Below are 57,671 nucleotides of genomic sequence, written 5' to 3'. Positions count from 1 at the left end.
GTCGGGCTCGGCGCTGCGGTCGGTGCTCAGCGTGTAGGGGTCGGCGAGCTGCCGGCGGGCGTCGGGGTCGCTGGAGGCGGTGCTGAGCACCTCCACCATGGAGGCCACGGTGCCACCGGAGACCCCGCCGGAGAACGACCGCAGGACCAGGTCGGTTTCGGCCAGCTCCCCCGCCTCGTCGTCGCGGACCGCGCGGTAGAGGCCGTACACGCTGAGATCCGACGGGATGGAATCGAAGCCGCAGGCGTGCACGATCCGCGCGCCGGTGTCGGCGGCCTGCTTGTGATAGAGGTCGATGCTGTCGCGCACGAACATCGCCTCGCCGGTCAGGTCGGCGTAGTCGGTGCCGGCCGCGGCGCACGCGGCCACCAGCGGCAGCCCGTAACGGGTGTACGGGCCGACCGTGGTGACGACGACCTGGGTGCGCGCGGCCATTTCGTCCAACGTCGACGGCGACGCCGCGTCGGCCTGCAGCAGCGGCCAGGATTGCGCGGACTCGCCCAGGGTGTCGCGGACGGCCCGCAGCCGGTCGGTCGATCGGCCGGCCAACGCGATGCGGGCCTGTGGCGCCTTGTTCGCCAGATAGTCGGCGGTCAGTTTCCCGACGAACCCGGTCGCTCCGTACAGCACTATGTCGAATTCGCGCGGCGTTGCGGTCACGGGCCCGACGCTACCCGACGCCTGAGACGCCGATCCGCGCAGCGAAGAAGCGCCGGGCCCGAGGGCCCGGCGCTTCTTTCCAACAGATGACGGCCATGCCGTCGGATGGCGACGCAGGTCAGCCGCGGCGGCCGCAGACCGGCCAGGCGTGGATGCCCTGCGAGTGCAGCACGTTCTCGGCCACCCGGATCTGCTCCTCGCGGCTCGCGCTCGCCGGCGAGCCCGACCCGCCGTTGGCGTGCCACGTGCTCGAGGTGAACTGCAGACCACCGGAGAAACCGTTGCCGGTGTTGATTCCCCAGTTACCGCCCGACTCGCACTGCGCGATGGCGTCCCAGTTCACGCTGTACGCCCTGATCGGGGCCGGCGGCGGGGCGTCGGGGCCCGGCGGCGGGGCGTCCGGAGCCGGCGGCGGCGGAGCGTCCGGGGCCGGGGGCGGCGGAGCGTCCGGTGCCGGTGCGGCGGGCGCCACATTCGGGTCGAAACCGACCGGCTCCGCGCTGGCGGTGGCCGATGGGATGGTCACGAGGGTGCCCGTGACCGCGGCGAGAATGAGCGTCTTGCGGACGTTCTTCAATATCTTTCCTTTCGCGGTGCGCGCGCCAAAGCAAGCCCACCGTGGTGGGCTGAAGTTGTGTGGTTACTGCGGAAGGGTGCTTCGGGACGTGCCTTCTCGTTCCGGCACGGCAGCGGCGGGCTCATTGCCCAGCGGGTAGTTACCCAGCGGCCATGGTCGGATACAGCCGACCGCGGCGCCGCTCACACGCGAGTTCCGTGGATTCAATTGTCGATTACTCATCGGTAACCCGTTTCGGGCTACCAGGGACCGTACGAGACGGCGCGCCGTCCGTCATCTTCGGAAAACCGACGTCTCGTTTCGGTAACGGCGTGATCACGACGCAATACCAAGGTAATTCGCGCAGGTCAGTCCCACCTTTTCGGACAGGCGGCGCGGATAAACCTTTTGACTTAACCGTGACTCGAATCACGGCCTTTTTGTGAGGTGGCACACGTTTAGCGGCGGCGCTGTCGGCGCCGGACGGCCGCGACACGAATTCGCCACTGCGGGAACGAAACCGGCGCAGCATAGCGGATGGGGTTGGGATCGGCCGGGTGCCACGCCCGGGCAAGCGACCGGACCGCGCGTCGAATAAGGATGGGCCGAGTCACTTTTCACCACCGACGCGGTTGCCGGCGCGATCTAAGTCAAACCAATTGATAAACAACACTTTTCGACCTATCAGCAGTGAAACTTGTTGTTTCTCTGCACTTTCCGGAGGCTGCCGCTCACGGATGCCAAAGAAATACCTGACAGCGGAACGCGTTCCGCAACAATGGATTACAAGCGCGAACGGCACCACGGCGTCACGATGCCGGGTGTCCGGAGGAGTGAAAAACCACCTGCTAAGAGAGCGGGCGGCGCGCAGAGAACGCTAGCCCTGCGGCTGGGCCAGGGCGCGCAACTCGGCCTCGGTGTTGACGTTGGTCAACGCCCGGGATTCCGCGGTCACGATGCGCTGGGTGTCCGAGGCGTCGGCCAGCGCGCGCATCTTGCGCTCACCGGCGGCGACCAGCGCGTCGACCCGGTCGGCAAGGTCGGTCCGATACACCGCGGCCAGGTAGTGGTCCTGACCGTCCCACGGCAGGACGACGTCGGCGCCGGTCTCCAGAGCCCGCCGGGTCAAGTCGTCGATGAGCTCGGCGACCAGGAAGGGCATGTCGACCGCGCAGACGAAGGCGAGCTGCGCGCCGGCGTCGGCGGCGGCCCGCAGCGCCCGGCCCGTGGCGGGCAGCGGCCCGAGTCCACGCAGCTCGTCGCGCAGCACGCGGGCGTTCAGCTCCGGTAGCGGTTGGCCCTGCGCGGCCATCACAAACACGGGATCGCAACGCTGGCTGAGGATCTCGACGACCCGCTCGACCATGGTGCCGGCCTGCGAGCCCGCGAAGGGCGCCGGCAGCGGGAGGCAGGCCTTGTCACGGCCCATCCGTCGTGAGGCGCCGCCGGCGAGTACCACCCCGGCGAGCGAGACTGCGTCGGCCACGATTCGGCTCCCTCTTAGTCGACGGTCCAGGTGTCGCGGCCGCGCAGCAGGGACTGCAGGGCGGCGGCGTCGTGCGGGGTCGAGGCCTGCGCGGCTTGCAGCTGCGAGCGGGCGGCGTCGTCGTAGGTGGGTCGGCTCACGTTGCGGAAGATGCCCAGCACGGTGTGCTCGAGGTTCTGATCGGACAGCCGCGACAACGCGAACGCGTAGGCCGAGTCGTCGGCATGCGCGTCGTGCACCACGATCTCGTCGACGGAGACGTCGGCCGTCTTGGCCACGTCGAGCCCGAAACCCGAACGGACGACGCAGTATTCGCCGTCGGCGCCGAAGGTGATCGGCTCGCCGTGGCGGATGTTGATCACCCGCTCCTCGGCGCCCTCCTTGCGCAGCGCGTCGAACGAACCGTCGTTGAAGATCGGGCAGTCCTGCAGGATCTCGACGACCGCGGCGCCGCGGTGACCGGCCGCCGCGCGCAGCACCTCGGTCAGGCCGGCGCGGTCGGAGTCCAGTGCGCGGCCCACGAACGTCGCCTCGGCGCCCAGAGCCAACGACACCGGGTTGAACGGGTGATCCAGCGAACCCATCGGCGTCGACTTGGTGACCTTGCCCACCTCGGAGGTCGGCGAATACTGGCCCTTGGTCAGCCCGTAGATGCGGTTGTTGAACAGCAGGATGGTGATGTTGACGTTGCGGCGCAACGCGTGGATCAGGTGGTTGCCGCCGATCGAGAGCGCGTCGCCGTCGCCGGTGACCACCCATACCGACAGATCCTCGCGGGCCAGCGCCAGGCCGGTGGCGATGGCGGGGGCGCGGCCGTGGATCGAGTGGAAGCCGTAGGTCTCCAGGTAGTACGGGAACCGGCTCGAGCAGCCGATGCCGCTGATGAACACGATGTTCTCGCGGCGCAGCCCGAGGTCGGGCAGGAAGTTGCGGATGGTGTTGAGGATGACGTAGTCACCGCAGCCCGGGCACCAGCGCACCTCCTGGTCGCTGGTGAAGTCTTTGGCCTTCTGCGGCTGGTCCTCGGCCGACAAGGTCGGGACGCCGTCGTTCTTGGTCAGTCTGGCGGTCAAGCCGAGGTCTGCACCGATCAGGTCAGTCACGAGCGCCGCTCCTCTCCCCCGTAAGCGGGTAATGCCCCCCGTGCGCGGTCACCGGCGCGCGTCATGCGCCGGCTCCCACCGTCGCGGCCGCCATCCGGGCGACCATGGCCTTGTCGTTCTCGATCTCCGCCAGCGTGCCGCCGAGCGCGGCGCGGATGACGCGCCCGATCTCGTCGGCCAGGAACGCGACGCCCTGCACCTTGCTGACGGACTGCACCTCGACGAGGTACTTGCTGCGCAGCAGCATGGCCAGCTGGCCGAGGTTCATCTCCGGCGCCACCACCTGCGGGTAGCGGCGCAGCACCTCACCGAGGTTGGCCGGGAACGGGTTGAGATAACGCAGGTGCGCGTGCGCCACCTTGATGCCCTTGCGCCGGGCGCGCCGGCAGGCCTCACCGATGGGCCCGTAGGAGCTGCCCCACCCGATCAGCAGCAGCTCGGCGTCGCCGGTGGGGTCGTCGACCTCCAGGTCGGGCACGGCAATGCCGTCGATCTTGGCCTGCCGCAGCCGCACCATCAGGTCGTGGTTGACCGGCTCGTAGGAGATGTTGCCCGAGCCGTTGGCCGCCTCCAGCCCGCCGATGCGGTGTTCCAGGCCGGGGGTGCCGGGCACCGCGAATTGGCGGGCCAGCGTCTCGGGGTCGCGGGCGTAGGGCTGGAACGGCTCGTCGGGCTTGGCGAAGACGTGCTTGATGGGCTCCAGATCGGCGACGTCCGGAATGCGCCACGGCTCCGAGCCGTTGGCGATCGCGCCGTCCGACAGCACGATCACCGGCGTGTGGTAGGACACCGCGATCCGTGCGGCCTCGATGGCGGTGGCGAAGCAGTCCGACGGCGACCGCGGCGCCAGGACCGCCACCGGCGACTCACCGTTGCGGCCGTAGAGGGCCTGCAGCAGGTCGGCCTGTTCAGTCTTGGTGGGCAGGCCGGTGGATGGGCCGCCGCGCTGCACGTCGATGACCAGCAACGGCAGCTCGGTCATGACGGCCAGCCCGAGCGCCTCCGACTTCAGCGACACCCCGGGGCCCGACGTGCTGGTGACGCCGAGCGCCCCGCCGTAGGACGCGCCCAGCGCGGCGCAGATGCCGCTGATCTCGTCCTCGGCCTGGAAGGTGAGCACATTGAAGTTCTTGTGTTTGGACAGCTCGTGCAGGATGTCCGACGCCGGAGTGATGGGGTAGCTGCCCAGCACCACCTGGATGCCGGCGAGCTGGCCGGCCGCCACGATGCCGTAGGCCAGCGCGGTGTTACCCGAGATCTGCCGGTACTCGCCGGACGGCAGAGTCGCCCGGGACACCTCGTAAGTGGTACCGAAAGCCTCGGTCGTCTCGCCGTAATTCCAGCCGGCCTTCAGCGCCAGCACGTTCGCCTCGGCCACGTCGGGCTTGCGGGCGAACTTCTCCCTGATGAACTTCTCGCTGGTCTCGATGGGCCGGCCGTACATCCACGACAGCAGGCCGAGCGCGAACATGTTCTTGGCGCGCTGGCCGTCCTTCTTGGAGGCGCCGATCGTTTCGACGGCACCGAGCGTCAAGGTGGTCATCGCGACGGAATGCACGACGTAGTCGGACAACTCGTCGGTCTCGAGCGGGTTCGCGACGTAACCCACCTTCGTCAGGTTGCGCTTGGTGAACTCGTCGGAGTTGGCGATCACCATGCCGCCGCGCGGCAGGTCCCCGATGTTGGCCTTGAGCGCCGCCGGGTTCATCGCGACGAGGACGTCGGGGCGATCCCCCGCCGTCAGGATGTCGTAATCGGCGATCTGGATTTGGAAGGAGGACACGCCGGGCAGCGTGCCTGCCGGCGCCCGGATCTCGGCGGGATAGTTCGGCTGGGTGGCCAGGTCGTTGCCGAAAAGCGCTGCCTCGGAAGTGAACCGGTCGCCGGTGAGCTGCATGCCGTCGCCGGAGTCCCCGGCGAAGCGAATGACGACTTGTTCCAGGCGCTGACGGCCGGATCCGTTGCGAGAAGCCCCATTCTGAGAATCAGACCCGGCTCCGCTGCCGTTCGGATCCACGTATCCGCCCTCCATTGGTTAACCGGACAGGCACTCCGCGTAGCTTCAGATTACGCGCCGTGGAAGTGACGCCTCGGCCCTTACGGTTTTATGTCACTGGCGGTACCAATTATGGCACTTCTTTAAGGTGTCTATGGACATCTCTTACCCGCAACGCGCGGTCAATATCGCCGTAAAACCCGAAGTCAGCGACCCGAAGCGGATCAGACCATACAAAGCTGTGTTGTTGATCACGTCGGCGCCGCGGCCGCGACCGGCTGCCGACTCGGCGCCGTCTCTGGCATGGCGAACAGGTACAGCAGGAAGCCCGCACCGGCGAGGGCGCCGAGGAACGCAAACGCGGCGTCGTAGCCCGCGGCAACCACGATCGCGCCCGCGACGAGGTTGGACACCGCGGCGCCCACGCCCGTCGCGGCGGTGACCGCGCCGAGGCTGACGTTGAAGCGGCCGCTGCCGTGCGTGACGTCTTGCACGACGAGCGGAAACAGCGCGCCGAAGATCCCCGCTCCCACGCCGTCCAGCAGTTGCACCCCGACCAGCCAGTACGGGTCGTCGGAGAGCGTGTAGAGAAACCCGCGGGCGGTGAGCACCGCGAAGCCGAGCAGGAAAATCCGTTTGCGCCCCCAACTGTCGGCCTTCGCGCCGGCGAGGTAGGCCACCGGGACCATCACCAGCTGGGCCGCCACCACACACCCGGCCATCAACGCGGTGCCGACGTCCTTATTGTGCAGGGCGAGCAACTGCCCGACCAGCGGCAGCATTGCCGCGTTGGCGAAGTGGAAGGCGATCACGGTGACCGCGAACACCATGAGCCTGCGGTTGCGCAACACCGTCAAGAGCCGCGACGGCGTCTCGTGTGATTTCCCGGGTTCCAGCCCGCGGGCGGCATCGTGGTCCACCGGGTCGGCCGGGATGCGCAGCGTCGCGACCACGCTGGCCGCCGCCATGGCCGCGAGCACCCAGAACACCACGACCGGCCCGAAGAGGTAGGCCAGGCCGCCGGTGAGGGCCGCCGCCGACGCGTTGCCCGCGTGGTTAAACGACTCGTTGCGCCCGATCCGCCGCGCGAAGCGCCGCTGCCCCACCAGACCCAACGTGAGCGCGGCCAGCGCGGGGGCGAAGACGGAACCGGCGATCCCGGTGAGCACCTGCAGCACCGAGATGGCCGTCAGGTTCGGAAACACCGGCATTGCCAGCGAGCCTGCGGTGACCGTCACCGCGGCGGCGACGAGCAACGCGCGCTTGGCCGTGCTCCTGTCGACCAGGGCGCCGGCGGGTGCCTGCGCGACGATCGCGCCGATCCCGCCGACCGCCATCACGAAACCGATGGACGCCTGGTCCCAGTGGTGCGCCAGCAGCAGGTAGACCGACAGGTACGGGCCCAGGCCGTCGCGGACGTCGGCCAGCAGAAAGTTGACCAGGTCCAGCGACCGCGCCACGCGGCGCGGTACGGCGTCGCTGGCGTTCAGGGTCGCGCGGGTGGGTTAGTTAGGCGCTCTTGTCGCGACGCTCGCTGCGCGACGGCTTGCGCGGCACGATGGTCGGCAACACGTTGTCCTGGACGGTCTCCTTGGTCACTACGACCTTGGCGACGTCGTCGCGGCTCGGGATGTCGTACATCACCGGCAGCAGGACCTCTTCCATGATCGCGCGCAGGCCGCGGGCGCCGGTACCCCGGTGGATCGCCTGGTCGGCGATCGCTTCGAGCGCGTCGTCGGTGAACTCGAGCTCCACGTTGTCCATCTCGAAGAGCCGGGTGTACTGCTTCACCAGCGCGTTCTTCGGCTCGGACAGGATCTTGACCAGCGACTCGCGGTCCAGGTTGGTCACCGACGCGACCACCGGAAGACGGCCGATGAACTCGGGGATCAGGCCGAACTTGATCAGGTCCTCCGGCATGACCTCGGCGAAGTGGTCGGTGGTGTCGATCTCGGCCTTCGAGCGCACCTCGGCGCCGAAGCCCAGACCCCGCTTGCCGACCCGCTCGTAGATGATCTTCTCCAGGCCGGCGAACGCACCCGCGACGATGAACAGCACGTTGGTGGTGTCGATCTGGATGAACTCCTGGTGCGGGTGCTTGCGGCCGCCCTGCGGGGGCACCGACGCCTGGGTGCCCTCCAGGATCTTCAGCAGGGCCTGCTGCACGCCCTCGCCGGAGACGTCGCGGGTGATCGACGGGTTCTCGCTCTTGCGGGCGATCTTGTCGACCTCGTCGATGTAGATGATGCCGGTCTCGGCGCGCTTGACGTCGTAGTCGGCGGCCTGGATCAGCTTGAGCAGGATGTTCTCGACGTCCTCGCCGACGTAGCCGGCCTCGGTCAGCGCCGTGGCGTCGGCGATGGCGAACGGGACGTTGAGCATCTTGGCCAGCGTCTGCGCCAGGTAGGTCTTGCCGCAGCCCGTCGGGCCCAGCATGAGGATGTTGGACTTGGTCAGCTCGACCGGCTCGTGCCGGGAGTCGCGACCCTTTTCGCCGGCCTGGATCCGCTTGTAGTGGTTGTAGACGGCCACGGCGAGCGTCCGCTTGGCGGTGTCCTGCCCGATGACGTAGCCCTCGAGGAACTCCCGGATCTCGATCGGCTTGGGAAGCTCGTCGAGCTTCACGTCGTCGGCGTCCGCGAGCTCCTCTTCGATGATCTCGTTGCACAGGTCGATGCATTCATCGCAGATGTACACACCGGGGCCAGCAATGAGTTTCTTGACCTGCTTCTGGCTCTTCCCGCAGAACGAGCACTTCAGCAGGTCCCCGCCGTCTCCGATGCGCGCCATGGTGCCTCAGGGCCTACTTCCTGTTTCGCCGTTGGTCTTGCAGTCCCACATGTATTCACCGACGCTACCCGCTTAATTGGGCCCTACGCGACCATTAACGCCGAATCGCGCCGGTGATATTCATGCCGTCCGTCCGGATGAAAGCTCGTCCGTCTGGATGAAACATATCGCCAGATGGCGCCCGTCACTCGCGAAAGACGTGCTTTGCATGTCGTTGGCGTGTCGCGCCGGTGGCGCGACACGCGCGGACCCCGGCAACCCACCCTACAGCGACCGACAACGCGGGACCCGTCTATCGAGACGGGCCCGGGCGCCGTCCGGTCGCGCCTAAGCGGTCTGCGCGGACAGCTTCCGGTACTCCAGCACGGTGTCGATGATCCCGTAGTCCTTGGCCTCTTCGGCCGTCAGGATCTTGTCCCGATCGGTGTCCTTACGGATGACCGATGCGTCCTTGTTGGTGTGACGCGCCAGGGTGGTCTCCATCAGCGTGCGCATCCGCTCGATCTCGGCGGCCTGGATCTCCAGGTCGGAGAACTGCCCCTGGATGACGCCCTGCAGCGACGGCTGGTGGATCAGGACGCGGGCGTTGGGCAGCGCCATGCGCTTGCCGGGCGTGTCGGCGGTCAGCAGCACCGCCGCGGCCGACGCGGCCTGCCCCAGGCACACCGTCTGGATGTCGGCGCGCACGTACTGCATGGTGTCGTAGATCGCCATCAGCGAGGTGAACCCGCCACCGGGCGAGTTGATGTACATCGTGATGTCGCGGTCGGGGTCCAGCGACTCGAGCACCAGCAACTGGGCCATGATGTCGTTCGCCGAGGCGTCGTCGACCTGGACGCCGAGGAAGATGATGCGCTCCTCGAACAGCTTGTTGTACGGGTTGGATTCCTTGACGCCGAAGCTGGAGTGCTCGATGAACGACGGCAGGATGTAGCGCGCCTGCGGCTGGGTTTCGGGACGCTGGGAACTCATCGGGCTTCTCCATTGGTGATGTGGGCGGCGCGGGTGATGATGTGGTCGACGAAGCCGTACTCCAGCGCTTCCTGCGCGGTGAACCAGCGGTCGCGGTCGGAGTCCGCCTCGATGCGCTCGATCGATTGGCCGGTGAACTCGGCGTTGAGCCGGAACATTTCCTTCTTGATGACGTGGAACTGCTCGGCCTGGATGGCGATGTCCGCCGCGCTACCGGTGACCCCGCCCAACGGCTGGTGCATCAGGATGCGGGCGTGCGGCAGCGCGAAGCGCTTGCCCTTGGTGCCCGCCGCCAACAGGAATTCGCCCATGGAAGCGGCCATGCCCATCGCGTAGGTCGCGATGTCACAGGGCGCCAGCACCATGGTGTCGTAGATCGCCATGCCGGCGCTGATCGATCCGCCGGGTGAGTTGATGTAGAGGTTGATGTCCTTGTCGCCGTCCTCGGCGGCGAGCAGCAGAATCTGCGCGCACAGCCGGTTGGCGACCTCGTCGTTCACTTCCGAACCCAGGAAGATGATGCGCTCGGAGAGCAAGCGCTCATAGACCGAGTCCGTGAGGTTGAGGCCCACGGAGTTCGAACGCATGTCAGTCACGACTGGGTTACCTGCTTTCTGTCAGTTCTGTAATCACGACACTAACCAACGGCGCCCGACGTTTCGCGGCCACGCACCCCCAGAAGCGGGCGCGTTCGCTCACAGCGTCACGGCGTGGATCATTCCGCCGCGTCGGCGGCTTGGATGGCGTCTTCGGCGGCGGCTTCCGCGTCTTCGATCGCGCCTTCGGCGTCTTCGTCGGCGCCGTCCTCGAGGTCACCGACCCCCTCGGGCGCCCCACGGTTGCCGAAGAACTCGTCGGTGTCGATGGCGTTGCCGGCCGTATCGGTGACGGTCGCGGCCTGAATCACCGCCGCGATGGCCAGACCGCGGCGCACGTCGGCGAACATGGCCGGCAGCTGGTTGTTCTCCTGCAGGTAGGCCACCAGCTGCTGCGGCTCGATGCCGTACTGCCGGGACGTCATCAGCAGGCGCTCGGTCAGGTCGTCCTGGCCCACCTGGACGTCGAGGTCGTCGGCCAGCGTGTCCAGCAGCAGCTGGCGCTTGACGTCGGTCTCCGCGGCGGTGCGGGTTTCGGTCTCGAACTCCTCGCGGGACTTGCCCTGCTGGGCCAGCACCTCGGCGAGCTTGGCCTCGTCATGGTCGAGGCCGTGCAGCGCGCCGTGCAGGGCGCTGTCGACCTGAGCCTTGACGATCGCCTCCGGCAGCGGGATGTCGACCTGCTCGAGCAGCGTGTCGATGGCGGCCTCGCGGATCTGCTCGGCCTGCTGGGCGCTCTTGGTCCGGCGGACCTGGTCGCGCAGGTTGGAACGCAGCTCGTCGATGGTGTCGAATTCGCTGGCGAGCTGGGCGAACTCGTCGTCGGGCTCGGGCAGCTCGCGCTGCTTGATCGACTTGACCGTGACGGTGACCTGCGCGTCCTTGCCGGCGTGCTCCCCCGTCGCCAACTGGGCGGTGAACTCGCGCGACTCGTCGACGGACAGGCCCACCAGCGCCTCGTCGAGACCCTGGATCAGCCGGCCGGAGCCCACCTCGTGCGACAACCCTTCGGCGGCGGCGCCGGGCACCTCCTCGCCGTCGATGGTGGCCGACAGGTCGATGGAGACGAAGTCGCCGTCGGCGACCGGCCGGTCCACCCCGGTCAGCGTGCCGAAGCGGGCCCGCAGGTTGTCCAGCTCCGCGTCGACGTCGGCGTCGCTGACCTCGATGGGGTCCACCGAGATGGTGAGCGTGGCCAGGTCCGGCAGGACGAGCCGCGGGCGGACGTCGACCTCGGCGGTGAAGGCCAGCTCCTCGCCGTACTCCTTCTTGGTCACCTCGATCTCGGGCTGGCCCAGCGGCTGCACCTCGGACTCCGCTACGGCCTGGCCGTAGCGGGCCGGCAACGCGTCGTTGACCACCTGGTCGAGCAGCGCCTCCCGGCCGAAACGGGCCTCCAGCAACTTGGCCGGCGCCTTGCCGGGCCGGAATCCGGGCAACCGCACCTGCCGGGCGAGCTCCTTGTAGGCGCGCTGAAAGTCGGGCTCGAGCTCGGCGAAGGGAACCTCCACGTTGATGCGCACCCGGGTGGGGCTCAACTGCTCGACAGTGCTCTTCACGGAAATGCTCCTCGGTGCTCGTTGCTGATGGTCGGTGGGCCGTGCGCGACACGGGGCCGGTCGTGCTGGTCGGGGTGACAGGATTTGAACCTGCGGCCTTCCGCTCCCAAAGCGGATGCGCTACCAAGCTGCGCTACACCCCGCGCTGACCTCGATGATCTTAAGGCCCTCGGGTATCGCGTCCGGCACAGCCGTCGCGGCGAGGAAGCGCGGCCTCACGAAGCGATCACGAAGCCGCGTCGATTAGATTTGATCTTCGTCGCCAGCTACAGTCACGCTCGACTAACACATGCGGGCGTAGCTCAATGGTAGAGCCCTAGTCTTCCAAACTAGCTACGCGGGTTCGATTCCCGTCGCCCGCTCGGGGTGAGTGGCTGCTCCACCAGAAAGGCGCCATGAGCGACCTCAAAACGCACGAGTTGGTCCACGACTTGATTCATGGCTCATGCGCGTCGGATTTCGTCGGTGTGCGCGACGCGTTCGAGCGCAATTTTCTCCTCGGCGACGAGGTCGGTGCCGCCGTGGCCGTGTGGGTGGACGACGAGCTGGTGGTCGACCTGTGGGGCGGCTGGGCGGACGCGGCCGGCACCCGGCCGTGGCGACAGGACACGCTGACCACCGTGCTGTCCGGCACTAAGGGCCTGTCCGCCACCTGCGTGCACCAGCTGGCGGACCGCGGTGACCTGGACCTGCAGGCACCGGTGGCCCACTATTGGCCCGCATTCGGGCAGGCGGGCAAAGGGGACATCACGCTGGCCATGGTGCTCAGCCACCGATCCGGGGTGATCGGGCCCGACGCGCCGCTCAGCTGGGAAGACGTCGCCGACTGGGACTTCGTCTGCGAACGCCTGGCCGCCGCCGCGCCGCGCTGGCAGCCGGGGACCGCGCAGGGCTACCACATGACGACGTTCGGCTTCATCCTCGGCGAGGTGTTCCGGCGGGTCACCGGCCGCACCATCGGCGAGTACCTGCGCACCGAGATCGCCGAGCCGCTGGGCGCCGACGTCCATATCGGCTTGTCCGACATCGACCAGCTGCGCTGCGCCGAGCGCGTCAACAAGCCGCACATGCGCGACCTGTTGACCGACGCGAACGCCCCCCGGCGCCCGGCCAACCTGACCGAGCACCCGAAGGCCGGGCTGGCGATTTCGATGGGATTCGCGCCGGACGATGAGCTGGGGTCGCACGACCTGCAATTGTGGCGCCAGCTGGAATTCCCTGGGACCAACGGCCAGGTGTCGGCGCTGGGCTTGGCGACGTTTTACAACGCGCTCGCCCAGGAGCGGCTGCTGAGCCGCCGGCACATGGATGTGGTGCGCGTCTGCCAGGGCGGCCTGGAGACCGACCTGGTCCTGGGGCCGCGGGTCGCCGACCACGGCTGGGGGCTGGGTTACATGCTCAACCAGCGGTGCGTCAACGGGCCTAATCCGCGGATCTTCGGTCACGGCGGGCTGGGCGGTTCGTTCGGCTTCGTCGACCTGGAGCACCGCATCGGCTACGCGTACGTCGCGAACCACTTCGACGCCACCAAGGCCAACGCGGACCCGCGCAGCCTGGTGCTGAGCAACGAGGTGTACGCGACGCTGGGCGTTATCTAGCCGCGACGTTTTCAACGGAAGGATCAGGGGTGCCATCCGGGAGGCGGCGGCGGACCCCAACCCGGCGGCGGCGGAGGCGGCGGGCCCCAGCCCGGAGGGGGCGGCGGGCCGTAGCCCTCACGGCGCCAGTCGTGGCAGCCGTTCCAGTCCCAGTTGTTACCCCAGCCCGGATCCCAGTACTCACCCGGGCACCACTGCGGGAATGGTCCCGGCTGCGCTTGGGCCTGCGTCGCGACGCCCAAGCCAGCCAGCCCCAGCCCGCCGATTGCGAGAGCCGTTGCGGCCAAACGTGGAAGAGTTTTCACAGTGGGAGCAGTTACCCGCCGGCCGCCCTGGCCCAAACGGGTGCTGCCAGCGTTTCTTGCTGGGAGTTTCCTGGCAATGTTGGCGACCGCCGGTCACTTCTGGTCCGTCGGGCACCAGAACACGTTGCGGCCCTCCAGGACGGCGGTGCGGATCGTGTCCCCGCAGACCCGGCAGGGGTCCCCGGCGCGGCGGTACACGTAGGTGCGCGGCCGCCCCTGCCGGTATGACGGCGCGCCGTGGTCGTGCTCGGGCCGCACGACGATGATCTTGCCGCCGCGCAGCCCCACCTTCATCAACGCCACCAGATCCGTCCACGCGGCGGTGAACTCCTGCTCGCCGACGTCCCTGCCCGGCCGATAGGGGTCGATCCCGTGCCGGAACAGCAGCTCGCTGCGGTAGACGTTGCCGACGCCAGCCATCACGGTCTGATCCATCAGCAACGCGCCAATCGGCCTGCGCGACTTGCTGATCCGCGCCCACGCCCAGGACGGATCGGCGTCGCTGCGCAGCGGGTCGGGACCGAGCCGGGCCAGCACGTCGGACACCTGGCCCTCGTCGATCACCTCGCACACGGTGGGCCCGCGCAGGTCGGTGCCGTAGCCGGCGCCCACCATGCGCATCCGCACCTGCCCGACCGGCTCGGGCAGCGCGGCGGCGGCCGGGACGCGCCACTCGGTGAAGGCGCCGTACAGGCCGAGGTGGACGTGCACGATCGGGCCGCCGGCGTAGTGGTGGAACAGGTGCTTGCCCCACACGCTGGTGCGGGTCAGGACGCGGCCGTCGACTACCGCGGCGTCGGTGGCGAACCGGCCCTGCGGGCTGGACACCGCGACGGGCTCCCCGCCGAAGCGGCGCTGGTGCAGCCGGGCCAACCGGTGCAGGGTATGCCCTTCGGGCACGGGCGCGTCAGGCCGGTGCGCCGGGGACCGGCGGTGCCTGGTGGGTGCGTTCGTACTCGGCGAGGATGTCGATACGCCGTTGGTGCCGTTCGGCTTTCGACCACGGCGTGGTGAGGAACGCGTCGACGAAGCTGAGCGCGTCGGCCACCGTGTGCATGCGCCCGCCGATGCCGATCAGCTGTGCGTTGTTGTGCTGGCGGGCCAGCGACGCCGTCTCGACGCTCCACGCCAGCGCGCAGCGGGCGCCCGGCACCTTGTTCGCGGCGATCTGCTCGCCGTTGCCCGACCCGCCCAGCACGATGCCCAGGCTGTCCGGGTCGGCGACGGTGCGCGTCGCGGCGTCGATGCAGAACGCCGGGTAGTCGTCCTCGGCGTCGTAGCTGTAGGCGCCGCAATCGATCGGCTCGTGGCCGGTGTTCTTCAGGTGCTCGATGATGTGCTGCTTGAGCTCGAATCCGGCGTGGTCAGAGCCGAGGTAGACGCGCATGCCCGCAATCCTTACACAGCGATGCGCGCCGGCAACCGCGGTGCCGTCAGTCGAATTCCGGCTTCTCGGTGCGCGTCCGCTTGAGCTCGAAGAAGTGCGGGTAGGACGCGAAGGTCACCGAGGCGTCCCAGAGTTTCCCGGCTTCCTCGCCGCGCGGGATCTTCGAGATGACCGGCCCGAAGAACGCGACGCCGTTGACGTGGATGGTCGGCGTGCCGACGTCGTCACCGACGGGGTCCATGCCGGCGTGGTGGCTCTTGCGCAGCGCGTCGTCGTAGGCCTCGCTGTCGGCCGCCTGCGCCAGCTCGGCGGGCAGGCCGGCGTCGTCCAGCGCCAGCTTGATGACTTCCTCGAGGTCCTTGTTGCCCTCGTTGTGAATCCGGGTGCCCATCGCGGTGTAGAGCGGCTCCAACACGTCGGCGCCGTGGGCCTGCTCGGCGGCGATCGCGACCCGGACCGGTCCCCACGCCCGCTTCATGTTCTCGCGGTACTTCTCCGGCAGCCCCTCACGGTTTTCGTTGAGGACGGCCAGGCTCATGACGTGGAAGTTGACGTCGATATCGCGCACCTTCTGCACTTCGAGAATCCACCGCGACGTGATCCAGGCCCACGGGCACAGAGGGTCGAACCAGAAGTCGGCGTGGTTTTTCGCGGGGGCCGTGTCGGGCATTGCGCAGTCCTCTCGTCGGGTGATGCACCGTCCAGCAACAACCGTAGGCGGCTCGCTCCTGTTCCCGTAGAGCAGCACACGTAAATTGATCGGGTGGCTCTTCCTAACCTCACCCGCGACCAAGCCGTCGAGCGCGCCGCCGTCCTCACCGTGGACAGCTATCGCATCGTCCTCGATCTCACCGACGGCGCGACCGGGGCGCCGGGCGACCGGACGTTCCGATCGACGACCACGGTGACCTTCGACGCGCTGCCCGGCGCCGACACGGTCGTCGACATCGCCGCGGCGACGGTGCACAGCGCCGAACTCAACGGCCACCGACTCGACGTCTCCGGCTATGACGAGGCGACCGGCATCCCGCTGCCAGGGCTCGAGCAGCGCAACGTCCTCGTCGTCGACGCCGACTGCCTCTACTCCAACACCGGCGAGGGCCTGCACCGCTTCGTCGACCCCGTCGACGACGAGACCTACCTGTACTCGCAATTCGAAACGGCCGACGCCAAGCGCATGTTCGCCTGCTTCGACCAGCCGGACCTCAAGGCGACGTTCGACGTGCAGGTCACCGCGCCCAAGCACTGGGAGGTTATCTCCAACGGCGCGCCCGCGTCCGTCGCCGACTCCGGCGAGACCCGGGTGCACACGTTCGTCACCACCCCTCGGATGAGCACCTATCTGGTCGCCCTGATCGCCGGCCCGTACGCGCGGTGGACCGACAGCTACCGCGACGAGCACGGCGAGATCCCGCTGGGCATCTACTGCCGGGCGTCGCTGGCCGAGCACATGGACGCCGACCGGCTATTCACCGAGACCAAGCAGGGTTTTGGCTTCTACCACAACAATTTTGGGGTGCCGTACGCGTTCGGCAAGTACGACCAACTGTTCGTGCCCGAATTCAACGCCGGGGCAATGGAAAACGCGGGGGCGGTGACCTTCCTCGAGGACTACGTCTTCCGGAGCAAGGTCACCCGCGCCTCCTACGAGCGGCGCGCCGAGACGGTGCTGCACGAAATGGCGCACATGTGGTTCGGCGACCTCGTGACCATGACGTGGTGGGACGACCTGTGGCTCAACGAGTCCTTCGCCACCTTCGCCTCGGTGTTGTGCCAGGCAGAATCGACCGAATACACCTCGGCGTGGACGACATTCGCGACCGTCGAGAAGTCGTGGGCCTACCGCCAGGACCAGCTGCCGTCGACGCACCCGATCGCCGCCGACATCCCGGACCTGCACGCGGTGGAGGTGAACTTCGACGGCATCACCTACGCCAAGGGCGCGTCGGTGCTCAAGCAGCTCGTCGCCTACGTCGGGCTCGAGCATTTCCTGGCCGGGCTGCGGGATTACTTCCGCGCGCACGCCTTCGGCAACGCCACCTTTAGCGACCTGGTCGCCGCCCTGGAGAACGCGTCCGGCCGGGACCTGTCCGACTGGGGCCAGCAATGGCTGAAGACCACCGGGCTGAACACGTTGCGCGCCGACTTCGACACCGACGCCGAGGGCAGGTTCACCCGGTTCGCGGTGACGCAGGGCGGGGCGGCACCCGGCGCCGGGGAGACCCGGGTGCACCGGCTGGCGGTCGGCATCTATGACGAGGACGCCACGGGCGGCACCGGCAAGCTGGTGCGGGTGCACCGTGAGGAGCTCGACGTCGAGGGCCCGGTCACCGAAGTGCCTGCGCTGGTGGGTATTTCGCGGGGCAAGCTGGTGTTGGTCAACGACGACGACCTGACCTACTGCTCGCTGCGGCTGGACGCCGACTCGCTGGAGACGGCGCTGCGCCGGATCGCCGACATCGCCGAGCCGCTGCCGCGCACGCTGGTGTGGTCGGCGGCGTGGGAGATGACCCGCGAGGCCGAGCTGCGCGCCCGCGACTTCGTGGCGCTGGTGTCCGGCGGTGTGCACGCCGAGACCGAAGTCGGGGTGGCGCAGCGACTGCTGCTGCAGGCGCAGACGGCGCTGGGCTCCTACGCCGAGCCGGAGTGGGCGCGCGAACACGGCTGGCCGGAGTTTGCCGACCTGCTGCTGGACCTGGCGCGCAGCGCCCCACCGGGTTCGGATCACCAGCTGGCGTTCGTCAACACGCTGTGTTCGTCGGTGCTGTCGACCCGGCACGTGGTGACGCTGGCGGACCTGCTCGACCACGACCCGGCCGAGTTGGGGCTACCCGGGCTGGAGATCGACACCGACCTGCGCTGGCGCATCGTCACCGCGCTGGCCACCGCGGGCGAGGTCGACGCGGACGGGCCCGAGACGCCGTTCATCGACGCCGAGGTGCAGCGCGACCCCACGGCCGCCGGGAAGCGGCACGGCGCGCAGGCCGCGGCCGCGCGGCCGCAGGCGCGGGTCAAGGAGGACGCCTGGACGCGGGTGGTCGAGGACGACACGCTCGCCAACATCACAGCCCGCGCGATCATCGGGGGCTTCTCCGTGCCCGGTCAGGCCGAACTGCTCAAGCCGTTCACGGCCCGGTATTTCGACGCCATCTCCGGCGTGTGGGAGCGGCGGTCGAGCGAGGTCGCCCAGACGGTGGTCGTGGGGCTCTACCCGTACGCCGACATCAGCGACGACGGCGTCGCGGCCGCCGACAAGTTCCTGTCCGACCCGAAGGTCCCGCCGGCGCTGCGCCGGCTGGTGCTGGAGGGCCAGGCGGGTGTGAAGCGGTCGTTGCGGGCGCGCCGGTTCGACGCGGGCGCGCACTGAGGCGGTCGGTGTCAGCGCACCGTCTCGGCGGTGACGGTCATCTCGAAATCCCCGCCGCCCCAGGCCGACATGAACGTGGCGAGGGGAACCTGTTCGTCGCGGCCGTCGTCGGCGCCGCTGTCGTTGAGGTGCGCGACGCCGTTGCCGGCGTCCACGCCAGTCACCACGACCTCGTGGTCGCCGGCCTTGGCCTGGTGGCCCTCCCAGATGGTGGCGCTGCTGACCGCGATCATCACCGCGTGCCGCGAGCCCAGCGCCGCCTCCAGCGCGTTCAGGGCGGCCTCGCCCTTGGCCTCTTCGGACGTGGTGGCGTGGATTCCGTAGTGCGCCAACAACACTGAGATGTCACGGGTGTCGACGCCGTCGCCGTCGACGTCGGCGTACACCGTCTTTCCGCTTTCCGCGACGCTCGGGGTGTTCTGCGCGAGGGCGATGACTTCGTGCTCGCTGGGCATCTGGCCGGTGACTTGCCCGACGACGTCGGCCACGGACATCAGCACGCAGTTGTTGCCGTAGGACTGCGGCGCCCAGTACTCGGCGGCCTTGCCCGGGTCACCGAACATCCCGGTCGCGTCGGCGGCGGCCGGCACCGCGAGGGCCGGGCTGCACACCGCACTGACCGCGACGAGCACCGCGAAACACCAGGCCCTGGCGGCACGCCGGCTGGGCGCGAGCCCGGGAAGGACCCCGTTGATGTCGATTCCTCTTCCTCGATCGCGCCGAAGCGGGTCAGGGCTGCCCGCGATCGCGGGAGCCGCTTAGCAACATAAATCACGGAGGGGAATTCCGGTGGCCGAATCAACCCGGCAGTTCAACGGGAATTCCCGGCGAAGACAGTTCGGCGCCGGCAAACCCCGAACCGGGTGCCATCGCTCACTGCACCGTCTGTTGGGTCACCGTCAGCTCGTAGTCGCCGGCCGCCCAGGCCGAGGTGAAGTTGGCGACGGGGAGCTGCGCGTCGCGCCCGTCGTCGGTGCCGCTGTCGTTGAGGTGCACGACGCCGACGTCGGCGTCGACGCCGGTGACGACCACTTCGTGGTCGCTGGGACCGCGGTCGGCCTCGTCGACGTGCCAGATGACGCGGCTGCTGACCGGTACCAGCGCGGCGTGCCCGGACCCGAGCGCGGACTTCAGGGCGTCCAGCGCGGCGCCTGCGTTGGACTGTTCGGACGTGGTGGCGCCGACACCGTAATGGCCCAGCAGCGCAACGATGTCCAGGCTGTTGACCAGCTCACCGTTGTTGACGTCGGTGAACACCGTCTTGCCCTGGTGCGCGACGCTGGGCAGGTGCTGGGCGACGTCGATGACCTCCTGCTCGCCCGGCATCCGCCCGGTGATCTGCCCGACGACGCCCGCCACCGACATCAGGACGCAGTTGTTGTCGTAGCTCTGCCGGGCCCAGTATTGCGCGGCCTTGGCCGGGTCACCGAACATCGCGCCGGGCTCTGCCCGGGCTGGCGCGAGCGGCAGGCAACCGGCGAGCGCGGCCGCCAGCGCCACCGCGCCGATCCGCGCCCGGCGGCTCACCGGGCGACTAGGCCGGCGAGATGCCGGCGCTTAGCACGCGGATGGCGCTGACCAGCCCATCCACCAGGTCGCCGCGGGCGAAGGACGACGCCGCCGCCGCCACCCCCAGCGGTGCGGCCGACTCGGCGCCGCGGCCGCGAACGCGCGAGCCGTAGACGACCTCGATCGCCTTCTGGTCGGGTGAGACGGCCAGCAGCACCGCGTTGTCCGGCGTCGGCACCTTGGCGAGGATCTCGCGTGCCCGGGCGGCGGTGTCGGTGCCCAGATCGCCGAGGTAGATGGCGAACCGGGCCCGCGACGCCCGCGACCCGTACTTGACCGCGTCGTCGATGGCGACCAATTCCTTGATCGAGAACGGGTAGTGCACCGAAAGCTCACCCGGCTCGGTGACGGCAGAGATGCGGCCGCTGGCCGTGATCGCCGCGCCCTTGGGCAGCTCGCCGGGCTCGATCGTCGCTAGCTCACCACGTGCCACTGGCGCCACCTCCCACTGAGAATTCCGACGTCGCGTGTCCGCCATGGGCGTCGCCGACGTCCTCGTCGCTGGCCGCCCACAGGATCGGCGCGTGGGTCCACTTGTCCGGCAGCCGGTAGCTCGCGGGGTGCGGCCCCTTGTGGGACCAGATCAGCACCACCAGCGCGAGCACCACCAGCAGCGGTATCCCGATGAAGTACAGGTGGATCTGCAGAAGGCTCACGAGGGAAACCGTATCCCACCGGGCGGTCCGGCGGGGCACGAGGCGCCGCGCGATTCGGCGCGGGCGGCCAGCTACGCCGCGCCCTCGCCGAGGTAGCGGGCCCACGCCGGGTCGAGCTCTTTGACCGTGGACAGCAGCCGCCAGTGCTGACCGGTCGGCGGCGACGGCGTCCGGCGCAGCACCCAGCCCAGGTCGCTGAGCAGTTTGTCGCCCTTGCGGTGGTTGCAGGTCGAGCAGCAGGCGACGCAGTTCTCCCAGGAGTGGTCGCCGCCGCGGCTGCGCGGCACCACGTGGTCGACGGTGTCGGCCTTGGCGCCGCAGTAGGCGCAGCAGAACCGGTCGCGGTGCATCAGCGCGGCGCGGGTCATCGGGACCCGCGCCCGGTACGGCACCCGCACGTAGGAGCGCAGCTGGATCACCGACGGCATCGCGATCGACCGGGTCGCCGAGTGGATGACCGGGCCGGCCGGGTCGTCGTGCACCACGTCGGCCTTGCCGCAGATGACCATCACGATGGCGCGTCGCATCGGCAGCGCGGTCAGCGGCTCGTAGGTCGAGTTCAGCAGCAGCACCCGGCGCCGGCTCCAGATTGACGCGGCGTCGTGCCGGGTAGGCGGATGGGTGTCGACGCGGGGGTGGCAATCGAGGCTATGCAGGGGCGGCGCGGTTAGGGGCCCGGTTAACCCTGCCGCGGCACCCGGACTGCGGTGGCTGCGGCGTCTCTTGCCCTGCGCCATAGATCCTCCGCGAACAGTCCACCACGATTCGCCGCCAATCGCACCCCTATTGCAGGTGCGTGCCGTGTCGAAACGGTGAACAGCAAGAGGTGGGCGCGGGCCGTGTGGGCCGGCGGTCGCGACGATGCACCACAATGGAGGCGATGGATCAGGTAACGCAGTCTTTCTACGACGCCGTCGGCGGCGCCGACACGTTCCACGCGATCGTGTCGCGGTTCTACGCCCTGGTCGCCGAGGACGAGATCTTGCGCGACCTCTACCCCGAGGACGACATGGCGGGCGCGGAGGAACGGCTGCGGATGTTCCTCGAGCAGTACTGGGGCGGCCCGCGCACCTACTCCGACCGGCGGGGGCATCCCCGGCTGCGGATGCGGCACGCGCCGTTTCGCATCACGCCGCTGGAGCGCGACGCCTGGCTGCGCCGCATGCACACCGCCGTCGCGTCGATCGACGCCCAGACCCTCGACGACGAGCACCGCCGAGAGCTGCTCTCCTATTTGGAGATGGCCGCCCATTCGATGGTCAACTCCGCCTTCTGACGCCCAGCCCGAACTGAACGGAGCAGCATGAGCCCCGAGCCGTGGTGGTCAAACGCGGTCTTCTACCAGGTGTATCCCCGCTCTTTCGCCGACAGCGACGGTGACGGCGTCGGCGACCTGGACGGCGTGACGGCCCACCTCGGGCACCTGCAACGCCTGGGGGTCGACGCGATCTGGCTCAACCCGGTCACCGTGTCGCCGATGGCCGACCACGGTTACGACGTCGCCGATCCGCGCGACATCGACCCGCTGTTCGGTGGGATGGCCGCCGCGGAGCGGTTGATCGCCGCCGCGCACGAGCGGGGCATCAAGGTCACCATGGACGTGGTGCCCAACCACACCAGCTCGGCGCACCCCTGGTTCGTCGCGGCGCTGGCCGCCGGCCCGGGCACCGACGCCCGCGAGCGCTACTTTTTCCGCGACGGCCGCGGCTCCTACGGCGAGTTGCCCCCGAACAACTGGACCTCGGTGTTCGGCGGCCAGGCCTGGACGCGCGTCGTCGAGCCCGACGGCAACCCCGGCCAGTGGTACCTGCACCTGTTCGACACCGAGCAGCCCGACCTCAACTGGGAGCACCCCGACGTCTTCGACGACTTCGAGAAGACGTTGCGGTTCTGGCTGGAGCGCGGGGTGGACGGGTTCCGCATCGACGTCGCCCACGGGATGGCCAAGCCGCCCGGCCTGCCGGACGCCCCGGAGACCGGGTCGAAGGTGTTGCAGCACACCGACGACGACCCGCGGTTCAACAACCCGAGCGTGCACGACATTCACCGCGACATCCGCAGGGTCATGAATGACTACCCCAACGCGGTCACGGTCGGCGAGGTTTGGGTGACCGACAACGCCCGCTGGGCGGAGTACCTGCGGCCCGACGAACTGCACCTGGGCTTCAACTTCCGGCTGACCAAGATCGACTTCGACGCCGCCGAGGTCCGCGACGCGATCGAGAACTCGCTGGCGGCCACGGCCCTCGCGGACGCCACGCCCACCTGGACGTTGTCCAACCACGACGTTGGGCGCGAGGTGACCCGCTACGGCGACGGGGAGGTCGGCCTGCGCCGGGCGCGCGCCATGGCCCTGGTGATGCTCGCCCTGCCGGGCTCGGTGTTCATCTACAACGGGGAGGAGCTGGGGCTGCCCGACGTGCTCGACCTGCCCGACGAGGTGTTGCAGGACCCGACGTGGGAACGCTCGGGGCATTCCGAGCGCGGCCGCGACAAGTGCCGGGTGCCGATTCCGTGGTCGGGTGACGAACCGCCCTTCGGCTTCTCGTCGTCGCCCGACACCTGGTTGCCGATGCCGGCCCGGTGGGCGTCGCTGACCGTCGAGAAGCAAGACGCCGATCCCGATTCGACGCTGAGCTTCTTCCGCGAGGCGCTCGGCTTGCGCCGCGCGCGAAGCGAATTCGCCGGCACGGAAATCGAATGGGTGCCGGCGCGCGACGGCGCGCTGACCTTTCGCCGCCGCGGCGGCGGGCTGGTGTGCGCGCTCAACGCGGGATCGGAACCGGTCCCGCTGCCGCCCGGCGAGGTGCTGCTGGCCAGCGCCGCGCTGGTCGACGGCGCCCTGGCGCCGGACGCCGCGGCGTGGTTGGTCGAGACGCCGGCGCCCCCGCAGCGCTGAGTCCCGTCGAGCACCGCGCGGCCGACTGCTCTATATCTGGTGCATGCCGAATTACGCGTGGACGGTGATCGGGGCGGGCCCCGCGGGCATCGCCGCGGTGGGGCGCCTGCTCGATCACGGGGTCGCGCCGCAGCGCATCGCCTGGATCGATCCGGCGTTCGCGGTCGGTGACCTGGGGCAGAAATGGCGGTCGGTGTCGAGCAACACCATCGCCGGGACCTTCCTGGATTTCCTGAACGCTTCCAACGCCTTCCAGTTCGCCGACGCGCCGCCGACGCCGCTACGCGAGGTCGACCCGCAGGAAACGTGCGCGCTCGCCCTGGTCGCCGAGCCGCTGGCGTGGGTCACCGCGCGGCTGCGCGAGCGGGTTGACGCGATCGAGGGAACCGCCACGTCGCTGACGCTGTCCGACCGGCACTGGCACATCGACGCCGGGCGGACGGTGCTGTCGCAGAACGTGGTCCTGGCCGTCGGCGCGGTGCCCAAGAGGCTGGACTACCCCCACCTCAAGGAGATCCCGGTCGAGGTCGCGTTGGACGCCGATAAGCTCGCGCACGAGCCGCTCGAGGGCGCCACGGTGGCGGTCTTCGGCTCGTCGCACTCCTCGATGATCGTGTTGCCGCACCTGCTGCGCCACCAGGTGAGCAAGGTGGTCAACTTCTACCGCGGCCCGTTGAAATACGCGGTCTACCTTGATGATTGGATTTTGTTTGACGACACCGGCCTGAAGGGCCGCGCGGCGCAGTGGGCCCGGGAGAACGTCGACGGCGTGCTGCCCGACCGCCTGGAGCGGGTGTGGGTCGGCGATCCCGCGTTCGACGACAGGCTGGCCGAGTGCGACCGTGTCGTCTACACGGTCGGGTTCGAGCGCCGGACGTTGCCGCGAACCCCGCAGTGGGGGGTGCTCGACTACAACAAGAAGAACGGGATCATCGCGCCGGGGCTGTTCGGGCTGGGCATCGCCTTCCCGGAGTACGCCGAAGACCCATACGGCTACGGGCAGTTTCGCGTCGGCCTCAAGAAGTTCATGGACTACCTGGACGCCGTGCTTCCGTTGTGGTTGCGCTACGGCACGTGAACGCGGTCGGCGGCGAATTAAACTCAGCCTGATCCGGGCGCCCGTCGCTCAGCTCAACAGCAACGCCGGGTCGCCGCGGCGCCGGTACACCGACCCGAACCGGGCGTCGACGCGCAGCCACGTCGGCAGGATGCGGACCCGAATCCGTTCGTCGGAGGCCACGGCATCCGGCGACTGCGGCAGAAAACCCATGGCGGTCAACGCGAACACGCAGCGCATCGGCAACCCCACCTGGGTGTCGGCCGCGCTCACCCGGATCACCTCCTGATCCAGCAGCGAGACGGGTGGGCCGTGAGAGCTGCTGTGCTCCTTGGCGACTCGCGCCCCCCGCTGCGCCAGGTCGAGGATCACCCGGGCGGGGATGTCTTCGAGGTGGGCGAAGCCGGTGTCCGGCGGCAACGCTCCCCGCCACGCCGAATCCATCGCGAACCCCGGGTCGACGTAACCGGCGGCGTCCGGCGACTCCAGGCCGCGCGCCAGCGCGTCGGCGCCCACCGACATGTCTGCCGGGCGCAACCGTCCCGCCACCACGCGGCTGGCCAGCACGTCGAAACCCGTTGCCACCCAAGCGGTGAACAGATCCGGCGACCGGGCGCGGAGCCGGACGATCGCGGCGTCGTCCAGGCGCAGCGCGTGCTCGACGAACGCGGCCAGGTCCCTGCGGTGGGCGGCCCGCGGCTCGCCCAGCCAAAGTCCGCGCTCGCCTACCGCAGCCACCGCTGCAAGTACTCCCGATGCTGTGGCGACAGCCGGACCAGCCGCTCCTCCTCGATGTGGACGGCGGCCAGTTGCGACTCGGCGATGACGGCAGGCTTGGACGCCGGGTCGGCGTTGACCGAGCGCACCTCGTAGCCCAGCGTGAAGTCGACCGCCCGTAACCGCTTGGTCCACATGGTCACCTGCAGCGGCGAATCCGTCAGCCGCAGTTGGGCTTTGTAGGCGACCTTCACCTCGGCGATCAACAACCCGATGGTCCTGATGTCGACCTCGAACGCCTCGCGCAGGAACTGGACCCGCGCCTCCTCCAGGATCGTCACCATGGTCGCGTGGTTGACGTGCTGGTACATGTCGATGTCCGACCAGCGCACCAGCACCGGGGCGACGAAGCCGGCGCTCAACTCGACGACCCCCGTCCGCTGGTGCGGGTCATGCGGCGGATCTGCCGCGCCGCGACCGACAGGGTCGCGAGATCCTTCTCGCCGCACTCCTGGATCTCGAGGAGCGTGCGGCGGGCCCGTTCGACGCGCGACGCGCTCAGGTGTTCCCACTCGGCGATTTTTTCCTCCCCGCTCTCGTCGGGCTCCCCGACCGCCAGCACGTCGAAGCACAACGACCGCACCGAGGCGTAGATGTCGTCCCGAATCGCCAAGCGCGCCAACGAATGCCAGCGGTCGTTGCGGGGCAGCTGCGACACCGCGGTGAGCAGACCGTCGGTGCCCAGCCGGTCCATCAACGCGAAATAGGTGTCGGCGACCTCGGCAGCGTCGATGTCGTTGATGTCGGCGATGTCGATGATGTCGAGCAGGCTGAAGCGGTAGAGCCCGGCGGACACCGTGTAGGCCAGGTCCTCGGGGGCCCCCTGCGCGGCGAACTCGGCGGCCTCGGCCTCCACGATCGCCTTATCGTCGCCGCGCAGCCACTCCGACATCCGCGGCGTCAGCGCCTTGACTTTGGCGGCGAACCGGTTGATCTCGGCGCCCACGGCCAGGGGTTGCGGGCGGTAGTTGAGCAGCCAACGCCCGGACCGGTCGATCAGCCGCCGAGTGTCCAGCGTCATCCGATCGGACAGGGCGACAGGCAGATTCGCCGCGCGGATGCGGCGCCAGATCTCCCCCACGCCGAAGATGGCGTCGGTGGCGACGTAGGTGCGCACGGCGTCGACCGGTCCGACGCCGACGTCCTCGGTGATCCGGAAGGCGTAGCTGATGCCGGCGGTGTCCACCAGATCGTTGATTAGCATGGTGGTGACGATCTCGCGGCGCAGCTGATGGCTGCGGATCTCCGGGGTGAAGCGCTCCCGCAGCGGCGTCGGGAAGTACTGCGGCAGACGCGACGCGAACACGTCCTGCTCGGTGAGCTCGGTGCCCAGCAACTCCTCCTTGAGCGCCAGCTTGACGTGCGCCATCATGGTGCACAGCTCCGGGGAGGTGAACCCGATGCCGGCGTCGTAGCGGCGCTGGATCTCCTTCTCCGAGGGCAGGGCCTCCAGGTCGCGGTGGATGCCGCGTTCGTCGACGAGATATTGCACCAGCCGGGCGTGCACCGGCAGCAGGCTGGCCGCGTTGGCGCGGCTGGTGCCGATCAAGTCGTTCTGGTCCTCGTTGTCGGTGAGCACCAAGCGGGCGACCTCGTCGGTCATCGACTCCAGAAGCGCTTTGCGTTCTTCGGCTTTCACCTTGCCCGCGGTGACCAGGGAGTCGATCAGAATCTTGATGTTGACCTCGTGGTCGGAGCAGTCGACACCGGCCGAGTTGTCCATCGCGTCGGTGTTGATGCGGCCGCCGGACAGGTCGAACTCGACGCGGCCCAGCGCCGTCACGCCGAGGTTGCCGCCCTCCCCGATCACCTTGGCGCGCACCGCAGATCCGTTGACGCGCACCGGGTCGTTGGCGCGGTCACCCACGTCGGCGTCCGATTCCGACTCGGCCTTGATGTAGGTGCCGATGCCGCCGTTGAACAGCAAATCCACCGGCGCCTGCAGGATGGCCCTGATCAGGTTGGGCGGGGTCATCTCGATCGCCCCGGCGTCCTCCGGGGCGTCGATGCCCAGCGCGGCGCGGACCTGCGGGCTGACCGGGATCGCCTTCTGTTCGCGGCTGTACACCCCACCGCCCTCGCTGATCAGCGAGGCGTCGTAGTCCTCCCAGCTGGAGCGCGGCAGCTCGAACATGCGCCGGCGCTCCTCCCACGAGGCGGCCGGGTCGGGATCCGGGTCCACGAAGATGTGCCGGTGGTCGAAGGCGGCGAGGAGCCGAATGTGCTTGCTCAGCAGCATGCCGTTGCCGAACACGTCACCGCTCATGTCGCCGACACCGACCACCGTGAAGTCTTGCGTCTGGGTGTCGACGCCCATCTCGCGGAAGTGGCGTTTGACGGCCTCCCAGGCGCCCTTGGCGGTGATGCCCATGGCCTTGTGGTCGTAGCCCACCGAGCCGCCCGAGGCGAACGCGTCGCCCAGCCAGAACCCGTAGGACTTCGCGACGTCGTTGGCGATGTCGGAGAAGGTGGCCGTGCCCTTGTCGGCGGCCACCACCAGGTAGGCGTCGTCGCCGTCGCGGCGGATCACTTCCGGTGGGGCGCTGACTTTTCCGGTCGCGTGGTCGACGTTGTCGGTGACGTCGAGCAGCCCGGAGATGAACAGCTGATAGCAGGCGACGCCTTCGGCGCGGGTGGCGTCGCGGTCGGCCGCGGCGTCGCCGGTGGGCAGTGGCGGACGCTTGAGGACGAAGCCGCCCTTGGCGCCGACCGGGACGATTACGGCGTTCTTGACCGCCTGGGCCTTCACCAGGCCCAGGATCTCGGTGCGGAAGTCGTCGCGGCGGTCCGACCACCGCAGGCCACCGCGGGCCACCGGCCCGAAGCGCAGGTGCACGCCCTCGACGCGCGGCGAGTAGACGAAGATCTCGTATTTCGGCCGCGGCAGCGGCAATTCGTCGACCAGCTGCGCGTCGAGCTTGATCGCCAAGACATCGCGGGCCCGCGCCGATTCTTCGCGGGTGACGAAGTAGTTGGTGCGCAGCGTCGCCTGCACCAGCGACGCGAACGCCCGCAGGATGCGGTCGGTGTCGAGGCTCATCAACGCGTCGATGTCGGCGGCGACCGCCGCGGCGGCGGCCTGCGCGTCGCGGCCCGTCGACGCGCTGGACGGGCGCGGGTCGAACAGCGCCTCGAAGAGCGCTACCAGGGACCTAGCCGTCGATGGGTGCTCGTTGAGCACCGACTCGATGTAGGACTGGCTGTACGGAAAGCCCACTTGGCGAAGGTATTTGGCGTAGGCGCGCAGCAGCACCACCTGCTGCCAGGTCAGCCGCGCACGCATCACCAGCTCGTTGAACCGGTCCACCTCGACGCGGCCCTGCCAGATCGCGGTGACCGCGTCGGCGAAGCGCTGCGCGGTCGCGTCGCGTTCCGCCGCCGTCGCGTCGAGTTCGATGGTCGGGTGCATCGAGACCTTGAACTGGTAGATCCACACCGGCAGCCCGTCGGGGCGCTCGACGGTGAACGGCCGCTCCTCGAGCACCACGACGCCCATGCTCTGCAGCATCGGCAGCAGCTGGCTCAGCGAGGCGGTGCGGCCGCCCATGAACCAGGTCAGCTGCGCCCCGTGCTCGCCGCGGTCGGTGAACACCAGCTTCACCGAATCGTCTTGCAACGCTTTGATGATCGCGATGTGGTCGATCGCGTCTTTGGGGTCGACGGACTGCTTGTAGGCCTCGGAGAAGGCCCCCGCGTAGTACTCGACGTCGGCGTGCTCGAGCGGCCGGTCCGCCGCGGCGGCGACCAGCCGGTCGGTCCAGGTGCGGGCGGCCTCGGAGAGCAGCGCCTGGATGCGGATCCGGTTCTCCTCGGACACGTCGACCGGCGGGGCGCCCTGCTCGGCGCTGCCCTCTTGCGGCAGCCGGACCATGAAGTGCATGAGCGCCCACGGAGATTCGCTGACGCGGGCGGTGAATTCCAGCCGGGTGCCCCGGAATTCGCGGACCAGGATGTCCTCGATCTGCAGGCGCACCTTGGTGGTGTAGCGGTCGCGGGGCAGGTAGACCAGGCAGGAGACGAAGTACTGCAGCCGGTCGGCGCGCAGGAACAACAGCGCGTGCCGCTGCGACCCCAGGTCCACCACCGCTTTGGCCATCGTCAGCAGCTGTTCGGCGCCCAGGGTGAACAGCTCCGAGCGGGGGACGGTCTGGATGACGTCGAGCAGCAACTGGCCCGGGTGGATGGGGTCGCTGTCGGCCAGCGCGAGCGCTTGGTGCACCCGGCGGGAGATCGTCGGGATCTCCAGCACGTCGGCGTTCATGGCGGCCACGGTGAACAGCCCGACGAACCGGTGCTCCAGGACGCCACCGTCGACGTATTCGCGCACGGCGATGGCGTAAGGGTAGGCGCCGTAGCGCAGGTAGCTGCCGACGACGGACTGCGCGAGCACCAGCAGCCGGTCGTCGTCGGTCAGGCGGGGCCGGGCGCCCGTGCGGGTGCGCAGCACGCCGAGGCCCGGCGAGCCTTCGGCGGCGGAGACCAGGCCGTCGTGCACCCGGCACCGTTGGTAGCCGAGCAGCAGGAAGTGGCCGTTGCCCAGCCAGCGCAGCAGCGCGGCCACGTCATCGCGGTCGGGCGCGGCGAAGTGGTCGTCGGCGTTGTCCTCGACCGCCACCGCCAGGTCGGTCAGCGCGGCGATCAGCGCGGCGGCGTCGCTGGCCACCTGCTGCACGTCGGTCAGCACTTTCGGGAGGAGACGCTCGACCTCGGCGAGGCCCTTGCTGTCGACCGACGGCAGCAGTTGCACGTGGATCCACGCCTCGCCGGCGTACTGCGGGGAGTCGGCCCCCTTCGACTCGACGTTGAGCAGGGCCCCGGAGGGATCGCGGCGCACGTCGAACACCGGGGTCATGATGGCGGCGTAGGGGACGCCGAGCCGGTGCAGCAGCACCGTGACGGAGTCCATCAGCATGCCGCCGTGGTCGGTGACGACCTGCAGCGCGGGCCCGAAGCCGGCCGGGTCATCCGCCGGGTAGACGGCGACGCGGCTCTCGCCGGCGGGGCGTTGCGACCCCAGACGGTAGTGCGCGCCGAGCATGGCGGGGGTGACGATGGCCGCGGGCACGGTGAGGTCGATCGGACCGCTCTCGGCGGCGCCCGGCTCTTCGCCGTGCGGACCGCGGTAGCTCTCGATGTAGGCCTTCGCGATCCAGTCAGGGACGTCCTGCGGCTGGGTGAACGTGGTCCACGGCTTGAGATCCTGTTTCGCTCCGGGATCTATCGTCATGCCGATTGCTCCCAACTGGTCGGCGCGGCTCGCTCGCCCCACCCGTCCGGGCCGGGGCACGAGCTGACACTAGTCGCGCGTCAGCTTCCGGTGGGTCACCCTGTGCGGCCTGGCGGCGTCGACGCCGAGTCGTTCGACTTTGTTCTCCTCGTAGGCACCGAAGTTGCCCTCGAACCAGAACCACTTGGCCTCGTTGTCGGCATCGCCCTCCCACGCCAGGATGTGCGTGCAGGTGCGGTCCAGGAACCAGCGGTCGTGGGAGATGACCACCGCACAGCCGGGGAACTTCTCCAGCGCGTTCTCCAGGGAGCTCAGGGTTTCGACGTCCAGGTCGTTGGTCGGCTCGTCGAGCAGGATCAGGTTGCCGCCCTCTTTGAGGGTGAGCGCCAGGTTCAGCCGGTTGCGCTCACCGCCGGACAGCACGCCGGCGGGCTTCTGCTGGTCCGGGCCCTTGAACCCGAACGCCGACACGTAGGCCCGCGACGGGATCTCGTTCTGCCCGACCTCGATGTAGTCGAGGCCGTCGGAGACGACCTCCCACACCGTCTTCTTCGGGTCGATGCCGGCGCGGCTCTGGTCGACGTAGCTGAGCTTGACCGTCTCGCCCACCTTCACCGTGCCGCTGTCCGGCTCCTCGAGGCCGACGATGGTCTTGAACAGCGTGGTTTTGCCGACGCCGTTGGGGCCGATGACGCCGACGATGCCGTTGCGGGGCAGCGTGAACGACAGGTCCTTGATGAGGGTGCGACCCCCGAAGCCCTTGTCGAGGTGCTCGACCTCGACCACCACGTTGCCCAGCCGCGGCCCGACCGGGATCTGGATCTCCTCGAAGTCGAGCTTGCGCGTCTTCTCGGCCTCGGCGGCCATCTCCTCGTAGCGCTGCAGCCGGGCCTTGCTCTTGGCCTGGCGGGCCTTGGCGCCGGAGCGCACCCAGGCCAGCTCCTCGGTGAGCCGCTTCTGCAGCTTGGCGTCCTTGCGGCCCTGCACCGCGATCCGCTCGGCCTTCTTCTCCAAGTAGGTCGAGTAGTTGCCCTCGTAGGGGTAGGCGCGGCCGCGGTCGAGCTCCAGGATCCACTGCGCGACGTTGTCCAGGAAGTAGCGGTCGTGGGTGACCGCCAGGACGGCGCCCGCATAGGCCGCGAGGTGCTGCTCGAGCCACTGCACGCTCTCGGCGTCCAGGTGGTTGGTGGGTTCGTCGAGCAGCAGCAGGTCGGGCTTGGACAGCAGCAGCTTGCACAGCGCCACGCGGCGCCGCTCACCGCCGGACAGGTTGGTCACCGGTTCGTCCGGCGGCGGGCAGCGCAGCGCGTCCATGGCCTGCTCCAGCTGCGAGTCGAGGTCCCACGCGTCGGCGTGGTCCAGCTCCTCTTGCAGCCGGCCCATCTCCTCCATCAGCTCGTCGGTGTAGTCGGTGGCCATCAGCTCGGCGACCTCGTTGAACCGGTCGAGCTTGACCTTGATCTCGCCCAGGCCCTCCTCGACGTTGCCGCGGACCGTCTTCTCCTCGTTCAGCGGCGGCTCCTGCTGCAGGATGCCGACGGTGGCGTCGTTGGCGAGGAAGGCGTCGCCGTTGTTCGGCTTGTCCAGGCCGGCCATGATCCGCAGGACGCTCGACTTACCGGCGCCGTTGGGGCCCACCACGCCGATCTTGGCTCCCGGATAGAAGCTCAGCGTGACGTCGTCCAGGATCACCTTGTCGCCGTGCGCCTTGCGGACCTTTTTCATCGTGTAGATGAACTCAGCCATGCCGCGGTTGTGCCTTTCTGGTCTTCTCAGCGCTATTCGCCTGTCGCGACCATCCTAGGCACCGCGCGGCGACACTAGGCCGATAGTGGTAGCGCGGCCGACTCGCTTCCTTCGCCGGACGCCTGCGGCCCGGCGGTTCCCGACGGCGGGGCCACCGCGTGAGCGGCGACCTCGTCCGGGCTGGGCCCCGCGTAACCGGGCTTCTCGACGCGCACGATCGCGCGGGAGACGTCGGGCCCCACCGCCGTCGCCCGCAGCTCCAGCGACGAGCGGCGGTTGCCGTCGCGGTCCTCGTACTCGTTGGTGTAGACGTGGCCCACCACGATCACCGGCGCGCCCTTGCCCAGCGCCGCGCCCACCCCGGTGACCAGCTTGCCCCAGCAGTTGACGTTGATGAACAGCGAGTTGCCCGGCTCCCAGCCGCCGTCGGCGGTGCGGCGGCGCGAGTTGCTGGCCACCCGGAACTTGATGACCTCTTGGCTGCCGACCTGGCGGCGCTCGGGGTTGGTGACGATGTGGCCGACGATGGTCAGCGGTGTTTCGAACATGGGCTGATTCCTTTCGGTGTTGCGCGTGACTGCCCGCCAGTCAGCCAATGGGCACCGACAGAGCGGGCGACGCCACGGCGCCCGAATGTGAACCTGTGGAGTAACCGGCGACTGGGGATCAGTCGGAGTCGGCCGGGGACGCGCTGGGGCGTCGCGGCGCCTCTCGGCCGGCGAGCTGGGCCAGCATCGCGTTGTAGGCCGCCAGATCCGCGTCGTCGTCGCGTTCGGCGGCCCGGTCCAGCCGCCGCGCGGTGCGGTCGTCGCTGCGCGCCCACTGCACCAGCAGCGCCAGCATCACGAGCACCAGGGGCAGCTCCCCGGCCGCCCACGCGATGCCGCCGCCCAGCCGTTGGTCGCCCAGCAGGTCGGTGTGCCAGCTCAGCCCGAGCGAGCGGTAGTAGTCGCCGGCCAACACCTTCTTGGTGCCCATGAGGACCACGCCGAAGAACGCGTGCAGCGGCAGCGAGGCGAACACCACGCCCACCTTGGCCAGCGGCGGGATCGGCCGCGGCGTCGGGTCCACCCCGATCACGATCCAATAGAACAGGTAACCGCTGATCAGGAAGTGCAGGTTCATCGCCAGGTGTCCGGCGTGGCTGCTCGCGGTGGTGTCGAACAGGCTCGACAGGTACAGGCCGTAGAAGCCCGCGACGAACAGGACGGTGGCCACCACCGGATTGGTCAGGACTCGCGACAGCCGGCTGTGCAGCGCCGCCAACAGCCATTCCCGCGGGCCCGGCGGGCCGTCGCGCCCGGCCGCGGGCAGCGCCCGCAGCGCCAGGGTGACCGGCGCTCCCAGGGCGAGCAGGATCGGGATCAGCATCGACAGACACATGTGCACGATCATGTGGACGCTGAACATCGCCGGCATGTAGCGCCCGACGCCCGAGGACGTCACGAACAGCAGGACCACGCAGCCGAGCAACCAGGCGGTGGTGCGGCCCGGCGGCCAGCCGTCCCCGCGGCGGCGCAGCCGCAGCACCGCCGCCACGTACACCCCGGCCAGCACGAGGGCCACCGAGCCGAAGATCAGGTCGAAGCGCCAGTCGAGGAGCAGGCGCGCCACCGTGGGCGGGCCGTCGAAGTCGTAGCCGATCTCGGCCTCGGCGATCGAGGGCAGCCGCGACGGCGGGGGCGGCGGCGCGGTGCGCCCGAGGCCGACCGCGACGCCGAAGGTGAGGCCGAACACTGTCGCCTCGACCAGCCCCAGCCGCAGCAGCGCCCGGCGCGCCGCGGCCGGGGCCGTCTCCAGCGCGGCCACCGCCGAGCGGCGCTGGCGCCAGCCCAGGACGCCCAGCGCGCACAGCGCGACGAACTTCACGATCACCAGCCGCCCGTACCCGGAACCCAGCACGTCGGCCGGTGTCAGCCGCACCGAGGCGTTGACCAGGCCGCTCAGCGCCATCGCGACCCAGCACCACAGCGCCACCGCGGAGAACCGCCGGGCAGCCAGGTGCAGCCGACCGCCACCACGCAGCGCATGGACGACCAGAGCGAGCAGGCCGCCGGCCCACAGGCCGGCGGCGACGAGGTGGATCAGCAGGCTGTTGGTGGCCAGGTCGTGGGAGCCACCGGCCGACGAGTGGCCGGTCAGCCCGAGCGGCAGCAGCGTCAGCAACGACCCGGCCAGCAGCGCCGGCGTCCACGACCAGCGCAGCACCGACAGGCTGGCCAGCGTGACCGCCGCGGCCAGCACCGCGGTCCACCGCCAGGCCGACGCGGTGGTGATCAGGCCCGCCAGCGACCACAGCCGCGCCGGGTCGAGCTGCTCGGCCAGCGGGCGGCCCGAGACGTCGGAGATGGTCAGCGGGATCAGCAGCGCGGCGCACACCGCCCACACCGCCGAGGCCGCGGTGCCCAGACGCAGCGCGCGGTACCCGTCGGCGTCGAGGATCCCGCTGCGCTGCGGCGGCGTCAGGAACGCGGCGAACAAGAACGATCCGACGGCCAGCACGCCCGCGATCTCCCCGGCCGCCCGCACGAACGGCAGCCCCAGCGTGGTGGCCGGGCCGGGGTTGGGCAGGCCGGTGGCGCTGAGCGCGTCGGCCAGCGACAGCGCCCCGAGGCCGGCCGCCGTGGCGCCGGCCAGCGCCGCGACCCCGGCCAGCACCGGCCACACCCGCGGGCGCCGCCCGGGCGTGGGCGACGCGTCCGCGGCCGTGGCGTGCGCCGTGTCGGCGGGCCGGGCAACCGTCATGCATCCAGGGTATGGGCCCGCGGCGCCGCGCTAGGCCGGGCGGCCGTCCTGGCGGGCCTGACGGGCCTTGAACTCCCGGGCGACGAACTGCCGGCGCGCCATCTGCCCGATGTAGTCGCAGTCGCGCAGCACATCGCGCAGCTCCCGGCGGAAGGCGTCGCGCCGCGCGCCCAGATCCGGGCCGGTTCCGATCAGGTCCTGGTCGGCGGCGACCTGCCAGGCGGTGGCGAACAGCAGGGTGGAGACCGATTCGCTGCTGCGCACCCGGGTCTGCGCGACGTATTGCCGGCCGACGCCCAGCGCCCGTTCGGTCAGGTCCTGCTGGCTGACGTCGGGCGGCGCGTCCCGCAGCACGTCCGCGACAATCTCGTAGGCCTCGAAGAACACCCGCAGCATGGCGTCGGCCATCAGAGGCCGTTTGGCGAATAGCATCGCGTCGATCTCAGCGCCGCCGGCGGCGACGTGCGCTTCCCAATCGTCGTGCCAGGCAACCTCTTCGGCGATGTTGCCGCGGAATGCCGCGGAGTCGGCGAAATAGAAGTCGAACTTGAGCAGGTCGCGCAGCCGCATGGCCTGCGCCCAGAACGCCTCGCGGCGATCACCGGGTGCGTGCCGCGCGTGCGCCAGCGCCAGCTCGACGATCGAGGTCTCCAGGAAGGCGTGGATCACCGAGTTGCGGTAGAACGCGGCGGCGTGCTGCTCCTCCGGAGCGATCTGCCACACCGGCTCCCGGCCGCCGTCCACCCGGGTGACGGGGTGCCCGTTGGAGAGCGCGTCCACCGCGGCGCGCACACCGTCGCTCGTGCGCAGCCGCAGGGCGCTCGTGGAGATGGGATTCTGCTTGCGTTCCAGGTAGTCCAGCGAGTCCTGCAGGGTGTGGTGCAGCTGATCGAGCGTCAACGCTGCGCCGCGGGTGGTGAGCAGCAACGCGCACACCAGACCCGTCGCCGTCACCGGCGTCGCCTGCAGGATGCGCCACGCCACCTCAAACGACATCTTCTGCAGCGCAAGCCGTTTCGCGTCGGGATCGAGCGCCAGCGGGCCGTGCGCCGGCCCAAGGTACTGCCGCATCGACACGGCCTCGGGGAAGCGGACGTAGATCTTGCCGTAGTTGCGCTCGCCCTGCGCGCGGATGAAGTTGTACAGCCACCCCACGCCCTCGGGCGTCTTCTCCCCGCCCTGGGCGTAGGCGGCGTACTCGGCGGTCTCGTGCAACTGGTCGAAGCTGATCGAAACCGGTTGCAGCAAAATGTCTTCGCTTCGTGCGTCGAGATAGGCGTCGGCGACGTAGGACAGCAGGCCGAGTTTCGGCGGCAGCATCTTGCCGGTGCGCGAGCGGGTGCCCTCGATGGACCAGCTCAGGTTGAACCGCTTTTCGACGATGTAGCCGACGTATTCGCGCAGCACGTATTTGTAGAGCGCGTTAGTGCCGATGTTGCGGCGGATGAAGATGACGCCGGAGCGGCGCAGCAGCGGCCCCATGACCCCGAACGACAGGTTGATGCCGGCGAATACGTGCACCGGCGGCAGCCGGTTCTCCTGCATCGCCACCGGCACCACCGCGCCGTCGATGTAGGACCGGTGCGAGAACAGCAGGACGGCCGGGTGCGCGTCCAGCGCGTCGCGCATCGCCGCGACCTGATAGGCGTCGTAGTCGATCTCGGGATCGAACCCGCGCGAGATCATCCGGCCCAACACCGAGACCAGGTCCACCGAGACGCGGCTCCACCCGGTGGCGAGCTCGTCGAGCATGCTGCCGGCCTCGTCCAGCGTGGCGCCGGGGATCTTCTTCAGGCCTTCGCGAAACCGGTTGGACGCCAAGATCTCCGGCTTCACCAGCCGGGGGGATTTGTACTGGGGTCCGAGGATGCGGTACTCGACGCGCTCCATGGCCAGCAGCGCGCGCCGGATCACGAATTGGGCGAAGTCCCGCTTGTCCTGCGCGGCGGTGGTGTCGCGCCACTGCCGGCGCAGCTCCGACACCGTGGCCGCCTCCCCCGCGACCACCCGCGCGCGCTGCGGCGCGGCGGCCACGATGCGCTGCTGCTCCCGCGGGTTGGGGTGGTAGGGGTCGCGCCCGGGCAGCAACCCGGCGAGCTTGGCGACGCGCCCGCGATCGGGTGCAGGCAGCCAGAACACCCGCACCGGGACGATCGATCGGTCCTCCCCCGCGTCCAGGCCCGACTCGAGTTGCTCGGCGAACGCCATCAGGGCCGACGCCGGCGCGTCCAGCGGCGGCAGCGTGACCAGGTTGACGGCCGCGTCCGGGCGGCCGGCGCGCTGCCGCTCCAGCCACGCCGTGACCAGCTGCGCCTCGACCGGTGAGGTCATGGCCGCCAGCACCAGGCAATCGCGCCCGGTCAGCACCGCGCTGGCATCGGCGGCCAGTTCGGTCACGGGTGCCCTTGGTGATCCCGGGACTGCAGCGCCTCGCCATTGCCGAGGTCGACCTGCGACTCGTTCGGATTGCTCCGCGGCTCAGCGGGTTTCGCCGCGGCCTTCTTGGCGGGCGCCTTGGCCGCGGCCTTACGAGCCGGAGCCTTCTTGGCCGGAGCCTTGCGGGCCGGGGCCTTCTTCGCGCGGGCCGCCTGCTTCTCCGCGTAGAGGTCCACCTGCGGCAGCTCGTCGACGGGCCAGTTGGCCAGCGTGTCGAGGTAGAGCTGGCGGACCCCCGCGATGCGCTCGGGCAGATCCTCCAACGTCCAGTCCTGCACCGAGATCGGCGGGAAGACGGCCACGTCGACGGTGCCCGGGTTGATGGTGACGGAATTGCGGGCGGCGACGATCTCCGCGTTGCGAATCACGATGGGCACGATGGGAATTCCCGCGGCCATCGCGAGGCGGAACGGGCCCTTCTTGAACGGGCCGACCTCGGTGGTGTCCAGCCGGGTCCCTTCCGGCGCCATCACGATGGACAGGCCGCTTTTGGCCCGCTCCTCCACCGTGCGCATCGTCTCCAGCGCGGCCGCCGAATCGTCGCGGTCGATGAACACGCCGTCCAGCGCCTTGCCCAGCAGCGCCATGATGGGGTTCTTCTGCAGCTCCTTCTTGGCCACCGCGACCCAGTTGTCGTTGACCAGCGCGCCGGCGATCACGGGGTCGACCTGGTTGCGGTGGTTGTAGATGAAGACGGCCGGGCGTTGCGCGGTGAGGTTTTCCTTGCCCACCACGTTGAGGTGCACGCCGGTGGTCGCGAGCACCGTCTGGGAGAACACCGACGTGAAGAAGTTGGCCCCGCGGCGGCGGTTGCGGGTCAGCACACCCATGGCGACCGCCCCGGCCCCGACCGGGACGATCGAGCCGAGGCCGGCGAGCGTGCGCACCTGCCGTCGCAGGCCGACCGGGCCGCGGCTGTTGAACCGCAGGATCGGCCAGCCGCGGCGCTTGGCGACCGCCGCCATCTTGCCCTCGGGGTTGGTGGGGCGCGGGTTGCCGACCAGGTACATCAGGGCGACGTCCTCGTCGCCGTCGGCGTAGAAGTAGCTGTCCTTCAGGTCGATGTCGTGCTCTGCCGCAAAGCGTTGCACCGCAGCGGCTTTGCCCGGCCCCCACAGAATCGGCTTTTCGACGCCGCCGGTGAGGATGCCGTCGTCGTTGACCTCGAACTTGTTGGTCAGCATGTTGGGGATGCCCAGGAAGCGCGCGACGGGGTTGACCTGGATGGTCAGGGCCGACGAGCTGAGCACCACGGTGTGGCCACGCGCCATGTGGGCCCGCACCAGCTCGCGCATCTCCGGGTAGATCCGCGACTCGATGCGCTGGACGAACAGACGCTCGCCGATCTCCTCCAGGTCGTCGAGCAGCCGCCCGGCCAGCGCCGCGGCGGCCTTGCCGATGAGGTCCTCGAACTCGATGCGCCCCAGGGTGTGGCTCAGGCCCGCCTGCACCATGCTGAGCAGCTCGCCCACGCCCATGTCGCGGCGCAGCAGCCGCTCCTGAGTGAGGATGATCGCCGTGAAGCCCGCGACCAGCGTGCCGTCGAGGTCGAAGAACGCGCCGATCGCGGGCCCGGGCGGGCTGGCCATGATCTCGGCGACCGAGCCCGGCAACCGCAGGTCCTTGTCCCGCGGCTCGGGCTGCCGGCTGCCGCGCTTGGCGTCGGACTGCCGCGGCGCGCTCACGAGCCCACCACCGTCCGCGCCGAGGTGGCCGGTTCGGTGAAGGACGCCGGCACGGCCTGCGGCGCCGCGTCGCCGGCCAGCGCCAGGATCTCGTCGAAGCCCTCGAGCAGGCATTGGGCGAACAGCGGCTCGTTGCGGACCGCGGCCCTGTCGTAGCGCACGGTGACGGTGCACCAACCGCCCCGCGAGATCAGCACCACCATCATCGCCACCCCCGGCAGCGGACCGATGCCGTACTGGCGCAGCACCTTTGCGCCGGCGATGTAGGTGTCGCCCGGGAACACCGGCACGTTGCTGGCCTGGACGTCCGAGCCGATCACCGAGCCGGTGATGCCTTCGAGCACCGCCGTCGGCAGGACGCTGAGCACCGGCGCCAACGACCCGACGATGTTCATCGCGGGCTCGTCGCGGCGCTGGGTCATCTGCGCCCGGATCTTCGCGATCCGAGCGACGGGGTCGACGGTGCCCACCGGCGCGGCCAGATTGACGCCCGTGAACCGGTTGCCGCCGGCGGTGTCGGCGTCGGCCCGCAGGTTGACCGGCACCGCCATCGGCAGAGTCTTGATCGGCACGCCGAGCGCCTCGTGGTAGCGGCGCAGGGCCCCGCACAGGCCCGCCAGGTAGGCGTCGTTGATCGACCCGCCGCCCGTCTTGGCCGCCTTGTGCAGGTCGGCGAGCGGGATGTCGATGGCCTCGGTGCGGCTGGCCAGGCTGCGCCGGCGCAGCAGCGGCGACGGCTCGGCGGCCCGGTTGAGCACCCGCATCCCCGACAGCGCGTACCCGACGATCCCGGACACGGTGGCCGTCGGCTCCAGCACCGCGCGCCCCGCGGCCGACACCGCCCCGGACACGGCGCTGACGAGGCTGCCGACGAGCGCCAGGGGCAGCTGGTTGATGCCTTGGCGCATCAGGTCGTTGGGCGTGAGGTCCTGCGGGATCGGCAGCGGCGGCGTCGGCCTGGCCGGGGGTTCGCGCTCGAGGTCGTAGATTTCGGCGAACATCTCGACCCCGCCGACGCCGTCGGTGACCGCGTGGCTGACGTGCAGCAGGGTCGCCGCGCGGCCGTCGGCCAGGCCCTCCACCAGCGTGGCGGTCCACAGGGGCCGGGAGATGTCCATCGGGGACTGCAGGATCACCTCGGCGAGGTCGAAGACGTCGCGCAGCGTGCCGGGTCCGGAGACCCGCACCCGCCGGACGTGGAAGTCCAGGTTGAAATCGGGGTCCACGACCCAGCGCGGCGACGCCGTGGGCAGCGTCGGCACCACCACCTTCTGGCGCAGCCGCAGCACCCGCCGGGAGGCGTTGTCGAAGCGCGTGCGGAACTGCTGCCAATCCGGGGTGGTGTCGAGGACCTCGAGCGCCATGATGCCCGAGCGGGTCCGCGGGTTGGCTTCCCCCCGATGCATCAGGTAGTCGACCGGCCCCAGCTCGTCGGACAACGCGATGGCCTTGACGGGTTCAGTCATGGTCGTGCAGCTCGACGCGTCAACCTGGTCACCGTCGCTCAAGCCTCCTGTCTGGGACCGCCCGCCCACCCGATAATCACCACAACGCTAGTCGGGTTACCGCGCCGGTGAAAGGAGCCCGGGCCGCGGCGGTGGGAGCGCGGCTCAGCTGGCCGAAGTCGCGGTCAGCGGGGCGGAATCGAGCAGCGAGCTGACCCGGCGGCCGTAGATAACGCCCAGGAAGTCCGCGACCGCGTCGGCGGCCAGCCGCGACCGCACCGTGGGGGTGATGTCGAAGGCGTGGTGGGCGTTGGCGAGTTCGGCGTGGGCCACCGTGGCGGCGCCGGCGGAGCGCAGCGCCGCGCAGAAGGCTCGCGCCTGGCCGCTGGGCACCAATTCGTCCTTCTCCCCGTGCAGCACGAAGAAGGGCGGTGCGTCGCGGTGCACGTAGGAGACGGGCGAGGCCGCCGAGAACCGTTCGGGCGTCTCGGCGTAGCGGGCCTTCATGACGAACCGTTCCAGGAACGGCAGCATCAGCTCGTGCATGTTGTCGAAGTCGGTGAAGTCGTAGACGCCGTAGTACGGCGCGACGGCCTGCACCGTGGTGTCGGCGCGCTCGAACCCGGGCTGGAAGGTCGGGTCGTTGGGCGTCAGGGCCGCCAGGGAGGCGAGGTGCCCGCCGGCCGAGCCACCGGTGATCGCGATGAAGTCGGGGTCGCCCCCGTAGGCGGCGATGTTTTCCCGGACCCACGCGATCGCCCTTTTGACGTCGATCAGGTGAGCCGGGAACGCGCAGCGCGGGCTCTTGCTGTAGTCGATCGAGACGCAGATCCAGCCGAGTTCGACCATCCGGCTCATCAGCGTGTAGGCCTGCGGGCGACGGCCGTTGAGCGCCCACGCCCCGCCCGGCACCTGGATCAGGACCGGGGCCCGGCAGCCGGGCGCCAGGTCGTGGCGCCGCCAGATGTCGAGCAGGTTGTCGCGGCCACCCGGGCCGTAGGAGATGTCGGAGGTCTGCCCCGCGTAGCGGCGGTGCGGGCCGGGCCTGCCGAGGCGCCCGGCCCGTGGCGCGCACGCGGACCCCACGAACGCCGGATGGCACACCTGCTCACGGAACTGCGGCCCCAGGGCCTCCTCGAGCGCGGCGGTGAGGGCGCGGTCGGCCCGTTGGGCCGCCCAGGTGTTGCCCACCCGGCCGATCGACGGGTGCGCGACGCGTGACAGCGCGTGCCCGGTCACCACGTGCGGCGGGAATTCGGTGGAGAGCCAGCCGGCGACGCAGCTCGCGATGAACGGCGAGCCCCGCAGCAGCAGCCCACCGGCCCGGCAGGCGTTCCTGGCGTCGGCCGCCAGGCGCAGCGCCTGCGCGCCGGCCCGCGCGCACCGGGAAGTCAGGTCTACGGCCACGCTCATTGCACGCCCACCCCTTGGGGTTATGCACACGCCTCGTTGCGGTGAACGGCCGTTTACCGGCCGGTGTTGTACGTGTGTCGAGAGTCCATACACTAGCCGATAGTTGCGGCGCGCGAAGGGTTTTCGCGCGCGTCGCGGCGGCCGATCCGGCCGCCGGCGGCGTTGGATAGACTGACCTGCGCATTGCCTCCGTAGCTCAGGTGGATAGAGCAAGGGCCTTCTAATCCCTAGGTCGCACGTTCGAGTCGTGCCGGGGGCGCTTTGTAGCCGGGCACTTCTGGCCTGTGCGGCCTCGGTTGATCCTCGACACTCCGTAGGGAGTCGGGAACGGCCGAGCAGATCAGCCTCATGGCGACGGGTGAAGGGCAACAATAGAAGCACGCATCTTCTGCGCTTCCAGCTACCGCAACCGGAGGAAAGTTGAGCGCCGCGTCGAACGCCGCCGCCATCTTGGGCGGCCTGGCCGAGATCCGTCACTGGCAGGAAGACCTCTATCGCGACCTGCACCAGCACCCCGAGCTGTCCCATCAGGAACATCGGACCGCCAAGCTCGCCGCGGACCGGTTGCGCGACTGGGGCTACGAGGTCCACGACCGCATCGGCGGCACCGGCGTCATCGGCGTGTTGCGCAACGGCGACGGCCCGTCGGTACTGATGCGCGCCGACATGGACGCGCTGCCCGTCGAAGAAGCCACCGGTCTCCCGTACGCCAGCACCGTTCGGGCTACCGACGGCGCTGGTCAGGAGGTCCCCGTCATGCACGCGTGCGGCCACGACGTCCATGTCACGTGTCTGCTGGGCGCCGCCGCACTGCTCGCTGACGCGCGGCGGCACTGGCGCGGAACAGCGGTCGCGCTCTTTCAGCCCGCCGAGGAGGTGGGTGACGGTGCCCGCGGGATGGTCGATGACGGCCTGGCCGAGGCCGTGCCGTCTATCGACGTGGCTCTTGCCCAGCATGTCCTGCCGGCGCCGGCGGGACACGTCGGCACGCGTCGCGGCCCGGTCCTGTCGGCTGACCGACAGCATGCGCATCACGGTCTACGGCCGCGGTGCGCACGGCTCGATGCCGCAGGCCGCCGTCGATCCCGTGGTGCTCGCGGCGATGATCGTCATCCGGTTGCAGACCATCGTCTCCCGGGAGGTCGCCGGCTCCGACACGGTCGTCTTGACGATCGGAAGCATCCGCGCCGGCAGCAAGAGCAACGTGATCGCCGATCGTGCCGTCCTGGAACTGAACCTGCGGACGTATGACGACTCCGTGCGCGCCTCGGTCCTCGCCGCGATCCGGCGCATGGTCGCCGCCGAGTGCCAGGCCTCGGGCTCACCCAAGGAGCCCGAGTTCGAGCTCTACGACAGCTTCCCCCGCACGGTCAACGACGACGCGGTCACTGACCGGGTCAGCGACGCCTTCGCCGGATACTTCGGCGATCGCTTCCGGCCGATCGCGGCACAGTCGGCCAGTGAGGACTTCAGCGACATCCCGAACGCGCTCGGCGTCCCCTACACGTACTGGGGCATCGGCGGAATCGACGCGCAGCAGTACCGCGAGGCCGCCGAAGCCGGAACGGTTGCTCAGGCCATTCCCGTCAACCACGCGCCGACCTTCGCCCCGGTGATCCAACCCACCCTGGACACCGGCACCCAAGCGCTGGTGGTTGCCGCCTCGGCCTGGCTCGCCACCTGAATCCTCCGCCGGTCCGATGCGCTACTCGGCGTCGGCGCCACGGGAACCGTGGCCGTCGCGCGGCATGCTCGGGGCGTTGAGACCAAACCGGACACCGAGCATCCGGATCAGGAAGCACACCGCGGCGGCTCCCGCCGCGGCCGGTAGGCCGTAGACGCCCAGCTTCATGGCGGCCACGGTGAGCCCTGCGGCCGCCAGTGCCGGAATTGCATACAGTTCCTTGCGCAGCACGGTCGGAACGAGCCCGACCAAGGCGTCGCGAATCGTGCCGCCGCCCACCGCGGTGACGACCCCGAGCGCAGCCGCCGGTGCGACCCCGAGGCCGAATTCCACTGCCTTGCTGGCGCCGATGACAGCGAACACGCTCAAGCCGACCGCGTCCAGCACGATGATCAGCTTCCCCAACCGCCCCAGCCACCAGCTCAACCCAAACGCAATGAGCGCGCCACCAGCGGCCAGAGCGAAGTAGCGCCAGTCGCGAAACGTCGCCGGCGGTATCGCGCCGATGAGCACGTCGCGGATGACGCCGCCACCAAGCGCCGTCATCATTCCCAGGGTGACGACGCCGACCAGGTCGAGCCGCGCGGCACGCACCGCGGTCAGCGCCCCGTTGAGTCCGAACACGAATGTGCCAAAAAGGTCCAGCGCCAACAGTAGCGATGATTCGGTGTTCACATCGCCATGTAACACGGCGCCCGACACTGTCATCACCCTCTGATCGTGCCTCATCGGTGCCGCGGTCACACTCACATCGACGCGGCGGCAACGGCTGAGTACCGCGCCTTGGTTCCCCACGCCGAATAAGGGCGCCACCTCTCACCGACGCCGAGGATCTGCCGAACTGGCTGTAGCACAAACAAAAACGCGAAGATTCGAGAAGCCACGAGAGCGCCGTGGACGGGCCCACGAGAGATCGGCCGTCGGGTAATTGCCGCGCTGGCGCCTCGACGCGAATCGGTCAACGACCGCCAGAGTTTGGTCGATTTCAGCCAGCGACAGGGTGATTCGCCGCTCGGCGGTGATACTGGTCGGCAGCAAGGTAGCCCAGTGCTGCACACCGCGACGAGGTTGGACTCGAGGAGTTTGCCGCATGGACATTTTCGAGCCGACCTATGAGCGCACCGTGGCCGCGCGCCGACCCCCCAACTTCACCCCGCCGTCCGTTCGATTTTCCTTGAGGTGGCGACGGCCGGTGCCCGAACTGGTCTCCGACTGGTTCGCGGTGCAGGGCGCCGCACCGGACAGTCCCGCGTCGGTGGAGTTCGTGGCGCGCTTACGCGAGGCTTTCGGGCGCCCGCACGGCCCGGAAGCGTTCGAAGTCATGGTGTGCCCGCGCGACGAGGCGGGACAACCGGCCACCGTCGTGGTCGCGTACTGGACCTCCACCTCGGCGCACGGATGGTGGTGGGTGCGGGCCGGTCTCGCGCCGTGGTGGGGCTCCGTCGACCGGGAACGCGAGACCGTCGGATACTGGCGCGAAACGATCGTGTGCCCGTACGACCGTCACGAAACCATCTTTTCGAAGAGCGACTATCGCATCGGACTGGGCCGCACCCCGGACACCGAAATCGTCAAGATCACCAACAACGGCTACAGCGGCGCCGCGCGGGACCGAATCCCGATCACCGCGGTCGACGAGATCGAGTCCCCTCTCGGGGTGGCGGTGCACTACGACGACGCCATCGACCCGCGCGGGCGCCGTCTGCTCAGCTTCCTGCCGCTCAACACGCTGGTGATGCGCTCCGGGCAGTACTGGCACGACTCCGAACCGGAACAGGCCAAGGACTACGAGGACGCGTTGCGGCCCAAGCTCGACCGCGGAATGGACTACCTGGTGCATCACCCCGACACGGGATGTGTGTACCTGCGGCAGCTGACCAACGTCGACGACGACTTCACCCCACGCCGCGAAACGTCGGTGTATGCGGTATTCCAGGATTACGCCGGCCTGGAATCGTGGGCCGCCGACCACCCGACGCATCACGCCATCTACGACCATCAGATCGCGATGGGTCACAAGTACGGCCCGCGCCGCGACGTCATCACCTGGCACGAGGCCTTCGCGTTGCCCGCCAACAACCGTTTCGAATACATCAACTGCGCACCGGGCACCGGGATGACTCGGGTGGGGTCGTTACTGATGCCGGCGCGGCCAACCACCGACCGACCCACGGCGACGCTGGCGTCGCTGGACACCGTTTAGGAGGACGTCGTGACCGTTACCCGCGCCGCGGTGATTCAAGCCGGAACCACACCCTTCGATCGTTGCGGTGCCATCGAATTAGTCGACCACTGGGCGGCACGCGCCGCCGAGAACGATGCCCGGGTGGCAGTGTTTCCCGAAGCGTTCATCGGTGGCTACCCCAAGGGCAGCCACTTCGGCGCTGTCGTCGGGCAGCGATCCCGCGAGGGCCGCGACGAGTATCTTCGCTACTTCAAGGCCGCCATCGACGTGCCGGGCGCAGACACCGACCGGCTGGGGCAGATCGCTCGTCGCCACCGCAGCTACCTGGTGATCGGCGCCATCGAGCGGGGCGGGTCCACGTTGTATTGCAGCGCGCTGTACTTCGCTCCCGATGGTTCCCTGCTGGGCAAGCGCCGCAAGCTGATGCCCACCGCCGCCGAACGCCTGGTGTGGGGATTCGGTGACGGCTCGACGATGGCGGTGTACGACACCGACGCCGGCCGGCTGGGTGCGGTGCTGTGTTGGGAGAATCTGATGCCGACCGCGCGGCTGGCGATGTACGAACAGGGCATCCAGATCTATTGCGCACCAACCGCTGTCGGCCTGGACAGTCACCACGCAACGATGCGACACATCGCCCAGGAAGGACGCTGTTTCGTCTTGGCGGCCAACCAGGTGATGCGGGTCAAGGACTTCCCCGCCGATCATCCCCGCGCATTCGGTGACGACCCGGAGACGCTCGTTTCCAACGGCGGCAGTTCGATCATCGGCCCACTGGGCGACGTCCTGGCCGGGCCGGTGTACGACGAGGAAACCGTACTGGTCGCGGATCTAGATCTGGACGACATCGTACGCGCCAAATACGACTTCGACGTGGTGGGTCACTACTCGCGACCCGACATCTTCCACCTGTCGATCAACCGGACGGCACAGCAGGCCGTCCGATCGACGAACGACGTCACGCCGGAGAACACGACGGAAGCGCAGGAACGCGAACATCATTCGCCGCCGATCGGCTAGGCGAAGTACGCGAACAGCGCGTCAATATCGCTGAGGTATGACACGATCTCGGTGATCTTGCCGTCCGGGTCGACCGTGAGCGTCGTGGCCAAATGCTCGTCGATGCGCCGCTCCCCCTGAATCCCCCAATTGTGGAAGATCAGCGCGATGTCGCCGTGCGCGTTGACGCAGACATGCTCGACGAACAGGTTGAGCTGCGCCTCGTTCAGCACGGCCAGTCGCTCGACGAGCGCATCGGGGCCGACCTTGGTGCCCAAGGTCGGGTTGGCACCGTTACTCGGTAAGACCCACCGGCAGCCGTCGCTGACAGCAGCCCGGATGGCGTCGACGTCCCTGCTGTTGAGGGCCATGGCGAACGCCTCGCCGATGCGGTAGCGATCGTCGTACGTTCGTGGCACGCGGAACTCCTTGCGGCGAGAGGGGCGGGCCGGTCGATCCGGTCACTGGGTGAGCTGAGCCAGCAACGCTTCCGCGACGCCCTGGGCCGAACCGGGATTCTGGCCGGTGATGAGCTGACCATCGATCACGACGTGGGGTTGCCAGTTCGCGACCTTCTCGAAAATCCCGCCCAGCCGGACGAACTCGTCTTCGATGAGGAAGGGCACGTCGTCGAGCGCCTTGGAATCCACTTCTTCGGCGTTGGTGAAACCTGTGACGTGTCTGCCGGCGACCAGGGGCTGCCCGTCGGGGGTTTGGGTGCGGCGCAGCGACCCTGGACCGTGGCACACGCTGGCCACGTATTTGCCTGCGGCGTAGAACGCTTCGATCAGGGCAATCGACGACTTGTCTTCCACGACGTCAAACATCGGCCCGTGACCGCCCGGATAGAAGATGGCGTCGAAGTCCTCCGCAGCGACCGATGCGAGCACCGCGGTGTCCGCCAACGCCGCCTGGGCTGTCGCGTCCGCATCGAAGCGGTGACACACCGGCGCGTCGAAGGGCGGGTTGGTGCTTCGCGGGTCGACAGGGGGCTTACCGCCCTTCGGTGACGCGATCGTCACCTGGTGGCCGGCGTCGGTGAAGACGTAGTAGGGAGCGGCGAGCTCTTCGTACCACAGACCGGTCTGCACGCCACTGTCGCCGAGCTGGTCGTGCGAGGTGACGACAAACAACAACTTCATGAGTTCTCCTTGCTGATGCTCGGCCGCAACGGGTGGTGAAGCACCGACCCGGCAGCCCCGGGGCCGCGCGGTTTCGCGTGTGGCCTTAACGCCACGTCGCTCCACCTCCGACGAACGTACGGCGTCCAATTGCGTTCCGGGAGTAGCGATTCACGCGAGTTTCGATCACTTCAAGCCGTCGAACACGTGACCCCCTCTGGTGAATCACGGCGCGACGATGTCGACGGTGTGGCCGAAACTGATCGAAATGCGGCCGAGCCTGTCCGCCGGCTCCAGCCGCTGGTCGCACACCTCAAAATGAACTGCGAGCTGGGCCGATGCGGGTAATCGCGGATCGGGTGGGCCACCACCAACGGTGTCGCGTGGCGGACGGCGGCAGCTAAACTAGTGGCCTGAAGTACGCGGCTCTCGGGCCGCCGCGAGATCGACAACCGCGCGTAGGAGGCTCCTCATGGTGCGAGACCCATCAGCGGTCGCCCTGGTCATCTTCGACCGCGCACCGATGTTCGAGACCTCGGTGCCGATGAGCGTCTTCGGCATGGATCGATCGTCCACGGGGGCGCCCAAGTTTCGGTTCCTTCCTGTCGCCGGCGAAGAGGGACCCCTCACCACGACGGGGGGCCTGATCGTCACGGCCCCTTACGGTCTCGAAGCTCTGGCCGAGGCGTCGATCATCATGCTGCCGAGTTGGCGCGACGTCCGAGAGCGCCCGCCGCAGCAAGCCCTCGATGCAATTCGGGCGGCGCACGCGGGCGGCGCGACGCTGGTCAGCTTCTGTCTGGGTGGCTTTGTGCTGGCCGCCACCGGGCTGCTCGACGGCCGTCGCGCGGCCACCCACTGGTTCTACGCGCCAACGCTGGCCGCGATGTATCCCAAGGTCTCGGTGGATCCCGATGTGCTGTTCATCGACGACGGCGACATCGTGACCGGCGCCGGCACCGGCGCGGCGCTCGATGCCTGCTTGCACCTGGTCGCCCGGCAGTGGGGTGCCCGCGCATCGGCGGCCATCGCCCGGCGGATGGCCATGCCGCCGCGCCGCAACGGAACGCAGGCGCAAGTCGTTGACAACGTGTTGCCGTTACCCCAGCCGGCCAAGACGTTTACCGAGATCATGGCCTACGCCGTGCAGCACATCGCCGAGCCTCTGGACGTCGACGCGCTCGCCCGGCGGGCAATGATGAGCAGGCGCAACTTCGACCGCCAATTTCGCACGGTCACCGGCATGTCGGCGCTGCAGTGGGTGCTCTATCAACGCGTACTGGCCGCCCAGCGCCTCTTGGAGGACGGTGACAGCTCGATCGACGACATCGCTCAACAGTCGGGATTCACCAACGGAGTGGCACTCCGCCGCCATTTCCGCCGCCACTTCGGCATCAGCCCCCTGCAGTATCGGCTGAACGCGCGCGCAAGAGTCGCCGAGCGGCAACGCTTCTCGAACGGTGAGCAGTTGCGCCCGTCGTGCTGAGGCCGCGGGCCGCGGAAGCCGCGCATCTTGTCGCTGTGGCCGGAATCGCCCATTTTGTGCCACCGCATGTCTCACGTTGACGGCAGCGCTGTGCCAACAATGTAGGCATGGCAACGTCTTTGGCGGCGGTCTCGGGTACGGGTCTGGCGGCCGTCACGCTTCGGACGGTCGGCGGCCCCACCGCAATCGTGAGCATGGGCGGATTGAACCTACTGACCGACCCCACCTTCGACCAGCCCGGGGATCACCCGATCGGCCGGCGAGTCTTGACGAAAACCGTTGGACCGGCCATCGAACCCCGCGACATAGGCGTCATCGATGCGGTCCTGCTGTCCCACGACCAGCACCCGGACAACCTTGACGACGCGGGCCGGGAGGTGCTGCGGGCGGCGCCGCTGGTGTTGAGCACCAAGGCGGCCGCGGAACGACTCGGGGGCAACACACGCGAATTACCGTTGTGGCGCAGCCACATTCTGATTCGCCCCGACGGTGGTGAACTCAAAGTCACCGGGGTACCTGCGCAGCACGGCCCGGTCGGCACCGAACACCTCACCGGCGAGGTGCGCGGCTTCGTCCTGAGCGGCGCGGGACTGCCGACGGTGTATATCAGCGGCGACAACGCGTCGCTGTCGGTGGTGCGCGACATCGCCGACCACGCCGGTCCTATCGATATTGCGCTGATCTTCGCCGGGCGCGCCCGAACGTCCTTGCTTGACGCCTATCTCACCTTCGGTGCCGACCAGGCCGCCGAAGCCGCCGCCATCCTCGGTTGTCCCGTGGTGGTGCCGCTGCACGCCGACGGTTGGGGGCACCTGACCGAAGAGCTCGACGCGCTGGAGCCCGCGTTCGCGCGGCGCGGCCTCGGCGACCGGCTGCTTCTCACTACCCCCGGGGTCGAGACCGGAATCACGGTGCCCCCCACTCGTTGATCGCCGCCGGCGTTGCACGCCAGGTGTCGACACATCAGCTCGCGGAAAGGATTGGGCATGCGCGGTGCGGTACTGCACGGGACCGGACACGTCGGATTGGAAGAGCTTCCCGATCCCGTATTGCGCGAGAGCACCGATGCCGTCGTTCGCATCACCGCCAGCTGCATCTGCGGCACCGATCTCTGGGCGTATCGCGACGCCGGCGACGCGGCGCCCACGCCCATCGGGCACGAGTACTGCGGAGTGGTGGAAGAGGTCGGTGACGACGTCACGAGTGTCAGGCCCGGCCACTTCGTCGTAGGGCCGTTTCGCTACTGCGACAACACCTGCGCGTTGTGTCGGGCGGGCGCTCAGTCGTCCTGCCCGCAAGGAGCCATGATGCGCGGATGTCAGGCCGAAGCGGTGCGCGTGCCGTGGGCGGATGGTTCGCTGGTAGCGACTCCCACCACTCCGAGTCCGACAGATATCCCGAACCTGCTGGCGCTCTCCGATGTCATGGGCACTGGGTGGTACGCCGCGGAGGCCGCGCATGTGGGGCGCGGCTCCACGGTGACGGTGGTCGGCGACGGCGCGGTCGGGCTGTGCGGCGTCCTGGCCGCAGCACACCAAGGCGCGGAACGCATCATCATGATGAGCCGCCACAACTCACGCCAAGCACTGGCAGTCGAATTCGGCGCCACGGATATCGTCGCCGAGCGCGGCGCCGACGGCGCCCAACAAGTCAAGGAGCTGACCGGGGGTCTGGGAACCGACTGCGTGCTGGAGTGCGTGGGCACCGCGGAGTCGATGGCGCAAGCGCTGGCCACCGTCCGGCCGGGCGGCTCCATCGGTTTCGTCGGGCTCCCTCAGAACACCAGCGTGCCTGCAACCGAACTCTTCCACAGCCAGGTGGGCCTGCGCGGGGGGACCGCACCCGTTCGCCGATATCTGCCCTCGCTCATCGAGCTTGTCCTCGACGGAAAGATCAACCCCGGCAGGGTTTTCGACCTGACCCTGCCCCTGTCGGGGGTTGCCGAAGGCTACGACGCCATGGCGCAACGCCGCGCGATCAAAGTGCTCCTCACGGATTGACAGGGAAGAACGGCTCGTCGCGGGCGGCGCTGCGTGGTTCGCTGGGCCCATAATGGAGAACGGAATCAACGCAATGCATGTCGACCCCAGGGGGTACGCCCGGCTTTTCGATCCCCTCCTGACCAAAGGCACCGCGTACACCGATGAGGAGCGCAGCCGCCTGGGTTTGATGGGCCTACTGCCGACCGCGGTCAAGACGCTCGACCAGCAAGTCGAGCACTGCTGGCACGAGTTCAGCACTCGCCCAACACCGTTGGACAAGCACGCCTACCTGCGGGCGCTGCAGGATCGTAATGAGACGTTGTTCTACCGCGTCCTGCAGGAACACATCGTGGAAACGTTGCCGATCGTCTACACCCCGACCGTCGGCGAAGCCTGCCAGCAGTTCAGCAACATCTACCGTCGCCCCCGAGGCCTGTTCCTCTCCTACCCGCAACGTCACCGCCTGGCCGAGGCCCTGGCCAACCGTCCGCACCGTGACATCGACGTCATCGTCGTCACCGACGGCCAGCGGATCCTCGGCTTGGGAGACCAGGGAATCGGTGGCATGGGGATCCCGGTCGGCAAGCTTTCGCTCTATAGCCTGATCGGGGGGATCGATCCGGGGCGGACCCTTCCCATTCTGCTCGACGTGGGCACCGACAACGCCGTTCTCCTGGATGATCCCTATTACCTGGGCTGGCGGCACCGCCGCATCGACGGCCAGGCCTACGACGACTTCATCGACATGTTCGTCAGCGCGGTACGGCAGACGCTTCCCCACGTGCTGCTGCAGTGGGAGGACTTCGCGACGACCCACGCCCAACCCATCCTGGACCGGTATCGCGACACCATGCTGACCTTCAACGACGACATCCAAGGGACCGCCGCAGTGACTCTGGGCGCCCTGCACGGTGCCGCCCGGGTCGTGGGCCGGCCCTTGTCGGAACTCGACATCGTGATGCTGGGCGCCGGGTCGGCCGGCATCGGGGTGATGGACATGCTGCATCGCGAGTTGATGAGTCTTGGCTTAACCGAACGCGCTGCACGGCAACGTCTTTGGGTGGTCGACTCATTCGGTCTGCTGACCGATGACCGTCCGGGGCTTTCCGAAGCCAAGCGCCGTCACGCCCAACCGGCCGCGCGGGTAGCATCGTGGAACCTGTCCCGGCCGGCGCAACTCGCCGACGTCGTGCGCCACGTGGACGTCGATGTCCTGCTGGGTCTGTCGTCGGCGGCGGGCGCGTTCAACGAGACGATCGTGCGAGAGATGGCCGGCAAAGTCGAGCGCCCCATCATCTTCCCGCTGTCCAACCCGACCAGTCGCGCGGAGGCACATCCCGACGAGCTCGACCGTTGGACCGACGGCCGCGCGCTGATCGCGACCGGATCGCCATTCGGCTCGTTGCACCGCAACGGATCTCGCCGCGAGGTCGCGCAGTGCAACAATGTCTACATCTTTCCCGCGATCGGACTCGCGGTCACCGCCGCCAAAGCCACCCGGGTGACCGACACCATGGTCGCGGCCGCCGCTCGGGCCCTCGGCGAAGAATCTCCTGCATTTTCCAGCCCGGCTTCGCCGTTGCTGCCGTCGCTGCGCGACACACCGGACGTCACCATACGTATCGCCGAAGCGGTTGCGGCACAGGCGGTCAAAGACGGTGTTGCGCCGGCCCAAGACCCTATGGCGCTGAGCGAACACATCGCACGCACGCGCTGGTCGCCCCGATACCGCTGAGGGAATGAGAATGGAGACAGCATGGGCAACGTGACCACGGTGTTGGCACGGGTCCTCGTCGAGGACCTGGACCGGGCCATCCCCTTCTATCAAGCCCTGACCGAGGGGGCGGAGGCCACCCGGTTCAATGTCCGTGATGTCAGGCTGGCGCGCGTGGGGTCGTTCCTCCTGCTGAGCGGGAACACCGATCGGGTCAGCGATCGCGTTGCCACGGTGCGTGTGCAGTCGTTGGATCCGGTACTGGCCGCATTGTCGGCTCATAACGGGCACATCGTCGCCGGCCCCATGCCGGGGCCGCAGGGACGCAGGGTGGACGTCCGACACCCCGACGGCGCGGTGTTCGAGTACGTCGAAGGCCCCTAAGCGCCCAGCGATCAGTGCCGCGCGTCGGCCTGCTCGGTGTGCACGCTGGGTGCTAGTCGAGCTTCTTCATGAACTCCTGGGCCAGCGGCCCGGCCGACGCGGGGTTCTGGCCGGTGAAGAGGTTACGGTCGACGACGGTGTAGGGCTTCCAGTTCTCGCCGCGGGTGAACTCGACGCCCATCCGCACCAGCTCGTCCTCGGCGGTCCACGGGGCCTTCTCGCGCAGCCCGACGCCGTCCTCCTCGTCGTTGGTGAAGGCCGTCACCCGGTAACCGGCGAAGGGCGACACGCCGTTTCGGCGGGTCGCCAGCAGCGCCACCGGCGCGTGGCAGACGATGGCCAGCGGCTTGCCGGAAGCCAGGGCGGCGATCAGCAGCCGCCCGGAATCGGCGTCGCGCCACAGGTCCTCCATGGGGCCGTGCCCGCCGGGGTAGTAGACGGCGTCGTAGTCGTCGAGGCGGGCGTCGGCCAGCTCGATCGGGCGGCGCAGCTCCTCGGCGGAGCGCAGGATCTCCTCCATTTCGCGCGCGGTCTCCTCGCCGCCGGCCATCGCCGGCCGCAGGCTCATCGCGTCCACGTACGGCACAACGCCTTTCGGTGTGGCGACGACGACCTCGTGCCCGGCGCCGGTGAGCTCGCGGTACGGGGCGGCGAACTCCTCGGCCCAGTAGCCGGTGGGGTGCCGGGTGCCGTCGTTGAGCGCCCAGTAGCTCGCGCCCGACACCACGATCAAGACCTTCGCCATCGCATTCCTCCCGCGTCTGCTTGCCACCAGCGTTGTGTATCGAGCTACCGGCGTCAATGGCCGCTACGGCGCCACGGCGGCGCGCGGCGTCTGCAGGCGTTCCGCGAGCCAGGGCAGCGTCGTCGCGAAAGCCGCTGCGGCCGAGGGCCAATCGTGCTTGCCGGGCAGCCCGATGACCGCGCAGTCGATGCCGTTGGCGGCGCCCAACCGGCACAACGAGTCCGCGGCGGCCCGCCCGACCGGGCCGGGAACCGCGAACAGCCCCGCCACGTCGCGGTAGGGGCCGTGCCGGGTGATCACCGTGCTCGGGTCGAACCGCGCCCAGGCCGCGGCGTCCCCACCGAAGAGCCGGTCGATGGTCTGCTCGCGGGTGCCCGCGTTGGGGGCGATGTCACCGCCGATGTCGACGAACGCGCTGAACCGTTCGGGATGCATGACCGCCAGGTCCACCGCGCAGGTGCCCCCGGACGAGAACCCGACGACGCCCCATTTCGCTTCTGGTGACAGGCCGAACTGGTCGGCCACCCGCGGGATCACGTCGGCGAGCAGGTGATCGGCGGCGTTGCCGCGCGAGCCGTTGACGCACTCGGTGTCGACGGTGAACCCACCGGTGGCGTCGGCGAAGACGGCCAGCGGGGCGTAGCCGCCATGGGCCGCGGCGAACGCGTCCAGCGCGGCCACGGCGTCACCGGCGCGGATCCAGTCGGCCGGGGTATTGAATTCACCGCCGATCATCAACACGGCGGGCAGGCGCGGCGGTGCCGCGGCGAACCAGGCCGGCGGCAGATACACCCACTCGCCGCGGTGCGCGAAACCCGACGCGGCGGATCCGGTGTCCACCGGCACCACAGCTCCGCGTTGCGGCACAACCCCTTTGGACCTGGCGTCGTGAGCCGCCCGCAGCTCGGTCTGGTCCGGCAGCGGCCCGTTGGTCAATTGGCCCCAGGCGGACGAGACGGTCGGGAAGTAACCCAGCCACGCGTTGATGGTCAGCCCGGCGCTCAACAGACAAAACGACACCGCGAACACGCAGGCGTTGCGGCGCCACCACCCGGTGCGGCGCCAACTCCCGATCGTGATCGCGACGGCCGCTCCCACCAGCGCGGCCCACAACCACATCTGCCAGGGCGGCGGTTCGCTGGCCAGCCCGAGAGTGCCGTAAAACCAGTGCGAGCCCGTCGCTGTGAGGACGCCGGCCGCCACAACCAACGTCAGCCGGATCCAAGCGCGCCCGAGCCCCGCGATGGCGTAGGCCAAGGCCGCGACGGTGACGGCTTCGATCGCCACGGGGACCAGCCCGTGCATCAGCGAACCGCCGCCACCCGCGCCGGTTACCTGCGCCGCACGCGCCAGCAGTGCCTCGGCGCTCAGCGCGACCGCCCACATCGCACGCCGCCGGCGCGGTCAGACATCGCCGGTGCGCGGTCGCTCAGGCATCGGGGCGCGAGACGTCACCGCGCCACGCACCGGTCTCCCCCGGCCGGCTCTCGATGAACTTCTTGAACCGCTCCAGGTCGCCGTGGACCCGAGCCTTGAGGATGCCCAGCTTGTCAGCGGCCTGCTCGATGAAACCTTCGGGGTCGACGTCCATCTGCGTGGTCACCCGCGTCTTGTGGTCGTCGAGGCGGTGGAACGTGACGACCCCCGCATGCTCGGGGCCGTCGTCGGACTTCCACGCCACCCGCTCCTCGGGGTGTTGCTCGGTGATGGTGGCGTCGAATTCACGCGAGATCGGTCCGACCTTGATGCGCCAGTGGGTGTGGGTGGCGTCCCTTTGCTGGACCTGCTCGACGCCCTCCATGAATTCCGGGAAGGACTCGAACTGCGTCCACTGGTTGTACACGGTGCCGATCGGCTGGTCGACGTCGATCGAGGCGGTGGTGGTGCTCACGGCTTCTCCCTTGATGTCAGCGTTACGGTTGACTACCCGCGCCGGTTCGCGGGAAACGCTGCGGCGCGCTCAGCCGTGCCGCAGCACCAGCAGTTCGCCGGTCAGCGTCCCGTCGCCGAGCAGTTCCCCGATGGTCGAGCTCTGCCGCTCGGCGATCCGCCAGGTCTGGGTGTGCCCGTACCGGTCGCCCAGCGCCTTCTCAACGGCGTCGGCGCGCTGGGTCCAATCCTCCGGGATCGCGGGCAGCTCGGACGTGCCGATCCAGTCCTGGACCCGCAGCCCGGCCTCGCTCACCAACCGGGCCAACCCGTCGGGCGTCGGAAAGTGGTTGCCCTCCAACCTTTTACGGGCCTCCTCGTGGTGCGCGACGAAAGCCAGCACGCCGATGCGGCCCCCGCTTCGCACCGTGCGCCGCAGTTCGGTCAGCAGGCCGAGCTGATCGGGGGTGGTGCACAGAACCCCCAATGACCAAGCGACGTCGAAACTTTCGTCGGCCAGCGGCAACGCGGCCCCGTCGGCGCACAACACCGGGTAGCCGAACAGCTTCCGGGCGGCGCGGCAGGCGCCGAGCTCCGGTTCCACCAGCACCGGCCGCACGGAGCGCGAGTTCGTGGCGTAGGCGGCGGGGCCCCCGACGCCGGCGCCGGAGTCCAGCAGCCGGTCACCCTGCTCCAACTCCAACTGCTCGATGAGCCATTCCAACGCGGCCGGGCTGCCGCTGCCCCGGCAGCCCGCGGGCACGTGGTATTGCGGGCCCAGGTCCGCGGCCACCTGCGCGGTCCACTCCGCGACCGTGTCGAATTCGGCCTCCATCGCCTCGGTCACAATGCCTCCACTCGAATCCGACGACCAACCTCAGCCTTGATCTCCGCGCCGACGCGGGCGCCCGACGCCGACGCGAGCCCGGAAACGTTGACGCCCTCGATGCCTTCGATCGACAGCAACGCGCGCGCTTCGTCCACCGCGGCGGCGATCCCGGCCGAGACCGGATCCGCAGCGCCGAGCACCCGCTGGGTCACCGCCGCGTCGAGTTCCAGCCCGGGCAGCCCCTCCAGCACCGCCGCCGAAACGCTGTCCGTGAACACCGCGACGGCGGCGATCACGGGGATCGTCAGGCCCCCCGCCAGCGCCGCGGCCATGAAGTCGGCGACCATGTCCGGAAACGGCACATGATTGAGCACCGCCAGGCCGGCACCGGCGCGTTGCTTCTCCACCAGCCGGGCGGGACGACCCCGCACGGGCGGCGCCGTCGGCGTCTCGGGCACGGCCGGCACCACCCCTACGGATGCGGCCAGCGAGACCAGACGCGGCCCGTCCAGGTCGAAGGTCTGCGTGACGTCGGGCCGCACGTCGTAGCCGCGCCCGTCTCCCGTCACGCAGAGCACCGTTTCGACGCCGATGCTGCGCAGGCCCCGCAGTTCCTGCTCGAGCACCACCCGGTTGCGGTCTC

Annotated in this window: 49 protein-coding genes, 3 tRNA genes and 1 pseudogene (2 of these 53 cut by a window edge); 15 read left to right on the top strand and 38 right to left on the bottom strand. The window is 69.2% G+C overall.

Features of this window, described 5'->3' with window-relative positions:
• From A5700_RS10100 to A5700_RS10050, 12 genes are all read right to left on the bottom strand, one after another.
• A protein-coding gene (locus tag A5700_RS10100) for a trans-acting enoyl reductase family protein (RefSeq protein WP_068204693.1) crosses the window boundary here: on the bottom strand, positions 1-660 show its 5' portion. 603 nt of this gene lie to the left of the window's left edge; 660 of the gene's 1,263 nt are visible here — the first part of the coding sequence; it begins with the start codon at positions 658-660; the stop codon falls past the left edge of the window.
• Positions 661-778: 118 nt separating this feature from the next.
• Positions 779-1,237: a transglycosylase family protein gene (locus tag A5700_RS10095; RefSeq protein WP_068070024.1), complete on the bottom strand. Its 459-nt coding sequence runs from the start codon at positions 1,235-1,237 to the stop codon at positions 779-781.
• 589 nt (positions 1,238-1,826) lie between these two features.
• Positions 1,827-2,021, bottom strand: a complete 195-nt coding sequence (locus A5700_RS26075) for a hypothetical protein (RefSeq protein ID WP_156671172.1) — start codon at positions 2,019-2,021, stop codon at positions 1,827-1,829.
• A gap of 72 nt (positions 2,022-2,093) precedes the next feature.
• Positions 2,094-2,702 carry a molybdenum cofactor guanylyltransferase gene (gene mobA, locus A5700_RS10090; RefSeq protein WP_068070022.1) on the bottom strand — a complete coding sequence of 203 codons (609 nt, stop codon included), beginning with the start codon at positions 2,700-2,702 and terminating at the stop codon, positions 2,094-2,096.
• A gap of 14 nt (positions 2,703-2,716) precedes the next feature.
• Complete coding sequence (locus A5700_RS10085; protein ID WP_197502829.1) at positions 2,717-3,838, bottom strand: 2-oxoacid:ferredoxin oxidoreductase subunit beta; 1,122 nt, start codon at positions 3,836-3,838, stop codon at positions 2,717-2,719.
• 28 nt (positions 3,839-3,866) lie between these two features.
• Positions 3,867-5,822 (bottom strand): 2-oxoacid:acceptor oxidoreductase subunit alpha, encoded by a 1,956-nt coding sequence (locus tag A5700_RS10080; protein ID WP_156671179.1) that lies wholly within the window; start codon positions 5,820-5,822, stop codon positions 3,867-3,869.
• A 230-nt stretch (positions 5,823-6,052) separates the two neighbouring features.
• A complete protein-coding gene (locus A5700_RS10075) occupies positions 6,053-7,291 on the bottom strand; it encodes an MFS transporter (RefSeq protein ID WP_068204691.1) in 1,239 nt (412 codons plus the stop codon).
• A gap of 19 nt (positions 7,292-7,310) precedes the next feature.
• Complete coding sequence (clpX, locus tag A5700_RS10070) at positions 7,311-8,591, bottom strand: ATP-dependent Clp protease ATP-binding subunit ClpX (RefSeq protein WP_064953001.1); 1,281 nt, start codon at positions 8,589-8,591, stop codon at positions 7,311-7,313.
• Between the two features lie 327 nt (positions 8,592-8,918).
• Positions 8,919-9,563 carry an ATP-dependent CLP protease proteolytic subunit ClpP2 gene (gene clpP2 / locus A5700_RS10065; RefSeq protein WP_068204688.1) on the bottom strand — a complete coding sequence of 215 codons (645 nt, stop codon included), beginning with the start codon at positions 9,561-9,563 and terminating at the stop codon, positions 8,919-8,921.
• Positions 9,560-10,150, bottom strand: a complete 591-nt coding sequence (locus A5700_RS10060; protein ID WP_068070012.1) for an ATP-dependent Clp protease proteolytic subunit — start codon at positions 10,148-10,150, stop codon at positions 9,560-9,562. Before A5700_RS10060 ends, clpP2 begins: the two co-directional genes overlap by 4 nt.
• A gap of 128 nt (positions 10,151-10,278) precedes the next feature.
• Complete coding sequence (gene tig / locus A5700_RS10055) at positions 10,279-11,718, bottom strand: trigger factor (protein ID WP_068070010.1); 1,440 nt, start codon at positions 11,716-11,718, stop codon at positions 10,279-10,281.
• A gap of 66 nt (positions 11,719-11,784) precedes the next feature.
• A tRNA-Pro gene (locus A5700_RS10050) sits at positions 11,785-11,861 on the bottom strand.
• Positions 11,862-12,009: 148 nt separating this feature from the next.
• Here A5700_RS10050 and A5700_RS10045 point away from each other — a divergent pair.
• Both A5700_RS10045 and A5700_RS10040 read left to right on the top strand, forming a co-directional pair.
• A tRNA-Gly gene (locus tag A5700_RS10045) sits at positions 12,010-12,080 on the top strand.
• A 33-nt stretch (positions 12,081-12,113) separates the two neighbouring features.
• On the top strand, positions 12,114-13,316 hold the full coding sequence (locus A5700_RS10040) for a serine hydrolase domain-containing protein (protein WP_068070008.1): 1,203 nt from the start codon (positions 12,114-12,116) through the stop codon (positions 13,314-13,316).
• 398 nt (positions 13,317-13,714) lie between these two features.
• On the opposite strand, the gene A5700_RS10035 is transcribed toward A5700_RS10040, so the two are convergent.
• From A5700_RS10035 to A5700_RS10025, 3 genes are read right to left on the bottom strand one after another with little or no spacing between them, the layout of a single operon-like run.
• Positions 13,715-14,521, bottom strand: coding sequence for an Fpg/Nei family DNA glycosylase (locus tag A5700_RS10035; RefSeq protein WP_068070007.1), 807 nt, complete (start codon positions 14,519-14,521; stop codon positions 13,715-13,717).
• Positions 14,522-14,528: 7 nt separating this feature from the next.
• Positions 14,529-15,008 (bottom strand): ribose-5-phosphate isomerase, encoded by a 480-nt coding sequence (locus A5700_RS10030; protein ID WP_068070005.1) that lies wholly within the window; start codon positions 15,006-15,008, stop codon positions 14,529-14,531.
• Between the two features lie 46 nt (positions 15,009-15,054).
• The gene (locus A5700_RS10025) at positions 15,055-15,678 is read right to left on the bottom strand and encodes a DsbA family protein (RefSeq protein WP_068070003.1); all 624 of its coding nucleotides are present in this window, start codon (positions 15,676-15,678) and stop codon (positions 15,055-15,057) included.
• A 93-nt stretch (positions 15,679-15,771) separates the two neighbouring features.
• Between A5700_RS10025 and pepN the strand changes: the two genes are divergently transcribed.
• Positions 15,772-18,375 (top strand): aminopeptidase N, encoded by a 2,604-nt coding sequence (gene pepN / locus A5700_RS10020; protein WP_068070001.1) that lies wholly within the window; start codon positions 15,772-15,774, stop codon positions 18,373-18,375.
• Positions 18,376-18,386: 11 nt separating this feature from the next.
• Here the strand turns inward: pepN and A5700_RS10015 are convergent, their stop codons facing one another.
• The 5 genes from A5700_RS10015 to A5700_RS09995 form a co-directional block, all read right to left on the bottom strand.
• Positions 18,387-19,007 carry a hypothetical protein gene (locus A5700_RS10015; RefSeq protein ID WP_068069999.1) on the bottom strand — a complete coding sequence of 207 codons (621 nt, stop codon included), beginning with the start codon at positions 19,005-19,007 and terminating at the stop codon, positions 18,387-18,389.
• Between the two features lie 241 nt (positions 19,008-19,248).
• Positions 19,249-19,902 carry a hypothetical protein gene (locus A5700_RS10010; RefSeq protein ID WP_068204685.1) on the bottom strand — a complete coding sequence of 218 codons (654 nt, stop codon included), beginning with the start codon at positions 19,900-19,902 and terminating at the stop codon, positions 19,249-19,251.
• Between the two features lie 7 nt (positions 19,903-19,909).
• Complete coding sequence (locus A5700_RS10005) at positions 19,910-20,377, bottom strand: DUF5130 domain-containing protein (protein WP_068069995.1); 468 nt, start codon at positions 20,375-20,377, stop codon at positions 19,910-19,912.
• Entirely contained in the window at positions 20,364-20,591 is a 228-nt protein-coding gene (locus A5700_RS10000; RefSeq protein ID WP_068070057.1) for a hypothetical protein, read from the bottom strand. Before A5700_RS10000 ends, A5700_RS10005 begins: the two co-directional genes overlap by 14 nt.
• Positions 20,592-20,671: 80 nt before the next feature.
• Positions 20,672-21,337: an HNH endonuclease gene (locus tag A5700_RS09995; protein ID WP_068069993.1), complete on the bottom strand. Its 666-nt coding sequence runs from the start codon at positions 21,335-21,337 to the stop codon at positions 20,672-20,674.
• A 143-nt stretch (positions 21,338-21,480) separates the two neighbouring features.
• On the opposite strand from A5700_RS09995, the gene A5700_RS09990 reads away from it, so the two are divergent.
• The 3 genes from A5700_RS09990 to A5700_RS09980 all read left to right on the top strand — a co-directional run bounded on the left by A5700_RS09990 (position 21,481) and on the right by A5700_RS09980 (position 24,577).
• Positions 21,481-21,876 (top strand): globin, encoded by a 396-nt coding sequence (locus tag A5700_RS09990; protein ID WP_068070055.1) that lies wholly within the window; start codon positions 21,481-21,483, stop codon positions 21,874-21,876.
• 27 nt (positions 21,877-21,903) lie between these two features.
• Positions 21,904-23,499 (top strand): glycoside hydrolase family 13 protein, encoded by a 1,596-nt coding sequence (locus tag A5700_RS09985; protein ID WP_068069991.1) that lies wholly within the window; start codon positions 21,904-21,906, stop codon positions 23,497-23,499.
• 64 nt (positions 23,500-23,563) lie between these two features.
• Positions 23,564-24,577 (top strand): FAD/NAD(P)-binding protein, encoded by a 1,014-nt coding sequence (locus tag A5700_RS09980; RefSeq protein ID WP_068070053.1) that lies wholly within the window; start codon positions 23,564-23,566, stop codon positions 24,575-24,577.
• 48 nt (positions 24,578-24,625) lie between these two features.
• Here A5700_RS09980 and A5700_RS09975 read toward each other — a convergent pair whose 3' ends face one another.
• From A5700_RS09975 to A5700_RS09930, 10 genes are all read right to left on the bottom strand, one after another.
• Complete coding sequence (locus tag A5700_RS09975) at positions 24,626-25,294, bottom strand: hypothetical protein (protein ID WP_068069989.1); 669 nt, start codon at positions 25,292-25,294, stop codon at positions 24,626-24,628.
• A complete protein-coding gene (locus A5700_RS09970; protein WP_068069987.1) occupies positions 25,282-25,695 on the bottom strand; it encodes a thioesterase family protein in 414 nt (137 codons plus the stop codon). The genes A5700_RS09975 and A5700_RS09970 overlap by 13 nt, the downstream gene beginning before the upstream one ends.
• Positions 25,692-30,560 carry an NAD-glutamate dehydrogenase gene (locus tag A5700_RS09965; protein WP_068069985.1) on the bottom strand — a complete coding sequence of 1,623 codons (4,869 nt, stop codon included), beginning with the start codon at positions 30,558-30,560 and terminating at the stop codon, positions 25,692-25,694. Before A5700_RS09965 ends, A5700_RS09970 begins: the two co-directional genes overlap by 4 nt.
• A gap of 69 nt (positions 30,561-30,629) precedes the next feature.
• Positions 30,630-32,306, bottom strand: coding sequence for an energy-dependent translational throttle protein EttA (gene ettA, locus A5700_RS09960; protein ID WP_068069983.1), 1,677 nt, complete (start codon positions 32,304-32,306; stop codon positions 30,630-30,632).
• Positions 32,307-32,380: 74 nt separating this feature from the next.
• Positions 32,381-32,854 carry a single-stranded DNA-binding protein gene (locus tag A5700_RS09955; RefSeq protein WP_068069981.1) on the bottom strand — a complete coding sequence of 158 codons (474 nt, stop codon included), beginning with the start codon at positions 32,852-32,854 and terminating at the stop codon, positions 32,381-32,383.
• A 118-nt stretch (positions 32,855-32,972) separates the two neighbouring features.
• Positions 32,973-35,051, bottom strand: a complete 2,079-nt coding sequence (locus A5700_RS09950) for a cytochrome c oxidase assembly protein (protein ID WP_068069979.1) — start codon at positions 35,049-35,051, stop codon at positions 32,973-32,975.
• Positions 35,052-35,081: 30 nt separating this feature from the next.
• Positions 35,082-37,448 (bottom strand): glycerol-3-phosphate 1-O-acyltransferase, encoded by a 2,367-nt coding sequence (locus A5700_RS09945; protein ID WP_068069977.1) that lies wholly within the window; start codon positions 37,446-37,448, stop codon positions 35,082-35,084.
• Positions 37,445-39,076 (bottom strand): HAD-IB family hydrolase/lysophospholipid acyltransferase family protein, encoded by a 1,632-nt coding sequence (locus A5700_RS09940; protein WP_231973793.1) that lies wholly within the window; start codon positions 39,074-39,076, stop codon positions 37,445-37,447. The genes A5700_RS09945 and A5700_RS09940 overlap by 4 nt, the downstream gene beginning before the upstream one ends.
• A 92-nt stretch (positions 39,077-39,168) precedes the next feature.
• Positions 39,169-40,638 carry a wax ester/triacylglycerol synthase family O-acyltransferase gene (locus A5700_RS09935; RefSeq protein ID WP_068070051.1) on the bottom strand — a complete coding sequence of 490 codons (1,470 nt, stop codon included), beginning with the start codon at positions 40,636-40,638 and terminating at the stop codon, positions 39,169-39,171.
• Between the two features lie 144 nt (positions 40,639-40,782).
• Positions 40,783-42,030, bottom strand: a complete 1,248-nt coding sequence (locus A5700_RS09930; RefSeq protein WP_068069972.1) for an alpha/beta hydrolase — start codon at positions 42,028-42,030, stop codon at positions 40,783-40,785.
• Positions 42,031-42,215: 185 nt separating this feature from the next.
• Here A5700_RS09930 and A5700_RS09925 point away from each other — a divergent pair.
• Positions 42,216-42,289: transfer RNA gene (locus A5700_RS09925), tRNA-Arg, on the top strand.
• A gap of 188 nt (positions 42,290-42,477) precedes the next feature.
• Positions 42,478-43,714, top strand: a pseudogene (locus A5700_RS09920) (amidohydrolase).
• 21 nt (positions 43,715-43,735) lie between these two features.
• Here A5700_RS09920 and A5700_RS09915 read toward each other — a convergent pair.
• Positions 43,736-44,389, bottom strand: coding sequence for a trimeric intracellular cation channel family protein (locus A5700_RS09915; protein ID WP_068069970.1), 654 nt, complete (start codon positions 44,387-44,389; stop codon positions 43,736-43,738).
• Between the two features lie 517 nt (positions 44,390-44,906).
• Here A5700_RS09915 and A5700_RS09910 point away from each other — a divergent pair.
• Both A5700_RS09910 and A5700_RS09905 read left to right on the top strand, forming a co-directional pair.
• Positions 44,907-45,917 carry a phenylacetaldoxime dehydratase family protein gene (locus A5700_RS09910; protein WP_068069968.1) on the top strand — a complete coding sequence of 337 codons (1,011 nt, stop codon included), beginning with the start codon at positions 44,907-44,909 and terminating at the stop codon, positions 45,915-45,917.
• Between the two features lie 9 nt (positions 45,918-45,926).
• Entirely contained in the window at positions 45,927-46,919 is a 993-nt protein-coding gene (locus A5700_RS09905) for a carbon-nitrogen hydrolase family protein (protein ID WP_082960486.1), read from the top strand.
• Here A5700_RS09905 and A5700_RS09900 read toward each other — a convergent pair.
• Both A5700_RS09900 and A5700_RS09895 read right to left on the bottom strand, forming a co-directional pair.
• A complete protein-coding gene (locus tag A5700_RS09900) occupies positions 46,916-47,317 on the bottom strand; it encodes a nuclear transport factor 2 family protein (RefSeq protein ID WP_068069966.1) in 402 nt (133 codons plus the stop codon). The two genes, A5700_RS09905 and A5700_RS09900, sit on opposite strands and share 4 nt — an antisense overlap.
• 42 nt (positions 47,318-47,359) lie before the next feature.
• On the bottom strand, positions 47,360-48,040 hold the full coding sequence (locus tag A5700_RS09895; protein ID WP_068069964.1) for a type 1 glutamine amidotransferase domain-containing protein: 681 nt from the start codon (positions 48,038-48,040) through the stop codon (positions 47,360-47,362).
• A 451-nt stretch (positions 48,041-48,491) separates the two neighbouring features.
• Between A5700_RS09895 and A5700_RS09890 the strand changes: the two genes are divergently transcribed.
• From A5700_RS09890 to A5700_RS09870, 5 genes are all read left to right on the top strand, one after another.
• Positions 48,492-49,505 (top strand): GlxA family transcriptional regulator, encoded by a 1,014-nt coding sequence (locus A5700_RS09890; protein ID WP_068069963.1) that lies wholly within the window; start codon positions 48,492-48,494, stop codon positions 49,503-49,505.
• A gap of 107 nt (positions 49,506-49,612) precedes the next feature.
• Positions 49,613-50,434, top strand: coding sequence for an MBL fold metallo-hydrolase (locus tag A5700_RS09885; protein WP_068069961.1), 822 nt, complete (start codon positions 49,613-49,615; stop codon positions 50,432-50,434).
• A gap of 57 nt (positions 50,435-50,491) precedes the next feature.
• Positions 50,492-51,505 (top strand): zinc-dependent alcohol dehydrogenase family protein, encoded by a 1,014-nt coding sequence (locus tag A5700_RS09880; RefSeq protein WP_068069959.1) that lies wholly within the window; start codon positions 50,492-50,494, stop codon positions 51,503-51,505.
• A 52-nt stretch (positions 51,506-51,557) separates the two neighbouring features.
• Entirely contained in the window at positions 51,558-53,222 is a 1,665-nt protein-coding gene (locus A5700_RS09875; RefSeq protein WP_369828257.1) for an NAD-dependent malic enzyme, read from the top strand.
• A gap of 21 nt (positions 53,223-53,243) precedes the next feature.
• Positions 53,244-53,585, top strand: a complete 342-nt coding sequence (locus tag A5700_RS09870) for a VOC family protein (RefSeq protein ID WP_068069957.1) — start codon at positions 53,244-53,246, stop codon at positions 53,583-53,585.
• Positions 53,586-53,637: 52 nt separating this feature from the next.
• On the opposite strand, the gene A5700_RS09865 is transcribed toward A5700_RS09870, so the two are convergent.
• The 5 genes from A5700_RS09865 to A5700_RS09845 all read right to left on the bottom strand — a co-directional run.
• The gene (locus A5700_RS09865) at positions 53,638-54,330 is read right to left on the bottom strand and encodes a type 1 glutamine amidotransferase domain-containing protein (protein ID WP_068069955.1); all 693 of its coding nucleotides are present in this window, start codon (positions 54,328-54,330) and stop codon (positions 53,638-53,640) included.
• Between the two features lie 63 nt (positions 54,331-54,393).
• Positions 54,394-55,716 (bottom strand): alpha/beta hydrolase family protein, encoded by a 1,323-nt coding sequence (locus A5700_RS09860; RefSeq protein WP_068069953.1) that lies wholly within the window; start codon positions 55,714-55,716, stop codon positions 54,394-54,396.
• Between the two features lie 43 nt (positions 55,717-55,759).
• The gene (locus A5700_RS09855; protein WP_068069951.1) at positions 55,760-56,221 is read right to left on the bottom strand and encodes an SRPBCC family protein; all 462 of its coding nucleotides are present in this window, start codon (positions 56,219-56,221) and stop codon (positions 55,760-55,762) included.
• Positions 56,222-56,290: 69 nt separating this feature from the next.
• Entirely contained in the window at positions 56,291-57,046 is a 756-nt protein-coding gene (locus A5700_RS09850) for a class I SAM-dependent methyltransferase (protein WP_231973791.1), read from the bottom strand.
• Positions 57,043-57,671: the 3' portion of a methylenetetrahydrofolate reductase C-terminal domain-containing protein gene (locus A5700_RS09845; protein ID WP_156671177.1), read on the bottom strand. It continues 349 nt past the right edge of the window; the window shows 629 of its 978 coding nt (coding positions 350-978); its start codon lies off the right edge, out of view; the stop codon is at positions 57,043-57,045. The genes A5700_RS09850 and A5700_RS09845 overlap by 4 nt, the downstream gene beginning before the upstream one ends.

Source organism: Mycobacterium sp. E1214, assembly GCF_001666755.1.
Classification (GTDB): Bacteria; Actinomycetota; Actinomycetes; order Mycobacteriales; family Mycobacteriaceae; genus Mycobacterium.
The sequence above is the reverse complement of the archived record's forward strand: the minus strand, read 5'-3'. Positions and strand labels throughout refer to the sequence as shown.

Coding starts and splice junctions, on each gene's coding strand:
- clpX (WP_064953001.1), bottom strand. CDS start 8,591: ATGGCGCGCATCGGAGACGGCGGGGACCTGCTGAAGTGCTCGTTCTGC.
- clpP2 (WP_068204688.1), bottom strand. CDS start 9,563: ATGAGTTCCCAGCGTCCCGAAACCCAGCCGCAGGCGCGCTACATCCTG.
- A5700_RS10060 (WP_068070012.1), bottom strand. CDS start 10,150: ATGCGTTCGAACTCCGTGGGCCTCAACCTCACGGACTCGGTCTATGAG.
- A5700_RS10040 (WP_068070008.1), top strand. CDS start 12,114: ATGAGCGACCTCAAAACGCACGAGTTGGTCCACGACTTGATTCATGGC.
- A5700_RS10030 (WP_068070005.1), bottom strand. CDS start 15,008: ATGCGCGTCTACCTCGGCTCTGACCACGCCGGATTCGAGCTCAAGCAG.
- A5700_RS10025 (WP_068070003.1), bottom strand. CDS start 15,678: ATGCCCGACACGGCCCCCGCGAAAAACCACGCCGACTTCTGGTTCGAC.
- A5700_RS09995 (WP_068069993.1), bottom strand. CDS start 21,337: ATGGCGCAGGGCAAGAGACGCCGCAGCCACCGCAGTCCGGGTGCCGCG.
- A5700_RS09990 (WP_068070055.1), top strand. CDS start 21,481: ATGGATCAGGTAACGCAGTCTTTCTACGACGCCGTCGGCGGCGCCGAC.
- A5700_RS09985 (WP_068069991.1), top strand. CDS start 21,904: ATGAGCCCCGAGCCGTGGTGGTCAAACGCGGTCTTCTACCAGGTGTAT.
- A5700_RS09965 (WP_068069985.1), bottom strand. CDS start 30,560: ATGACGATAGATCCCGGAGCGAAACAGGATCTCAAGCCGTGGACCACG.
- ettA (WP_068069983.1), bottom strand. CDS start 32,306: ATGGCTGAGTTCATCTACACGATGAAAAAGGTCCGCAAGGCGCACGGC.
- A5700_RS09955 (WP_068069981.1), bottom strand. CDS start 32,854: ATGTTCGAAACACCGCTGACCATCGTCGGCCACATCGTCACCAACCCC.
- A5700_RS09950 (WP_068069979.1), bottom strand. CDS start 35,051: ATGACGGTTGCCCGGCCCGCCGACACGGCGCACGCCACGGCCGCGGAC.
- A5700_RS09940 (WP_231973793.1), bottom strand. CDS start 39,076: ATGGCCAGCCCGCCCGGGCCCGCGATCGGCGCGTTCTTCGACCTCGAC.
- A5700_RS09935 (WP_068070051.1), bottom strand. CDS start 40,638: ATGACTGAACCCGTCAAGGCCATCGCGTTGTCCGACGAGCTGGGGCCG.
- A5700_RS09930 (WP_068069972.1), bottom strand. CDS start 42,030: ATGAGCGTGGCCGTAGACCTGACTTCCCGGTGCGCGCGGGCCGGCGCG.
- A5700_RS09895 (WP_068069964.1), bottom strand. CDS start 48,040: ATGAAGTTGTTGTTTGTCGTCACCTCGCACGACCAGCTCGGCGACAGT.
- A5700_RS09890 (WP_068069963.1), top strand. CDS start 48,492: ATGGTGCGAGACCCATCAGCGGTCGCCCTGGTCATCTTCGACCGCGCA.
- A5700_RS09885 (WP_068069961.1), top strand. CDS start 49,613: ATGGCAACGTCTTTGGCGGCGGTCTCGGGTACGGGTCTGGCGGCCGTC.
- A5700_RS09880 (WP_068069959.1), top strand. CDS start 50,492: ATGCGCGGTGCGGTACTGCACGGGACCGGACACGTCGGATTGGAAGAG.
- A5700_RS09875 (WP_369828257.1), top strand. CDS start 51,558: ATGGAGAACGGAATCAACGCAATGCATGTCGACCCCAGGGGGTACGCC.
- A5700_RS09870 (WP_068069957.1), top strand. CDS start 53,244: ATGGGCAACGTGACCACGGTGTTGGCACGGGTCCTCGTCGAGGACCTG.
- A5700_RS09865 (WP_068069955.1), bottom strand. CDS start 54,330: ATGGCGAAGGTCTTGATCGTGGTGTCGGGCGCGAGCTACTGGGCGCTC.
- A5700_RS09860 (WP_068069953.1), bottom strand. CDS start 55,716: ATGTGGGCGGTCGCGCTGAGCGCCGAGGCACTGCTGGCGCGTGCGGCG.